Genomic DNA, 57671 nt, shown 5'->3' with positions numbered 1-57671 from the left:
ACGGCAGCGTGATTGCCAGCGAACACCTGAGCCAGCCAGACGTGCGCACCAAGAACAACCAACTCAACTACCTGGACGGCGGCCACCTGGCCTTGCTGATCAAGATCACCTCCCTCACCGCCAAGCCACCGAGCGCACCGCCGCCCGGCCTCGCGGACTGATCCAGCGCCATGCCCCTGACGCCCTCGCTGACCAAGCCCCTGGCCCCCTCCTGGGCCAACCGCTTCAAGGAACAAAGCCTGGAGCGCGGCAGGCGCTACGCCCTGGAAAACCGCGTGCGGATTGTCGAGTCGGGCGACAGCACCATCATCGCCAGTTGCGAAGGCTCGGGCGGCAATGTGTATCGCCAGACCATCTCTCTGCGCGAGTCGGCCAAAGGCACCTTGATCCTGGTGGACAGTCGCTGCACCTGCCCCGTGCACACCAATTGCAAACACATCGCGGCGGTGCTGCTGCAGGTCCAGGAAACCCTGGCCTACCCGGCAGCGGCCAAGGATGCCGAACTGCTGGAGAAGCTGCAGGCCGTGCTGGATAACCGCGTGGTCCTGCCGCAAGTGGTGCTTGAGGACGTGCAGCCGATTCCACGGCTGTGGCTGGCCAGCATCGAGTTCAGCGCCTTTGAGCCGCGCAACGGCAAGATGCAGCGCTATATCCAGCACCGGGCGGCGCTGTCGTTCAATTACCTGGGCAATTACGTCAGCGGCCAGAAAAACGCCGATATCATCGTGCGCCAGGAAACCCAGAGCCTGCGGATCAAGCGTCACCCCGAGGTGGAACAAGGCTTTCGCGAACACCTGCGCCTGCTTGGCTTCAAGATCGCCACCCGCCAGAGCAAGGCCCTGCCGGAAAGCGCCGGCGAGTTGTTTGAGATGGTCAATGACAGCGCCTGGCTGAACTTCACCCTCAACGCCTCGCCGAGCCTGCGCGCTGAAGGCTGGGAGCTGCAGATCGATGAGGATTTCGGCTTTGACCTGAGCCCGGTCGATGACTGGTACGCCAGCGTCGATGAAGTGCCGGAGCGCGACTGGTTCGACCTGGAGCTGGGGATCATCGTCAATGGCGAACGGCTGAGCCTGTTGCCGATCCTGTTGAACCTGATGCGCTCCCACACCGAAATCCTCAACCCGGAAAAACTCGCGCGCCGTCGCGACGACGAACTGATCCTGGTGAACATCCCCGGCCTACCAAACGGTGGCCACGGCCCACTGCAAGTCGCCCTGCCCTATGGCCGGCTCAAACCGGTGCTGGCGACCCTCGGCGAGTTCTACCTGCAAGAGCCCGGCACAACTACCTTGCGCCTGGCCAAGGCCGACGCCACTCGGCTCAACCCGCTGGAGGACCTTCCCCTGCAATGGGAAGGCGGCGAGCAGATCCGCAGCTTTGCCCAGCGCCTGCGCGACATCAAGGACTTCACCTGCACCGCCCCCGAAGGCCTGAACGCCACGTTGCGCCCCTATCAGCTCGAAGGCCTGAGCTGGATGCAGTCCCTGCGCCAACTGGAAGTGGGCGGGATTCTCGCGGACGACATGGGCCTGGGCAAAACCCTGCAGACCCTGGCGCATATTCTCAGCGAAAAAAACGCCGGGCGCCTGGACCGGCCGTGCATGGTGGTGATGCCCACCAGCCTGATCCCCAACTGGCTCGACGAGGCCGCGCACTTCACCCCGCAGCTCAAGGTATTGGCGCTGTACGGTGCCGGGCGCAAGAAACACTTCGCCCAGTTACAGGATTACGACCTGCTGCTGACCACCTACGCCCTGTTGCCCAAAGACATCGAGCAACTGACCGCGCAGCCGCTGCATGTGCTGATCCTCGACGAAGCCCAATACATCAAGAACCCCACCAGCAAGGCCGCCCAGGCCGCCCGCGAGCTGAATGCACGCCAGCGCCTGTGCCTGAGCGGCACGCCCCTGGAAAACCACCTGGGCGAACTGTGGTCGCTGTTCCACTTCCTGCTGCCGGGTTGGTTGGGCGATGTAAAAAGCTTCAACCGTGATTACCGCGTGCCCATCGAAAAACGCGGCAGCGACGTGCGATTGCAACACCTCAACGGTCGGATCAAGCCGTTCCTGCTACGCCGTACCAAAGAACAGGTGGCCACTGAATTGCCGCCCAAGACTGAGATCATCCACTGGGTCGATCTCAACGAAGCCCAGCGCGATGTGTACGAAACCATGCGCCTGGCCATGGACAAGAAGGTGCGCGACGAGATCACCCGCAAGGGCGTGGCTCGTAGCCAGATCATCATTCTGGAAGCGCTGCTCAAGCTGCGCCAGGTCTGCTGCGACCTGCGCCTGGTGAACGACGCCACCCCGCCCGCGCGCGGCAGCAGCTCGGGCAAGCTCGACAGCCTGATGGAGATGCTCGACGAACTGTTTGCCGAAGGGCGCAGGATTTTGCTGTTCTCGCAGTTCACCTCAATGCTCAGCCTGATTGAGATCGAACTAAAAAAACGCGGGGTCGCCTATGCCTTGCTGACCGGCCAGACCCGCGACCGGCGCACGCCGGTCAAGGACTTCCAGAGTGGCAGGCTGCAGATCTTCCTGATCAGCCTCAAGGCTGGCGGCGTGGGGCTTAACCTGACCGAAGCCGATACCGTGATCCACTACGACCCCTGGTGGAACCCAGCCACGGAAAACCAGGCGACTGACCGTGCGTATCGCATCGGCCAGGAGAAGCCGGTATTCGTCTACAAGATGATTGCCCGGGGCACCGTGGAAGAGAAGATCCAGGCGTTGCAGCAAGAAAAGTCAGACCTGGCGGCGGGTGTGCTGGATGGTCGTACCACGGGCGACTGGAAGTTGGGCAACGAAGATATCGAGGCGCTGTTCGCGCCATTGCCCCAAAAGCTAGAGAAGCGTTGATAGTTAGATAGCTATCGCGGGCAAGCCCGCTCCCACAGGGGGGGGGGCTCACTGGGGCAGAGATTTTTGGTACCGCCACAAATCAAATGTGGGAGCGGGCTTGCCTGCGATGGGCGCAGCTCAATCTCATTCGATCAACTGCGCATCCCGAAGCGCGCCGAGCGCCGCCAACCAACGTGGGTCCTGCTTGTAGTCAGTCGACGCAATCGCCTGCCCACGCATACGGGCAATGCGCGCCGACGGCGTGACCTTCATGCGCTGGGCGGCACTCAGGGCCAGCTCGGCGGCCGCACGGTCATTGCACACCAGGCCCATGTCGCAGCCAGCACTCAACGCAGCCTCGATCCGACTTGCCGCATCCCCCACCACATGGGCACCGGCCATGGACAGGTCATCACTGAAAATCACCCCGTCGAACTGCAACTCGCCGCGCAGGATGTCTTGCAGCCAACGGCGCGAGAAGCCGGCCGGCTGGTTATCCACCTGCGGGTAGATCACGTGGGCCGGCATGACCGCGGCCAATTGCTTGCTCAGGCGCGCAAAGGGCACCAGGTCGTGGGTGCGAATCTGTTCCAGGCTACGTTCATCATTGGGAATGGCGACGTGGGAATCTGCCTCGGCCCAGCCATGCCCTGGGAAGTGCTTGCCGGTGGCGGCCATGCCGGCGCTGTTCATACCCCGGATAAAGGCACCGCCCAGCAGCGCTGCACGTTCGGGATCACCTTCGAACGAACGCGTGCCTACGACGGCGCTACGCTGGTAGTCCAGGTCCAGCACGGGGGCGAAGCTCAGGTCCAGGCCAACTGCCAGTACTTCCGTGGCCATGACCCAGCCACACTGCTCGGCCAGGTATTCGGCGTTCGGATTGTCCGCCAGCGCACGCATGGCCGGCAGGCGTACAAACCCCTGGCGCAGGCGCTGGACCCGACCGCCTTCCTGGTCGACGGCCAGCAGCAGGTCCGGGCGCACCGCACGAATGGCGGCGCTCAATTCCCGCACCTGGCGCGGATGCTCGATATTGCGCGCAAAAATGATCAGGCCGCCCACTTCAGGCTGGCGCAACAAGTGGCGATCTTCAGCTGTCAGCCAGGTGCCGGCGACGTCCACCATCAAAGAGCCTTGCAGGGCAGCAGTCATAAATTTTCCTTGAATGACGCGCGCACCCCGCCGCTTCGCCAGGTCGAGCCGGGCAAGGCGATGGGGTGCGGGTAACTAGTTGAAATCGGCATGGGCGGCTAGCTTAGCGGATGCAAGCGGTTGCGCCCAGACGCCAGTGGCTAAACCTTGGCCGCCACCGGTACGGACTTGCTGCGCGGGCGCAGTTGGGCGGCCGCCATTGCCGGGTCGGTAACACCGCTTTCAGCGCGCATGCCAGCGGCCAGGAACGGCACCATCAGGCGCATGACCTGCTCGATGGAGGTGTTGACTCCAAAATCGGTCTCGGCGATAGCGCGCAAGGCCTTGATCCCGGACATGCTGAACGCCGCTGCGCCGAGCATGAAGTGCACGCGCCAGAACAATTCGATAGGCGGAATACGTGGCGCCGCCTCGTTGACCAGCAACATATAGCGACGGAAGACCTTGCCGTACATGTCTTCGAGGTAACGGCGCAAGTGGCCCTGGCTCTGGCTGAAGGCCAGGCCCAGCAGGCGCATGAAGATCGACAGGTCATTGCCGCTGCGTGGCTGCACCACCAGGGCTTGTTCGACGAGGATTTCCAGCAGGTCTTCCAGGCTCGGCTTATTGTCGGGCTTGGCTTGGCGCCGCTCCAACTCACGGTCGAGGCTGATGCAGAACGGCCCCAGAAAACGTGAGAAGACGGCCTGAATCAGGGCTTTTTTCGAGCCGAAATGATAGTTCACTGCCGCCAGGTTGACCCCGGCTTTGCTCGTGATCAGGCGCAATGAGGTTTCAGCAAATCCTTTTTCCGCGAACAACTGCTCGGCAGCATCGAGAATGCGTTCAACGGTTTCCGACTGGGCCATGGCTACTCCGCCTGACAAACACTTGTTTGAAACATACGTTTCACCTTGTGCAATGTCAAGCCTGCAGGTCCGTTTTCCGGCCGGGCAGTCACCCGATTCGCACCTATTTAATCACATCTTCAACGGCCTGTAGGCCGCGCTATCTCCGGCCTTTGCAAGGACCGACGGATGACCGTCCGGCGGAGCCGGCAAAAACGATGATTGCCAAGCGCAGTTCACTGTATATAATCCCAGTCACTGTATAAAAAGACAGAGCGATCAACATGCTAAAACTGACGCCACGCCAAGCTGAGATTCTCGCTTTTATCAAGCGCTGCCTCGACGACAACGGTTATCCGCCGACCCGGGCAGAAATCGCCCTGGAGCTGGGGTTTAAATCCCCCAATGCTGCCGAAGAACACCTGAAAGCCCTTGCCCGCAAGGGTGCGATCGAAATGACCCCGGGCGCATCCCGTGGCATTCGTATCCCTGGTTTCGAAGCCAAGGCTGACGAATCGACGCTGCCGATCATCGGCCGGGTCGCTGCCGGTGCGCCGATTCTTGCACAACAGCACGTCGAAGAGTCCTGCAATATCAACCCGACCTTCTTCCATCCTCGCGCCGATTACCTGTTGCGGGTCCATGGCATGAGCATGAAGGACGTGGGTATCTTCGACGGCGACCTGCTGGCCGTACACACCACCCGCGAAGCGCGCAACGGCCAGATCGTCGTGGCCCGCATCGGCGATGAAGTGACGGTCAAGCGCTTCAAGCGCGAAGGCAGCAAAGTCTGGCTGCTGGCAGAAAACCCCGAGTTTTCGCCGATTGAAGTCAACCTGAAGGATCAGGACCTGGTGATCGAAGGCTTGAGTGTCGGCGTTATTCGCCGCTAACGGAGGCATCATGCAGTTCCCACATGTGCAACAACATACACAACTGCCACTGTTTGAGGCCTTTTTGGCCCAGCCGCTTGCACCTATCCTCAGCGAGACGGTGGAGTCCCAATGGACCGCCCCCGCCGAACCGGAGGTATTCAGTGAATTGTCGTTGCGTGGCGCTGCCGGGAACTGCCTGAGCTTGCTGGCGCCAATCCTGCGTGACCTGAGCGAGGAACAGGACGCCCGCTGGCTGACCCTAATCGCCCCGCCGTCCAGCCTGACCCAGGCTTGGCTGCGGGATGCGGGCCTGAACCGCGAGCGTATCCTGCTGCTGCAACCGCGCGGCACCCAGAGCGCCCAGCAACTGACCTGCGAAGCGTTGCGCCTAGGGCGTAGCCACACTGTTGTCAGCTGGCTGAATACGCTGGGTGCTTCGGCCAAGCAGCAGTTGATCAGCGCAGCGCGCACGGGCGATGCACAAAGCTTGAATATTCGATTGGGATAAGCCCGAGACTGACGCGCAACGCGTTATCGGGAGTGGTACAGGTCGTCCGATTGCAGCCTGACGTCAGGTCAGTGCCTGCGATGGACGCAAGGCTTCTACAGAATTGAGAAGCCGATTGAACATTTGAATCTTAAAAACGACAAACGGACTCAGTGAAGAACCCGTGGACCGTCGTCTTTCTCTGGCTCACCTTCAGCCAGGCGCCCCGCCATCTGCACACCCACGCTCAACATGGCTTTTGCCACTTCCACATGCTGGCCTTGCAGGAACGCCTTGGCGTCCTCGGAAAAGTCCAAAGTCACCAGAGAACCCTCGTCCTCAGCCCTGCGCAGCTCAATTCGGCCGTCGGGCAATTCAACAATTTCCAGAAAGGACGTTGGCATAAAAATCTGTTCTCCACGAAAGGCCGGCATTATATCAGTCATCAACGCGGCCTCGCTCAGGATCTGAACAGCTTTCTTTACGGCTTGATGAATGGTCTGTAGGCGTTGGCTTGCCAGCGATAGCGCTCCGGCAGTCAACTTGGCATTGCTTGATCAATTGTTATCGCCGGCAAGCCGGCGCCTACATTGTCTTGCCGCTCAGCACTCGTTCAAGCCATCCCGAAAGCGGATCGCCAGCTTCTTCAGCTCCTGGCGCCAGCTCTCCAACTCAGCCCGGCTCAGCGGCTCCGGCCCTTCTTCTTCCAGGCTGACCGCAACGATCAACGGCTGGGTCACATCGCCCTTGGGCTTGTGCGGCACACGCGGCGGCTGGAACAGCGCCGAATGGGCAGCCAACAAGCGAGCCAGCCAACTGTCAGGGCTGCGGGCCATTTCCACCAGCTCGGCCAACTCGGGGATGGCCATAGACTCGAGCACCTCACGGGTCAGGATATCCTCGGCCCGAGGCGCATTCGCCTGGGGCAGGCGATAGAAACCGGCAATTTCATGACACAACCCCAGCAAAGCCCCATACAGATGGAACAAGGCCGACTCTCGCCCCGCCTGGACCAGCGCAATAGCATTCATCTCCTTCCCTTCCTCGGCACGACCAAGGGCTTCCAGGGACAAACCCGCGAAGTAAATTTTCTGGTTGGTACGGGTATAGAGTTCGTTGGCCATGACGGCAGTCTCCACAACGACATAAACGTGATGCTGGCTGAACAGTGTCACGGATGAGACAAGCCCACTGCAAGCGCAAAACAAAAGGCCGCCTGTGAAGGCGGCCTTTATTTCAATGCAGGAGCGGGATCAAGCGCCCTGGCGCTTGTCCTCGACCTTCCACTTGCCACCGTCGTAGAACGCCTTCCAGCCCGTAGGCTTGCCGTCCACTTCAGTCTGCACGTACTGCTCCTTGGTCTTGCGGCTGTAGCGGATCACGGCCGGACGACCGTCGGGATCCTTCTTCGGCGCTTCGCACAGGAAGTGGTACTTGGGATCGATCTCGTCCTTGTGCGGCACGATCTCCATCACCAGTGGTGCACGGGTCTCGCGGTTTTTCGGGAACTGGCTGGCAGCCAGGAACAGGCCCGAAGCGCCGTCACGCAGGATGTAGGTGTCGTTGACCTTCTCGCACTTGAGCTCGGGCATCTTCACCGGGTCCATCTTCGGCGGCGCCGCGTCACCGCTTTTCAGCAGCTTGCGGGTGTTCTTGCAGGTCGGATTGGTGCAACCGAAGAACTTGCCGAAGCGACCGGTCTTGAGCTGCATCTCGCTGCCGCACTTGTCGCATTCCAAGCTCGGGCCTTCATAGCCCTTGATGCGATAGGTGCCTTCTTCGATCTCGTAGCCGTTGCAATCGGGGTTGTTACCGCAGATGTGCAGCTTGTGCTTCTCGTCCAGCAGGTAGGCATCCATGGCCGTGCTGCAGATCGGGCAACGGTGCTTGCCACGCAAAACCAGCGACTCGGATTCACCCTCGTCGTCGGCGGCGATTTCATCACCCGGCACCAGGTTGACGGTGGCCTTGCAGCGCTCTTTGGGCGGCAGGCTATAGCCCGAGCAACCCAGGAACACACCGGTAGACGCGGTACGGATCTGCATCGGCCGGCCGCAGGTGGTGCACGGAATATCCGTCATCACCGGCTGGTTGGCGCGCATGCCGTTTTCCGGGCTCTCGGCTACTTCGAGTTTTTTCTTGAAGTCACCATAGAACTCGTCGAGGACGTTTTTCCAATCGCGCTCGCCCTGGGCCACGTCATCGAGGTTCTCTTCCATGCCGGCGGTAAAGCCGTAGTCCATCAGGTTGGAGAAGCTCTCGGACAAACGCTCGGTAACGATATCGCCCATCTTTTCCGAATAGAAACGACGGTTGTGCAGGGCCACGTAGCCGCGGTCCTGGATGGTGGAGATGATCGCCGCGTAGGTCGAAGGACGACCAATACCGCGTTTTTCCATTTCCTTGACCAGGCTGGCTTCCGAATAACGGGGTGGCGGCTTGGTGAAGTGCTGGCTCGGGTCGAGCTTGATCAGCTTCAGCGCATCGCCCTGGGCCATGTCTGGCAGGACGTCGTCATCTCCCGGCTTGGCAATTTGCGGCATCACGCGGGTATAGCCGTCGAACTTGAGGATACGACCCTTGGCGCGCAGCTCGAAGTCCCCGGCACCCACTGTGACGGTCGTGGACAGGTATTGCGCCGGCAGCATCTGGCAAGCCAGGAACTGGCGCCAGATCAACTCGTAGAGGCGCTCAGCGTCGCGCTCCATGCCGCTCAGCTTGCTTGGCTCGGTATTGGCATCGGAGGGACGAATCGCTTCGTGAGCCTCTTGTGCGCCTTCCTTGCTGCTATAGACGTTTGGCTTCTCCGGCAGGTACTTCTTGCCGAATTCGCTTTCAATATAAGTACGCGCCATCGCCACCGCGTCCACCGACAGGTTGGTGGAGTCGGTACGCATGTAAGTGATGTAGCCCGCTTCGTACAGACGCTGGGCCATCATCATCGTCTTCTTCACGCCAAAGCCCAGGCGGTTGCTCGCGGCCTGTTGCAGGGTGGAGGTGATGAACGGCGCCGACGGCTTGCTGCTGGTGGGCTTGTCTTCACGCTTGACGATGCTGTAGCTGGAAGCTTTGAGCTTCTCCAGCGCGGCCATGGCCTGGGCTTCGTTGAGCGGCTTGAAGGCCTCGCCTTTCTCGCGGGCCACTTCAAAGCGCACGTTATTGCCCTTGGCGGTGCCGAGGTCCGCGTGGACTTCCCAGTACTCTTCAGGGTTGAACGCACGAATCTCGCGCTCACGCTCCACCACCAGCTTGACCGCTACCGATTGCACACGACCAGCGGACAGGCCACGGGCGATCTTCGCCCACAACAGCGGCGAGACCATGTAGCCGACCACGCGATCGAGGAAGCGCCGAGCCTGCTGGGCATTGACGCGGTCGATGTCCAGTTCGCCCGGCTTGGAGAAGGCTTCCTGGATCGCCTTCTTGGTGATTTCGTTGAACACCACGCGTTTATAGCGGCTGTCGTCCCCACCGATGGCTTCGCGCAGGTGCCAGGCAATGGCTTCCCCTTCGCGGTCCAAGTCCGTCGCGAGATAGATGGTGTCAGCATCCTTGGCGAGCCGGCGCAGCTCCTCGATCACCTTTTCCTTGCCCGGAAGGATTTCGTACTTGGCCTTCCAGCCATGATCCGGGTCCACACCCATGCGCGAGACCAGCTGCTTGCGCGCTTTTTCCTTGGGCGAGAGCACCGGACCTTCGCCCGCAGCCGCCTTGCCGCGCTTGGCAGCAGGCTCCTTGCTGGCGCTAGCCGAACCGCTGGTGGGCAGGTCTCGGATATGGCCGATACTCGACTTCACCACGTACTCGTTACCCAAGTACTTGTTGATGGTCTTGGCCTTAGCCGGGGATTCCACAATGACCAGCGATTTGCCCATGGATCGGAAAATTCCTGAATTCGAGAAGAGAAAGGCGGTTGGCGCCTGACGCGGCAACGCTATATATAGTGGCAACACAGTGAGGTCAAGCACAGCATTCTGCGCAACCTGCCGTTATTGCCCTGAAAAAAGACTGGGTTCGACCTGCACCAAAGCAAAGCGCGGGACCTGCTTGCCGTCAACTTCGACGGTCTCCAGGAACATGCTCAAGGGGCGCACCCAAAAGCCGTAATCGCCATACAGTGCTTGGTAGAACACCACTTCTTCTTCGGTCTCGGAGTGCCGCGCCACATTAAAAACGCGGTACCTGGGACCTTTATAATGCTGGTAGAGCCCTGGTTCGACTTTCATGCTCTGGCCCTCTTACAAAATTTATAAAAAAAAATTAAAAATTCCAAAAAACAAAAGCCGGGGCACTGGGCCCCGGCTTCCGTCAACCCAACGCTTAGACGCGTTCGAAGACGGTAGAAATGCCTTGGCCGAGACCAATGCACATGGTTGCAACCCCAAGGTTGCCGCCATTTTGCTTCATCACGTTAAGCAAGGTGCCGGAGATACGCGCACCGGAGCAACCAAATGGGTGGCCCAGGGCGATTGCACCGCCGTGCAGGTTAACCTTCTCGTTCATCTTGTCGAGTACTTTCAAATCTTTCAGCACTGGCAGGGCCTGTGCGGCGAAAGCTTCGTTGAGCTCGAAGAAGTCGATGTCGGAGATACTCAGACCTGCGCGCTTCAAGGCTTTTTGTGTGGCCGGTACTGGACCATAGCCCATGATCGCCGGGTCCACACCCGCCACAGCCATGGAACGGATCACTGCCAGAGGCTGGATCCCCAGGTCCTGGGCGCGCTGGGCCGACATCACGATCATGCACGAAGCACCATCGGTGATCTGCGACGAAGTACCGGCAGTCACGGTGCCGCCCTTTGGGTTGAATGCCGGCTTCAAGGCCGCCAGGCTTTCCAGGGTGGTGTCCGGACGAATGGTTTCGTCGTAGTCGAACAGTTTCAGGAAACCGTTCTCGTCATAGCCGTTCATCGGGATGATCTCATCCTTGAACTTGCCTTCCACAGTCGCCTTGTGGGCCAACTGGTGGGAGCGCAGGCCGAAGGCGTCCTGGGCTTCACGGGTGATGCCATGCATCTTGCCGAGCATTTCTGCGGTCAGGCCCATCATGCCCGAGGCTTTCGCCGCGTACAGCGACATGTGCGGGTTAGGATCGACGCCGTGCATCATGCTGACGTGGCCCATGTGCTCCACGCCACCGACCACAAACACATCACCGTTGCCGGTCATGATCGCCTGGGCGGCGGTGTGCAGTGCGCTCATGGACGAACCACACAGGCGGCTGACGGTCTGGCCGGCAGCGGTGTGCGGGATCTGGGTCATCAAGGAGGCCATGCGCGCGATGTTCCAGCCCTGCTCCAGGGTCTGGTTGACGCAGCCCCAGATCACGTCCTCGACTTCGTTCGGGTCGACCTTGACGTTGCGTTCCAGCAGCTTGCTGATCAGGTGCGCCGACATGTCTTCGGCGCGGGTGTTGCGGTGCATGCCGCCCTTGGAGCGGCCCATCGGAGTACGACCGAAGTCGACAATCACGACGTCTCTTGGATTCAAGCTCATAAATATTCTCGCTCTAGTCGTCTGGGCACTTAACCGAAGAAGCTCTGGCCATTCTTGGCCATCTCGCGCAGCTTCGCGGTCGGGTGGTACAGCGGGCCCAGATCAGCGTACTGATCAGCCAGGGCAACGAACTCGGCCACACCGATCGAGTCGATGTAACGCAGCGCACCACCACGGAATGGAGGGAAGCCAATACCGTACACCAGGCCCATATCGGCTTCGGCAGCGGTTTCGACGATGCCATCTTCCAGGCAACGCACGGTTTCCAGGCACAGGGCGATCATCATCCAGTTGATGATGTCCTCGTCGGACACCTCACGCTGCTCGTAGACGATTGGCGCCAGCACTTCGTGAACCGATGGATCGGCAACTTTCTTCTGCTTGCCTTTCTTGTCGGTCTCGTAGGCATAGAAACCCTTGCCATTCTTCTGGCCCAGGCGCTTGGCTTCGTACAGCGCATCGACAGCCGAGCGACGGTCGTCTTTCATGCGGTCCGGGAAGCCTTCAGCCATGACGTCGCGACCATGGTGGCCGGTGTCGATACCGACCACGTCCATCAGGTACGCCGGGCCCATTGGCCAACCGAATTTTTCCATGACCTTGTCGATACGCACAAAGTCCACGCCAGCACTGACCAGCTTGGCGAAACCACCGAAGTACGGGAACAGCACGCGGTTGACCAAAAAGCCCGGGCAGTCGTTGACCACGATCGGGTTCTTGCCCATTTTCTTGGCGTAGGCAACGGTGGTGGCAACTGCCAGCTCGCTGGACTTCTCGCCACGGATCACTTCTACCAGCGGCATCATGTGCACCGGGTTGAAGAAGTGCATGCCGACGAAGTTTTCCGGACGCTTGAGGGCCTTGGCCAGCAAGGTGATGGAAATGGTCGAGGTGTTGGACGCCAGGATCGTGTCTTCTTTGACCTGAGCCTCAACTTCAGCCAGGACCGCCTGCTTGACCTTCGGGTTCTCGACAACGGCTTCGACCACCAGGTCGACGTGGCCGAAATCACCGTAGGAAAGCGTAGGACGAATGCCGTTAAGCACTTCAGCCATCTTCGCAGCGGTCATGCGACCTTTATCAACGCGGCCTACCAGCAGCTTGGCGGCTTCCGCCAGACCTTGCTCGATACCGTGCTCGTTGATGTCTTTCATCAGGATCGGTGTGCCTTTGGACGCCGACTGATAGGCAATACCGCCACCCATGATCCCGGCGCCGAGGACGGCAGCCTGTTTCACGTCTTTGGCAATTTCGTCGTAGGCCTTGGCCTTTTTCTTCAGCTCCTGATCGTTCAGGAACAGGCCGATCAGGCTCTGCGCAGCAGAAGTCTTGGCCAGTTTGACAAAGCCGGCGGCTTCGATTTCCAGGGCCTTGTCGCGACCGAAGTTCGCGGCTTTCTGGATGGTCTTGATCGCTTCGACCGGGGCCGGGTAGTTAGGGCCCGCTTGACCGGCGACGAAACCCTTGGCGGTTTCGAACGACATCATTTGTTCGATGGCGTTGAGCTTGAGTTTTTCCAGCTTCGGCTGACGCTTGGCCTTGTAGTCAAATTCGCCGCTGATGGCGCCCTTGATCAGGTTCAGTGCAGCTTCTGCGAGTTTGTCCGGAGCAACCACGGCATCCACGGCGCCGACTTTCAGCGCGTCTTCAGCACGGTTTTCCTTGCCGGCGGCAATCCACTCGATGGCGTTGTCGGCACCGATGATACGCGGCAGGCGTACGGTACCGCCGAAGCCCGGGTAGATGCCCAGCTTGACTTCCGGCAGGCCGATTTTCGCGCTGGAGGCCATGACGCGAAAGTCCGCGGCCAGGCACATTTCCAGACCGCCGCCCAGAGCGATGCCATTGATCGCGGCAACGGTCGGCACGTTGAGGTCTTCGAAATCGCTGAAAATCTTGTTGGCTTCGAGGTTGCCAGCCACAAGCTCGGCATCGGGCAGCTTGAAGTTGTCGACGAATTCGGTGATGTCAGCGCCGACGATGAACACGTCTTTGCCGCTGGAGACGATCACACCCTTGATCGATGCATCAGCCTTGATGGTGTCTACGGCCTGACGCAGTTCGTTCAGGGTTAGACGGTTGAACTTGTTGACGGACTCACCCTTGAGGTCGAATTTCAATTCGACGATGCCACTTTCAAGAGCCTTAACCGTGATGGCTTTACCTTCGTAAATCATCAACTGATCTCCACGATATGGAAGCTGAACAGTACACATCGGACGCTGGCCCCTGGTCGGGCATTGATCACTTCGTCAATGCTCATACCAACGCGCCAGGCACACCCGCCAATGCGATAGTCGGGATTATGTATGAGATGCCTGACAGACAAACACTCAATTCATACGCCCGTTTGATTTGGGTACGCCACCTTCAGCCAATTCCGGGCAATTGTCAATCGCCCGAAAGCGCCGTAAAAACGCGACTTTTCAGTCATTTCATAACCGCCAAGGCTAATCAATGCGCAGGCATTCACCTGATCAATAATGCGAAAGAGCCAGCAACGGCCTGTACAGCGGCGGATATCCGGCTAGGCTAGCCGCATGTGAGAACGCCTGTGCGAATGCGCGGCGTGACGAATTACAGATTTACCGGCCTGCCTGGCCAGTTCCAGCCCGATGATGATGTCGGGCTTTTTATTGCCTACGTTTTATTGCCGGCGATGGCGTGCTCAACGGCCCTATCGCCGGCAAGCCGGTTCCTACGGGTGTGTCAGGCCAAGGCCTTGAGTAACGCACTGATGGCCTGCAAGTCGCTGGACTCGCCCTTCTCACCCCAATACACGGCGATCATTTGCTTGTCCGCCTCCACTTTGTAGACATTGGCCGGCAGCGTTGCAAAATGCGGCAACAACTTCTCGTCCACGCAGGTTTCCTGCCATTGGTTGACCCACACCCCGGGCTCCTGCTGCCAGTAAACCCAGAGTGCGGGCTTGCTGCCGCGCCGTGGCCGACAGTACTGCGCACAGGGGCTGGGCGGCTCTTGCTTGAGCCAGTGCGGCCACTCCTGGGGCGACAATTGCATCGCCAGGCCGATGCGGCGCGCCTCCATGCGCAGGGCCATGCGCCCGCTCTGGTGGCGCGACGGTCGCAACCATGCCAGGGGGCTCAAGACCACTAGAAGGATTGACACCACTATCCAGACCGTCATATGTGTACTCCCGAATTTCTAGATGAGCGGATTTGACCTGACTCAACCCCATCCGCTTGAAAGCAGCCATACTGAACTTATTGCAGTCCCCTGGAGGAACGCCTCATGACTTACGAACATATTCTGGTCGCCGTGGACCTGACCGAAGAGTGCGATCCGGTGATCAAGCGCGCCGTGGCCATTGCCGGCGATACCGTGAAGCTGTCCCTGGTGCATATCGTCGAACCCATGGCCATGGCCTTTGGCGGCGACGTGCCGATGGATCTTTCGCAATTGCAACAGCAGCAGTTCGACCAGGCCAAGGAGCGCCTGGACCGACTGATTGACAAGTATCCCGCGCTGAAAAAAGACCAAAGCCACCTGACCTATGGCCAGCCGCGCCAGGAAATCCACCACCTGGCCAAGGAACAGAGCTGCGACCTGATCGTGGTCGGCAGCCATGGTCGTCACGGCTTGGCGTTGCTGCTGGGCTCCACTGCCAACGATGTACTGCACGGCGCGCCTTGCGACGTACTGGCAGTGAAGCTGGTAAAAAGCTCGTAAGAACACTGCAAATCAAATGTAGGAGCTGGCTTGCCTGCGATAGCAGTCTGTCAGTTGATACATCTGGTGGCTGGCATACCGCTATCGCAGGCAAGCCAGCTCCTACCTATTGAAATGCATTTCATATAAAAAAACCGGGGCTCGTAAGAGCGCCGGTTTTTTATTGCCGCTAAATCAATCAGGCATCCAGCTCGGCCCAACGCTCAACCAATACTTCCAACTCCTGGTTCAGCTTCTCAAGGGACTCGATGACCTTGGCCGTTTCTGCCGCAGGACGCAGGTAGAAACCCGCGTCAGCCATGTCGGCCTCCACGCCAGCGATCTGCTTTTCCTTGGCCTCGATCTCACCCGGCAGGGCTTCGAGCTCACGCTGCAGCTTGTAGCTGAGCTTCTTCTTGGCGGCCGGCGCGGCTTCTTGAACCGGCGCAGCAGCCGCCGGTGCAACCACCGCAGAGTTCAAGTCGGCCTTGCCGGACTTGCTCTCGGTCACACCCAGCAGGCGCGGCGAGCCGCCCTGGCGCAGCCAGTCCTGGTAACCACCGACGTATTCGCGCACCTTGCCTTCACCCTCGAAGACCAGGGTGCTGGTGACCACGTTGTCGAGGAATGCCCGGTCGTGGCTGACCATCAGCACGGTGCCGTTGAAGGTCAGCAGGACCTCTTCCAACAACTCCAGCGTTTCCACGTCGAGGTCGTTGGTCGGTTCGTCGAGCACCAGCAGGTTGGCCGGCTTGCTGAACAGCTTGGCCAGCAGCAGACGCGCACGCTCACCGCCAGACAACGCCTTGACCGGCGTACGCGCACGTTGCGGGCTGAACAGGAAGTCCCCCAGGTAGCTCAGCACGTGGCGGCTCTGGCCGTCGATGTCGATAAAGTCGCGGCCTTCAGCGACGTTGTCGATCACGGTCTTTTCCAGGTCCAACTGGTGGCGCAGTTGGTCGAAGTAGGCCACGTCGATGCGCGTGCCCTCTTCCACGGTACCGCTGGTCGGTTGCAGGCCACTGAGCATCAGCTTGAGCAAGGTGGTCTTGCCGGTACCGTTGGCGCCCAGCAGGCCGATGCGGTCGCCGCGCTGCAGGACCATGGAGAAGTCCTTGATCAGGAACGGGCCATCCGGGTGATGGAAGCTGACGCTCTCCAGGACCATGACCTGCTTGCCCGACTTGTCGGCGGTATCGAGCTGGATATTGGCCTTGCCAGTGCGTTCGCGACGCTCGCTACGCTCCACACGCAAGGCTTTCAGGGCCCGTACGCGGCCTTCGTTACGGGTGCGGCGGGCCTTGATGCCCTGGCGGATCCAGACTTCTTCCTGGGCCAGTTTCTTGTCGAACAGCGCGTTGGCGGTTTCTTCGGCGGACAGCGCGGCCTCTTTGTGCACGAGGAAGCTGGCGTAGTCGCCGTTCCAGTCGATCAGGCCGCCGCGATCCAGTTCGAGGATGCGCGTGGCGAGGTTCTGCAGGAAGGAACGGTCGTGCGTGATGAACAACACGGCGCCCTGGAAGTCCTTGAGGGCTTCTTCAAGCCAGGCAATCGCGCCGATATCCAGGTGGTTGGTCGGTTCGTCGAGCAGCAGCAGGTCCGGCTCGGAAACCAGGGCCTGGGCCAGCAGGACGCGGCGACGCCAGCCGCCGGACAATTCGGCGAGGGTCTTGTCGGCCGGCAGTTGCAGGCGGCTCAGGGTGCTGTCGACCAATTGCTGCAAGCGCCAGCCATCACGGGCTTCGAGGTCTTGCTGGACGTGCATCAGTTTATCCAGGTCGGCATCGGTGACGCAGTTCTGCGCCAGGTGATGGTATTGGGCAAGCAATGCGCCCACGCCGTCGAGGCCTTCGGCAACCACGTCGAACACGGTCCGTTCGTCGGCCACCGGCAATTCTTGCGGCAATTCGCCGATCTTCAGGCCCGGGGCGCGCCACACGGAGCCGTCATCGGGCTTCTGGTCGCCTTTTACCAGCTTCATCATGCTGGACTTGCCGGTGCCGTTGCGGCCGATGATGCACACCCGCTCACCACGGGCGATCTGCCAGGACACCTTGTCCAACAACGGCATAGCGCCGAAAGCAAGGGACACATCGCTGAATTTGAGCAGGGTCATACGCTTCTCCAAAAACTGGGCGCGCATTCTACCTGAGTTGGGGGGTGAAGCGGCCGGCATTTTCGTGCCCGACACGTTCTGTAGGACATTTCTTTAGAACTTCAGCGAAGCGGCCTGCAAAGCTTTCACCGGCTGCGGGCAAAAGGCTAAGCTAGGGGCAATCAGTGTCGGCGGCGCCGGCACTAGTCCTGATTTCTTTGCACGGACGTCTCATGCGCAGTCGCCTTTTCAGCTTTTTATCTTGCCTGCTTCTTTCCTCCACCGCCGTCCAGACCGCCCAGGCAGTGGACCTGACCACCCAACGCCAATATTACGACCAAGCCAAGCGCGCCCTGGCCAAAGGCGATACCGGCCCCTACATGCAATACAGCCAGGCCCTGGCCGATTACCCGCTGACGCCGTACCTGGCCTACGACGAGCTGACCGCTCGCCTGAAGTCCGCGAACAACCAGGAAATCGAACAGTTCCTGGCTAAGCATGGCGACCTGCCCCAGGCCAACTGGATGAAGCTGCGCTGGTTGCGCTGGCTGGCCGAGCGTGGTGATTGGCAGACCTTTGAAAAGTACTACGACGCCAAGCTCAATTTCACCGAACTGGACTGCCTGCATGGCCAGTACCAGTTGAGCCACAACCTCAAGGCCGAAGGCTACAAGACTGCCGAAGCCCTGTGGATGACTGGCAAATCCCAACCGGCCGCCTGTGATGCCACCTTTGGCCAGTGGGCCGCCGCTGGGCAGTTGACCGAACAGAAAATCTGGGACCGCGCGAAGCTGGCCGCCGAGGCCCGCAACTATCCCCTGGCCAACAGCCTGGTGAAAACCCTGCCCACCCTGGGTGCCCAGGGCCGCCTGATGGTGGATGTGGCGCAAAAGCCCACCATGCTCAGCGACCCATCGCGCTTCCTGCCCGCCACTGAAGCCATGTCCGACGCCGTCGGCCTGGGCCTGCGTCGCCTGGCGCGCCAGGACCCGGAACAAGCCATGGCCCTGCTGGATGGGTATGCCAGCAGCATGCACTTCTCGCGCGACGAAAAAGTCTCTATCGCCCGGGAAATCGGCCTGACCCTGGCGCGCCGCTACGACCCGCGCGCCCTGGACGTGATGACCAAATACGACCCGGAGCTGCGTGACAATACCGTCTCCGAATGGCGCCTGCGCCTGCTGCTGCGCCTGGCCCGCTGGGAAGATGCCTATCAGTTGACCCGCAAGCTGCCCCAGGACCTGGCCACCACCAACCGCTGGCGCTATTGGCAGGCCCGTGCCCTGGAGCTGGCCGAGCCGAAGAACCCGCAAGCGCTGGTGCTGTACAAAGGCCTGGCAAAGGAGCGGGATTTTTATGGCTTCCTTGCCGCAGACCGCTCCCAGGCCCCGTATCAACTGAATAACCAGCCGCTGGTGATGAGCCAGGCCCTGGTCAACAAGGTGCGCAATACCCCGGGTGTACGCCGCGCCCTGGAGTTTTATGCCCGCGGCCAGATCGTCGACGGCCGCCGCGAGTGGTATCACGTCAGCCGTCACTTCAACCGTGACGAAATGGTCGCCCAGGCCAAGCTCGCCTATGACATGAAGTGGTACTTCCCGGCGATCCGCACCATCAGCCAGGCCAAGTACTGGGACGACCTGGACATCCGCTTCCCCATGGCCCACCGCGACACCCTGGTGCGTGAAGCCAAGGTCCGTGGCCTGCATTCGAGCTGGGTGTTTGCTATCACCCGCCAGGAAAGCGCGTTTATGGATGACGCCCGTTCCGGCGTCGGCGCCAGCGGCCTGATGCAATTGATGCCCGCCACCGCCAAGGAAACCGCACGCAAGTTCAGCATCCCGCTGGCGTCACCGCAGCAGGTGCTGGACCCGGACAAAAATATCCAGCTCGGCGCCGCCTACCTGAGCCAGGTCCACAGCCAGTTCAACGGCAACCGCGTGCTCGCTTCCGCCGCCTACAACGCCGGCCCTGGGCGCGTACGCCAATGGCTGCGTGGCGCGGACCACCTGAGTTTCGACGTGTGGGTGGAAAGCATCCCGTTCGACGAAACCCGCCAGTATGTGCAAAACGTGCTGTCTTATTCGGTGATCTACGGGCAAAAGCTCAATTCACCACAACCGCTGGTGGACTGGCACGAACGTTATTTCGATGACCTGTAGGAGCCGACCTGGCGATGGCGATCTCACGGACGCCATCGCCAGCCCCCCCTACACGGGTTCTTCGCTAAATTGCAGGGCCGCCAGCCGCGCATACAGCGGGTTGCTGGCAATCAGCTGCTGATGTGTGCCCACAGCCACCAATTTCCCCTGATCCATCACCGCAATCCGGTCGGCGTTTTTCACCGTGGCCAGGCGGTGGGCGATCACCAGGGTGGTACGCCCCTGCATCAATTGCGGTAATGCCTGCTGGATCAGGTGTTCACTCTGCGCGTCCAGGGCGCTGGTGGCCTCGTCCAGCAACAGGATGGGCGCATCCACCAGCAAGGCCCGGGCAATCGCCAGGCGTTGGCGCTGGCCGCCAGAAAGACCCATGCCGCCATCCCCCAGGTGGGTCTGGTAACCGTCAGGCATTTGCAGGATGAAATCGTGGGCGTGGGCAATGCGCGCCGCCTCTTCGACCTGGGCAAAACTGGCCTTTGGGTTGCCGTAGCGAATGTTGTCTTCGACGCTGCCAAAAAACAGCGCCGGGCTTTGGGACACCAAGGCAAAACAGCGGCGCAGGTCCAAAGGATCGAGGCTGGTCAGCGGTTGGCCTTCGAGCAGCACCTGCCCCTGTTGCGGGTCGTAGAAGCGCAGCAGCAAGTCGAACAGAGTGGACTTGCCCGCCCCGGACGGCCCGACCAGGGCCAGGGTTTCTCCGGCCTTGATACTCAGGCTCAGGCCCTCGATGGCAAAACGATCGGGACGCGACGGGTAGGAAAAGTACAGATCCTGCAGCTCCAGGCGGCCACTGACCCGCTGCGGCAACGTGATCACGCCCGTGGCAGGCGCGTGGATGTCATTGTTCGACTGCAACAGCTCGGCAATCCGCTCCGCCGCCCCGGCGGCCCGTTGCAACTCGCCGATCACCTCGCTCAAGGTGCCAAAGGCGCTGCCGACGATCAGGCTGTAGAACACAAAGGCCGCCAGCTCACCGCCGGAGATGCGCCCGGCGATCACATCCATGCCGCCCACCCACAGCATCACGCCGACAGCGCCCAGCACCAGCACAATCACCAGGGTGATCAGCCAGGCCCGCTGCACGATGCGTTTGCGCGCCGTGGTGAACGCCTCCTCCACCGTCACCGCGAAGCGCTGCTCATCCTGCACCTGATGGTTGTAGGCCTGCACGGTCTTGATCTGGCCCAGGGTCTCGGACACGTAGCTGCCGACGTCGGCAATCCGGTCCTGGCTCTGGCGCGACAGGCTGCGCACGCGGCGGCCAAAGACCAGGATCGGCGCCAGCACCAGCGGCAATGCCACCACCACAATGCTGGTGAGCTTGGGGTTGGTGATAAACAGCAACACAATCCCGCCGATCACCATCAACGCATTGCGCAGGAACAGCGACAGGGATGAGCCGATCACCGATTGCAGCAAGGTGGTGTCGGCGGTCAGGCGCGACTGGATTTCCGAGCTGCGATTGTTCTCGTAGAACCCCGGATGCAGGTAGATCAGGTGATTGAACACCTGTCGGCGAATGTCCGCCACCACCCGCTCGCCGATCCACGACACCAGGTAGAAGCGTGCAAACGTGCCCACCGCCAGGCCCAGCACGAGGATCATGAACAGACCGATGGACTGGTTGAGCAGGTGCGGCGACTGGGTCATGAAGCCCTGGTCCACCAACAGGCGGATGCCCTGGCCCATGGACAACGTAATGCCTGCGGTGACGATCAGCGCCAGCAAGGCGCCGACGGCCTGCCAGCGATAGGGGGCGATAAAGCGCATGGCCAGGCGAATGGCGCGGCGTTGACGGGCTGAAAGCATGGAGAGCATCACCTGAGGAAGACAACCTCAAGCCTACACCGCAATCGGATTGAACTTGGGTAAATCACAATGAGTCAGGTTAATTATGCCCGGCAAGACTAGGCCCTAGAGGCTATCGGTCTAAAGTGCGGCTGGAAATCCAAAGTGATTTCTGCTGGACTGGGCATTCGATCCGTCGACGGGCCATGGAGTTGTAACAGCTCGGTCACGCGGGGGAATTAGAGTAGGTACACAACCTGATGAGGAGACAGGCCATGTCCTTGCAAAACAGCAGCACTGACAAAGTTGAAGTAATCCGCCAGCCACAACAGTTGCCTTGCTCGTACATCGATGCCCAGGGCCGCGAAGTGCAGATTACCGAAGAGATGATCCAGGGCGCGTGCGCCGAACTGGAGCAGAAACTGGTCAAGCCTGCCCAGCAAGGCTGATACGCCCCAGCTCTTTCAGACCCGGCCCCGGTGGCCGGGTTTTTTATGCCTACGCTGTGTACATCAGCAAAGGTTTGCGCCCAGGGCGTTGACGAGGCTGTGCAACGCCGCCGACTCCCCGCTGATCCGCACCTTCAAGCCGTCAATCTCGCGGCGATCCGGGTAATGCTTGCGCAGCAGGTCGAAGGCCTTGCGCTGCTGCTCCACAGTGCCCACCAGGCTGCGGCGAAAATCCGCATCGTCACGGCGCGGGTCGTAGACGCTGCGGCACAACGTCGCCAGGGCCCAGGCCGGGTCGGTGCTGGCATGCAGGTTGACCTCGGCCAGCCAAGGCTCGGGCAGCAAGTCACTCAGTTGGATGCTCGCCGGCTGGCCAAGGTGCGCGCACAGCGCCTGGTAGATCTGCGCCGTGCCGCGCTGCTTGCCGTCCAGGCTGTAGCCGGCGATATGCGGGGTCGCCAGCACGCACAACTCGGCCAGCTCGACATCCACCTCAGGCTCGCCTTCCCACACATCCAGCACCGCCTGCAGGTCTTCGCGCTCCAGCAACACCTCGCGCAGCGCCGTGTTATCCACCACCGGGCCACGGCTGGCGTTGATCAGCCAGGTACCGGGCTTGAGTTGCTCCAGGCGCTGGCGATCCAGCAGGTGCCAGGTCGAGCCACTACCGGACTTTTTCAGCGGGGTATGCAGGCTGATCACATCACATTGCTCGATGATCTGCTCAAGGCTGACGTAATCACCGTCTTCGACAATCTGGCGGGGCGGATCGCAGACCAGCACCTTCCAGCCCAGGCCCCTGAGCACCTTCACCAGGCGCCCGCCCACTTCACCGGCACCGACGACGCCATAGGTGCGCTGGTTCAGGTCCGCACCCTCGATTTCAGCCAGGGTCAGCAGGCTGCCCAGCACATAGTCCACCACCCCACGGGCGTTGCAGCCCGGCGCGCTGGACCATTGGATACCGGCCTTTTGAAAGTAGTCGAGGTCCAGGTGATCGGTGCCGATGGTGCACGTGCCGACAAACCGTACCGGCGTGCCTTCGAGCAGCGCCCGGTTGACGTTGGTCACCGAACGCACCAGCAGCACATCGGCCTGTTCAATGGCGGCGCGGTCGATGGCGCGGCCCGGCACCCGGCGGATCTCGCCAAAACCTTCAAAGAACGCATCGAGCAGCGGGATATTTTCGTCGGCAACAATCAACATGGCAGGCTCCTTTGGCGGACCCGCAGTGTACAGGCACCAGCCTGTGGCGCGTTTACAAATCCGCTACACAGGTATTTTCCTGACCTACCCGTCAAGGCGTAGAATGCGCCGTCCTGCGCTCCCCCTTATCGGACATCTGCACGTGAACACTGCCACTCTGCCCCTCTCCCGCCCTGCCCGCGTTCGCCGGGAAGTCCACAGCCTGCTGGCGCTGGCCCTGCCGATCATGATCGGGCAACTGGCAACCACTGCCATGGGGTTTGTCGATGCAGTGATGGCCGGGCGCGTGAGTGCGCGGGACCTGGCGGCGGTGGCCCTGGGCAATTCCATCTGGATCCCGGTGTATCTGTTGATGACCGGCACCTTGCTGGCCACCACCCCCAAAGTCGCCCAGCGCTTTGGCGCCGGCAGCCACACCGAGATCGGCCCGCTGGTGCGCCAGGCGTTGTGGCTGGCGCTGGTGGTGGGGTGCACCGCGGCATTGCTGTTGATCAGCGCCGAGCCGATCCTGCATGCGATGAACGTCGACCCCGAGCTGATCGCCCCCTGCATGGGCTACCTGCACGGCATCGCGGCGGGCATGCCGGCGGTGGCGCTGTATTACGTACTGCGTTGTTTCAGTGACGGCCTGGGCCGCACGCGCCCGAGCATGATCCTCGGCCTGGGCGGGCTGGCGTTGAATATCCCGCTGAACTACGTGTTCATCTATGGCCATTTCGGCGTGCCGGCCATGGGCGGCGTGGGCTGCGGCTGGGCCACCGGGATCGTGATGTGGGCAATGATGCTGGGCTTCGCCGCCTGGACGCGCTGGGCCCCGGTCTATCAAGCCAGCGAGCTGTTCAAGCGCTTCGACTGGCCGAAATGGTCGGTGATCAAGCGCATCCTGGGCATCGGCCTGCCGATTGGCATCGCCGTGTTTGCCGAGTCGAGCATCTTTGCGGTGATCGCCCTGCTGATCGGCAGCCTGGGCGCAACTGTGGTGGCCGGGCACCAGATCGCCCTGAACTTCAGCTCCCTGGTGTTCATGATTCCCTACTCCCTGAGCATGGCCGTGACCGTGCGGGTCGGCCAGGCCCTGGGCCGTGGCGAACCCCGTGAAGCGCGCTTCGCCGCAGGCGTGGGGATGGGCACCGCACTGGCTTATGCCTGCCTGTCGTGCAGCCTGATGCTGTTGTTTCGCGAGCAGATCGCCACGATCTACACCGCCGACCCGCAGGTGGTCCAGGTGGCGGCGATGCTGATTGTGTTTGCGGCGCTGTTCCAGTTCTCCGATGCGATCCAGGTGACCGCCGCCGGCGCCCTGCGTGGCTACCAGGACACCCGCGTGACCATGATCCTGACCCTGTTCGCCTATTGGGGCGTGGGCCTGCCGGTGGGTTACTTGTTGGGCCTGACCGACTGGCTGGGCCAGGCCAACGGCCCGAGCGGCTTGTGGCAGGGGCTGATCGTCGGCCTCAGTTGCGCGGCGGCGATGCTGGTAGTGCGCCTGGCACGCAGTGCGCGCAAGCGCATCCGCACGGCGGTTTAAGCGAGCTTCTTGCGGATCCAGTACAGGTAAGTACCGGCCTCTTCGCGCTGTTCTACCAGTTCATGGTCCAGGAACACGCAGAACTTGGGGATATCGCGACGGGTCGAGGGATCGGTCGCGATGACCTTGAGCAGGCCGCCCGGTGCCAGGTCGCGGATATGCTGGTGCAGCATCATCACCGGTTCCGGGCAGTTGAGGCCGGTGGCGTCGAGGGTGCCGTCGACGGGTACATCCGAAAACTGACTCATACTTCACTCCGAAAACAGATCCGCCCCTGTGTGGGAGCGGGCTGCCCGCGATGACGTGGGCACATTCAACATTGATTTCGATTGTTATAACGCTATCGCGGGCAAGCCCGCTCCCACATTTTGGAGCGGTGCCCGCCACAGGATCAACGGGCCTTGGGTTTCTTTACGTCCAGGCGGCGCAGGTGGCAGGTCACTTCCTCGCGGTCGTGGTACAGCTGCTTGCAACCGATTTCCACGCGAATGCCTCGCGCCTTGAAGCCTTCTTCGATGCGCTCCAGCAGGCGCTTCACTTCGGCATAACGCTGTTTCATCGGCAACTTGAGGTTGACCACCGCTTCGCGGCAATGCCCCTCGCCAATCCAGGTTTCCAGCAGGGCTGCGTTGCGCGCCGGCTTCTCGACGATATCGCAGACCATCCAGTCCACCGGCTGCTTGGGGGTGAAGGTAAACCCATCCGCCATCAGGTGTTGCACCAGGCCGGTGTCCATCAGGCTTTCGGCCATGGGGCCGTTATCGATCGCCGTCACCAGCATGCCACGGTTGACCAACTGCCAGGTCCAGCCGCCCGGCGCTGCGCCAAGGTCCACGCCGGTCATGTCGCCGTGCAGGCGCTCGTCCCACTGGTCCCGGGGGATAAAGTGGTGCCAGGCCTCTTCCAGCTTGAGGGTCGAGCGGCTTGGCGCGTCACGGGGGAATTTCAGGCGCGGGATGCCCATCGGCCACATCGCCGAGTTATTTGACTCGGCCAGGCCCATGAACACTTCGCGGCCGCTCTTGAAGGTCAGCAGCAGGCGCGGCTTGCTCGGGTCTTCGACCAGTTTGCCGGCGGCCAGCAGGGCCTTGCGCAGGTGCACTTCGAATTTCTTGCAGAAGTTCGACAGTTCCTTGCCGTCGTTGGTATCGACCATTTCCAGCCACAGGCTGCCGCACACCGGGAAATCGCGCAGGTGCGCGAGGATCACGCTGATGCGGTCGGTCTCTGGCAAGTCGATGAACACCCCACGCGCCCACTGCCTTGGGAAGATCAGCTCGGCAAAGCGTTGGCCGCGCATCAGGCGCTGGGCGCCGTCTTCTTCGGTGCAGACAAATTCGGCGCAGGCGCTGCCGGTCTTGGCCTTGGCATAGCCGGAAACGTTCAGGCGCGCGGCGTGTTCCGCGATCTCGGAACAGACTTCGCCTTCAAAACCCGGGCGGCAGTGCATAAAAAGGGTGTTCATTGAATCTCCTGGCAACTGGCTTGCTCTATCGCAATGCCTGTCATGAAAACGCGCGCATGATAGCTGAGTTCGGAACCTTGGACTTGTCCATAGAGTCCAGTTATTAGCCTGCTACTGAAAACAGGGCTAAGTTGAAAGCTCTGTTCGTCCCGTCAGGTCCGTAGCCGTGCGGACCATAAGGAGTCATGTAATGTCATCCGTTGATAGCCTGAGAACCCTTAAGACCCTGCAAATCGACAGTAAGACCTACCACTACTTCAGCTTGCCCGAAGCCGCCAAGAGCCTGGGTGACCTGGACAAGTTGCCGATGTCCCTCAAGGTGCTGCTGGAAAACCTGCTGCGCTGGGAGGACGAAAAAACCGTCACCGGCGCCGATCTCAAGGCGCTGGCCGCCTGGCTCAAGGAGCGTCGCTCCGACCGCGAGATCCAGTACCGCCCGGCCCGGGTACTGATGCAGGACTTTACCGGCGTACCCGCCGTGGTCGACCTGGCCGCCATGCGCGCCGCCGTGGCCAAGGCCGGTGGCGATCCGCAGCGCATCAACCCGTTGTCGCCGGTGGACCTGGTGATTGACCACTCGGTGATGGTCGACAAGTTCGGCAACGCCGACGCCTTCGAGCAAAACGTCGATATCGAAATGCAGCGCAACGGTGAACGCTATGCGTTCCTGCGCTGGGGCCAGAGCGCCTTTGATAATTTCAGCGTGGTACCACCGGGGACCGGCATCTGTCACCAGGTCAACCTGGAATACCTGGGCCGCACGGTGTGGACCAAGGACGAGGACGGCCGCACCTACGCCTTCCCGGACACCCTGGTGGGCACCGATTCCCACACCACCATGATCAACGGCCTCGGCGTCCTGGGCTGGGGCGTGGGCGGGATCGAGGCGGAAGCGGCGATGCTCGGCCAGCCGGTGTCGATGCTCATCCCGGAAGTGATCGGCTTCAAGCTCACTGGCAAATTGAAAGAAGGCATCACCGCCACCGACCTGGTGCTGACGGTCACGCAAATGCTGCGTAAAAAAGGCGTGGTGGGTAAATTCGTCGAGTTCTATGGCGACGGCCTCGCCGACCTGCCCCTGGCCGACCGCGCGACCATCGCCAACATGGCCCCGGAATACGGCGCCACCTGCGGCTTTTTCCCCGTCGATGAGGTGACCCTGGACTACTTGCGCCTGTCGGGCCGGCCTGCGGCCACCGTCAAGCTGGTCGAGGCGTACACCAAGGCCCAGGGCCTGTGGCGCAATGCCGGTGAAGAACCAGTGTTCACCGACAGCCTGGCCCTCGACATGGGCACCGTAGAAGCCAGCCTGGCCGGGCCCAAACGCCCGCAGGACCGAGTCTCGCTGCCGGATGTGAGCCAGGCGTTCACTGACTTCCTCGACTTGCAGTTCAAACCTGCCAGCAAGGAAGAAGGTCGCCTGGAAAGTGAAGGCGGCGGCGGTGTCGCGGTGGGTAACGCCGACCTGGTGGGTGAAGCCGACTACGACTTTGAAGGCCAGACCTATCGCCTGAAAAACGGCGCGGTGGTGATCGCCGCGATCACCTCCTGCACCAACACCTCCAACCCCAGCGTGATGATGGCTGCAGGCCTGGTCGCGAAAAAAGCCGTGGAAAAGGGCCTGAGCCGCAAGCCCTGGGTAAAAAGCTCGCTGGCGCCTGGCTCCAAGGTGGTCACCGACTACTACAACGCCGCCGGCCTGACCCCCTACCTGGACCAATTGGGCTTCGACCTGGTGGGTTATGGCTGTACCACCTGCATCGGCAACTCCGGGCCATTGCCCGAGCCTATCGAGAAAGCCATCCAGAAAGCCGACCTGACCGTGGCGTCGGTGCTGTCCGGCAACCGTAACTTCGAGGGCCGCGTGCATCCGCTGGTGAAAACCAACTGGCTGGCCTCGCCGCCGCTGGTGGTGGCCTATGCCCTGGCCGGGACCGTGCGCATTGATATCAGCAGCGAGCCCCTGGGCACCGGCAAGGATGGTGCGCCGGTCTACCTGCGCGATATCTGGCCCAGCAGCCAGGAGATCGCCGACGCGGTGGCCCAGGTCAGCACCAGCATGTTCCACAAGGAATACGCCGAGGTGTTCGCCGGTGACGCACAGTGGCAAGCCATTGAAGTGCCGCAGGCCGCGACCTATGTGTGGCAAAAAGACTCCACCTATATCCAGCACCCGCCGTTCTTCGATGACATCGCCGGGCCGCTGCCGGTGATCAAGGATGTGCAGGGCGCCAATATCCTGGCCCTGCTTGGCGACTCGGTAACCACCGACCACATCTCCCCGGCCGGCAATATCAAGGCCGACAGCCCGGCCGGCCGTTACCTGCGCGAACAGGGCGTGGAACCGCGGGACTTCAACTCCTACGGCTCGCGCCGTGGCAACCATGAAGTGATGATGCGCGGTACCTTCGCCAACATCCGTATCCGCAACGAAATGCTTGGCGGCGAAGAAGGGGGCAACACCCTCTACATTCCCACCGGCGAGAAGATGCCGATCTACGATGCGGCCATGAAGTACCAGGCGTCCGGCACGCCACTGGTGGTGATCGCCGGCCAGGAATACGGCACTGGCTCCAGCCGCGACTGGGCCGCCAAGGGCACCAACCTGCTGGGGGTCAAGGCGGTGATTGCCGAGAGCTTCGAGCGCATCCACCGCTCCAACCTGGTGGGCATGGGCGTGCTGCCGCTGCAGTTCAAGCTGGACCAGAACCGCAAGGCGCTGCAACTGACCGGTAAGGAGAAGATCGACATTCTCGGCCTGACCGATGCCCAGATCGAGCCACGGATGAACCTGACGCTGGTGATTACCCGCGAGGATGGCCGCAGCGAGAAGGTCGAGGTGCTGTGCCGGATCGACACCCTCAATGAAGTTGAATACTTCAAGGCGGGTGGGATTCTGCACTATGTACTGCGTCAACTGATCGCTTCGTAAACCGCGCAGCACACCTCTCGCTGAGGGGTGTGCTGTTTGTTCAGCACAGGTTTATTGGTCTTTAAATCCCAGTTGTTTGAACAACGTGGCCATATTGTAGTAATCCGTGCACTCGATGATTTTACTATTGGCGGTTTTAATCACGCACACCCCGCGAACCAAAATCTCTTTATGGGTTGCAGCCCGATCAAACAACGTCCCTTTGTGCGTGCCTGTCATATGCCATTGAATAGTGCCGCCGCCCTCTCCCAGGCTGATCACTTCCTCGAACACCTTGAAGTCCGGCAAGGCTTGCCTGATCAAGTCGAAAAACCCGCCTAACTCGGGTTTTCCCTTCATTTTCATTTCAGCCGCGACATCCTCGTAAATGCAATCATCTGCAAAGATCGCGAGAAATCGCTGTTTGGAAGAAGTGGACCATGCGTCGGCCCATTCTTTAATCAGTTGATGATCATTCATTGTAAAAGCCTCTGAAAGTCGGGAACACGCCTCTTGCGCTGCATACTCCGCCTGACAGATACACCTTCAACTCCTGCTGAGCAGATACTCCCTCTGTTCGTAAGCGTGAAAAAAGCTTAGTTGCCTCCGCGCCATCCAACCAATGTCCAGATGGCGGTTTTTTCATTTAAGTGATCAATGGCGCTCCGTATAATCGGCCGCTGATTCCTGGGCGCCGATTAATACTGAGCGCCCGCTTGACCGTCACAAGGACTTCTCATGTTTGCTGCTTTACCCTGGCTGTACCTGGCGCTTCTTTCGATTGGCTATGCGCTGGCCCTGACCTATGGACAACTGGGGTTGCTGGCGCTGGTATCGGTCGGTTTACTGGGGGGCGCCGGGTATGCCGTGCGCCAACAACACATCCCCTGGGCCCGCTACCTCGGCCATGGCCTGTTCATCGTATTGGCCCTGGGCCTGGCGATGCACTGGCTGCCCGGTTTCTACAACGGTCGCGGCATCGACCCACAGCGCTTCACGGCCGATGCCGTGCCCTTCTCGATGTACCTGAACCAGGACAAGCCGCTGATCGGCTTCTGGCTGCTGCTCGCCTGCCCGTGGATCGTCGCTCGCCGCCCGTTGCGCCTGTCGATCTACGCCACGGCCCTGGCCTTGACCCTGACCACCATCGCCGCCCTTGGCGGTGCGGTACTGCTGGGCATCATCAGTTGGGCCCCCAAATGGCCGGACCAGGCCTGGCTCTGGGTGTTGAACAACCTGTTGCTGGTGACCCTGGTTGAGGAGGCACTGTTTCGCGGCTACATCCAGGGCGGCCTGAGCCGGCGCTTCAAACAACTGCCCTACGGCGAAAACCTCGCCTTGCTACTGGCTTCGCTGCTGTTTGGCCTGGTGCATGTGGGCGCGGGTTGGCAGTGGGTGCTGCTGGCCAGTATCGCCGGCGCGGGGTACGGCCTGGCCTACCGCTTCGGCGGCCTGGGCGCAGCGATTGCCACGCACTTTGGCTTGAACCTCCTGCATTTCGGCTTGTTTACCTACCCGATGCTGGCGGGCTGAGCAGTCCCTCTGCACTGAACACAAAAGCCGCCTTCGGGCGGCTTTTGTGTGTTCGGCGCTCGATAAAACCTAGCCGGACGGTCAGTGGTCGCCCCTCCCCCCGTTCGGCAGAATGCCTAGGAGCTTTCGTACTCACCCAACCAGCAGCGTTTCAATTGCCGGGGTTGCGATGAGGCAACCCACGCCTGTGTGTCAGGCATCCAATAAGAACCCACGCCCATGCCTCTCAAGACCCTGTCCATCTTCGGCACTCGCCCGGAGGCCATTAAAATGGCACCGCTGGCGATCCAACTGGCAAGCGATGCCCATTTCGACTCGAGAGTGTGCGTCACCGCGCAGCACCGCGAGATGCTGGATCAAGTTCTCGAGCTGTTTGAACTGGTGCCGGACTATGACCTGAACATCATGAAAGCCGGGCAAAACCTGACAGATGTGACCACGGCCATCATCCAGGGGCTCCAGGCAGTGCTGGATGACTTCAAGCCGGATGTGATCCTGGTCCATGGCGACACCGCTACCACCTTCGCTGCCAGCCTGGCGGCCTATTACCGGCAGATCCCGATTGCCCACATCGAGGCCGGGCTGCGTACCAACGACCTGTATTCACCCTGGCCGGAGGAAGGCAATCGACGCCTGACCGGCAGCCTGGCGACGCTGCACTTTGCCCCCACGCAAACCTCCCGGCAAAACCTGCTCAAGGAAGGCGTGGCCCCGGACAGGATCCATGTCACGGGCAATACCGTGATTGATGCGCTGCTCAGCGTGGTAGAGAAGCTGATGCCGATGCGCGCCCGGCTTGATCGACAGTTTTCGTTCCTGCCCAAGGGGCAACGCATGGTGCTGGTAACCGGGCATCGCCGGGAAAACTTTGGCGAGGGTCTGGAGCGTATCTGCCAGGCCCTGGCAGACAGCGCCCGGTGCTTTCCAGAGGTGGCCTTTGTTTACCCGATGCACCTGAACCCCAATGTGCAGAAGCCGGTAAAACGCCTGTTGGCCGGGATCGACAATGTGTACCTGATCGCCCCGCAGGATTACCTGCCCTTCGTGTACCTGATGACCCGCGCCTACCTGATCCTCACCGACTCGGGCGGCATCCAGGAGGAAGCGCCCGCCCTGGGCAAGCCGGTACTGGTGATGCGCGATACCACCGAGCGCCCCGAGGCTGTCGCGGCAGGCACCGTCAGGCTGGTCGGCACCGAGGTCAGTTGCATCACCCACCACCTTAACCAGTTGCTGGAGAACGAGGCCGCCTATCGGCAAATGAGCATCGCCCATAACCCTTATGGCGACGGGAATGCTTGCGTGCGTATCCGGGCTGCGTTGCTGGACCTGCCGCAAAAAAGCGAGGCCGCTGCATGAATGTCGAGAAGATTTGCGTCATGGGCCTGGGCTACATTGGCCTGCCCACCGCGGCCATTTTTGCCTCGCGCAAAAAGCAGGTGATCGGCGTGGATATCAACCAGCGCACCGTGGACATCATCAATCGCGGAGCCGTGCATATTGTCGAGCCCGAGCTGGAGCTGCTGGTCCACGGGGTGATCACCCAAGGCTACCTACGGGCAACCACTACGGTGGAGCCTGCCGAGGCGTTCCTGATCGCCGTTCCCACGCCGTTCACGGGCAACCATGAACCTGACCTGAGCTACATCCGGGCCGCTATCGAAGCCCTGGCTCCGGTGCTGAAAAAACACGACCTGGTCGTCCTCGAATCCACCTCACCAGTGGGCACTACCGAGCGCATGGCCCAGTGGCTCGCCCGGGCACGACCCGACCTGACCTTCCCGGCGACCCACGGCCAAACCAGTGATATCCGCGTTGCCCACTGCCCGGAGCGTGTGTTGCCGGGCCATGTACTGCGCGAGCTGGTGAGCAATGACCGGATCATCGGCGGCCTGACGCCGGCGTGCTCGGCGGCCGCCACCCAGTTGTACCGGACATTCGTCAAAGGCCAATGCATCGAGACCGACGCACGCACGGCAGAGATGTGCAAGCTCACGGAAAACAGCTTTCGCGACGTCAATATCGCCTTTGCCAATGAGCTTTCAATGATCTGCGCACAGTTGAAGATCAACCCCTGGGAGCTGATTCGCCTGGCCAACCATCACCCACGGGTGAACATCCTCCAGCCAGGGCCGGGTGTGGGCGGGCACTGCATTGCCGTCGACCCGTGGTTCATCGTCAGCAAGAGCCCGGACCTGGCGCGCTTGATCCGCACGGCGCGGGAGGTCAATGAGCATAAGCCGCAGTGGGTGATCCAGCAGGTCAAGCTGGCGCTGGCATCCCTGCTGCTCAAGCGTACCGACCTGCAGGCCGGCAGCGTGCGCATTGCCTGCTATGGCCTGGCATTCAAGGCCGATATCGATGATTTGCGTGAAAGCCCGGCCTTGAGTATCGCCCGGCAACTGGGCCAGGAACTGGGGGTCAAGCTGCTGCTGGTGGAGCCCAACATCGAGGCGCTGCCCGCCGACATGGCCATGCACTCGCTGACCGACACCGTCGACGCCCTCGAGCGCGCACAGATTCATGTGTTGCTGGTCAGGCACCGCGAGTTCGTCTCGATGCCCGCCCTGCGCGATGGCCTTCTGGTGATTGATGCTGCCGGCGTGCTGGCAGCCTGAGAGGTACCGATAATGAATGCGATGGAACGCGCCGCACACAAGCAAGTGCGCCACGACCTGGAGGAGCAACGCGCTACCAGCGAACAGCTGCAGGCTGCCCTCAGCCAAGCCCGTGAGCAGATCGCCACGCTCAACGACAACCTGCACAGTGCCAATGCCAAGCGCCACCTGGCAGAACAGCGGCTGATCAAGACGCGCGCCAGCCTGACCTATCAATTGGGTTATCAATTGAAGGCCGGCACCCGCTCGCTGGGTGCATTGCTGCGCCTGCCAGCGATCTTGTTCAGGCTGTACCGCCAGGCCCGCAGGAGCCGTCCGATCACCCAGCAAGCAAGCGCTGAGCACCCACGGCAGCCGCTGCCAGCCACGGCACCGGTTACAGCGACACCCCGGCCCCGTCCGCTGGCAGAGGCCGACTACATCCACGACCACCTGTTGCCAGGCGCCCAGGACAATGCCCAGCCACTGAGAGTGGCCTGCGTGATGGACCCGTTTACCTACGATGCCTACCGCCACGAATGCCAGTTGCTGCAACTGACCCCGGCCCACTACCTGGCAGAACTTGAAGCGTTCCAACCCGAGCTTCTGTTTATCGAGTCGGCTTGGCGCGGCAAGGATGACTTGTGGCACAACAAAGTGGGGCACAACTGCGAGGAACTGCGGGGCACCTTGCAGTGGTGCAAGGAGCACGGCGTGCCCACGGTGTTCTGGAACAAGGAAGACCCCGTGCACTACGAAACCTTCCTCAACACGGCCAAGCAATTGGACTTTGTATTCACCACCGATATCGACTGCATTCAGCGCTATAAAGGCGCATTGGGTCACGAGCGTGTCTACCTGCTGCCCTTTGCCTGCCAGCCCGTGGTGCACAACCCGATTGAGCTGTATGAACGCAAGGACGGGTTCTGCTTTGCCGGTGCCTACTACGTCCGTTATCCCGAACGGACCCGTGACCTGGTCAATCTCATCAGCGAACTGCCACGCTTGCGCCCCTTGGAGATCTTTGATCGCAACTTCGGCAAACAAGACGCCAACTATCAGTTCCCCGCCGAATATCAACCCTACATCGTCGGCACGTTGAGCCCTGCACACATGGACCTGGCCTACAAAGGCTATCGCTACGGGGTCAACCTCAACTCGATCAAGCAATCCCAGTCCATGTTCGCGCGGCGCGTCTTCGAGCTGCTGGGCTCCAACACCCTGACTGTCAGCAATTTTTCCCGCGGCCTGCGCGTATTGCTGGGTGATCTGGTAATTACCACCGACAACAGTGCGCACATGCTCAACCGGCTCAAGGCGCTGGCGGATAACCCGCAACATAGCGCCAGACTGCGCCTGGCCGGCTTGCGCAAAGTGATGCAGGAACATACCTACGCCCATCGCTTGCGCTATGTCATGGCCAAAGTCAGCGGCACGCCCCAAGACGATCCCTTGCCCAAGATTTGCATCATCGCCAATGCGCTCAACAATGCCGAGCTGCTGGCACTGACCCGGCACCTGCAGCGCCAGCGCTACAGCAATATCATCATGAAGGTCGTGGTGAACACGGGCGTAACCGCAACAGACCCGCGATTACACCTGATCAGCCGCACGCAATTGAACGCCGTTACCGTGGCTGAACTGGCCAACGGCGCCGCCTGGGTTGGCGCGATGGTCGCGCAGGACTACTACGGCCCCCACTACCTGCTCGACCTGGCCCTGGCCACGCGCTACAGCCAGGCCAACGTGATCGGCAAGGCGGCGCACTACGTAGCCGATGAGCATGGCATCCACCTGCACAATGCCGGGCAGGACTACCGCTGCGCCAGCGCCATCGCCGCCCGTTGCGCGCTGATCAAGCCCTCATTGCTGGCCAGCCAAACGGTTGGCGACTGGCTCCACGCCCTGCCCTCCCTTGAGTACCGCAACCCGAAGGCCCTGGCGAGCGACGTCTTCAACTACTGCAAAAACGCGGCGGGCACCCACCCGCAGCAGGTCAGCGCCATGGTGGATGATCTTGCGGTGGATAGCGGTGTGAGCCTCGCCACCCTGCAACGGCACGCCGAAACCATTCCCCCGCTGCAAGCGAGCGCCAGTACGCCGTACATCAGTGGTGCAGCCCTGGCGAAACTGTTTGCCCCCATCGCCAGCAAGTTCCTGCAAACCAAGGTCGATGCCGATACCTGGCATATCTCCTCATCCCTGGCGGACGGTAGGCACGAGTACCATTACGCCAGGCAGGAACTGCCCGTGGCCCAACTGGCAACCGACGCGCCTCTGCAACTGTTCCTCGACGCCACCCCAGGCCTGAACATTCAGTTGGTCGTCCTGTTCCTGGATGCACAGAAACAACGCATCAGCCATCTGCTGCAAACGGCCAATCGCAACCAGAGCTGTGAGGTCCCTCCCGAAACCGCCTACGTGCGCCTGGGAATCCGTGCTTACGCAAGCGGCAGTTCCACGATTAAGGAACTGGTCCTCGGCCATCGTGATATCCAGCCATCCACACTGCTCGCCAAGGCCGGGCACCTACTGCTGACCAACCACTACCCGGCCTATGACGATCTGTACCGCAACGGCTTTTTGCACACCCGTGTGAGCGCCTATCAAGCACAAGGCTTGCCGGTGGATGTGTTTCGCCTGCGCGCAAATGAGCCGGTCAGCTATCAAGAATTTGAAAACGTCGATGTCATCACTGGCTCCCAGGCAGCCCTGGCCAACATGCTTGGGTCAAGGTGTTATCAATCGGTGCTGGTGCATTTTCTGGACCCGCAGATGTGGGAAGTCCTGCGCCTGCACGCCATCCCCACCATCGTCTGGGTGCACGGTTCCGAAATCCAGCCATGGTGGCGTCGGGCGCACAACTATGGCAGCGATGCGCAACGGCAACTGGGCAAGCTCGAAAGCGAGCGGCGCATGGGCTTCTGGCGCAAGCTGCTAAACCCCATGCCGGCCAATTTGCAGTTGGTCTTCGTATCGCATCACTTTGCCGAAGAGGTCATGGAAGACCTGGGCTTTCGCCTGCCAAAAAGCCAGTACCGGATCATTCACAACCCGATCAATACCCAGTTGTTTTCCTATCAGGAAAAACCGCCGGAACAGCGTAAGAAAATCCTCTCGATCCGCCCTTATGCATCGCGCACCTATGCCAATGACCTGAGCGTCAAGGCCATCCAGTTGCTGGCGCAAAAGCCCTGGTTCAGTGAACTGCAGTTTCGCCTGATCGGGGATGGGCCGTTATTCGAGGAGACATTGGCGCCCCTGCGCCAATACCCCAACGTACAGATTGAAAGGGGCTACTTGAAACAGTCCGAAATCGCCGAACTGCACAAACACTATGGGGTATTCCTGTGCCCCAGCCGCATGGATACCCAAGGTGTCTCTCGTGATGAAGCAATGGCCTCGGGCCTGGTACCGATCACCAATCGAGTCGGGGCAATACCGGAGTTTGTCGATGACAACAGTGGTTTTCTAGCGGCCCCGGAAAGTTTCATCGAGCTGAGCGAAGCCATTGAAACCCTGTTCCTGCACCCCTGCACTTTCCAGGAAAAATCCCTGAACGCCAGACAACGCGTGGTCATGCAAAGCGACACGCTGCAGATTTCAAAAGCTGAACTCAACCTCATACGAGACACAAATGACCATCGAGAAAGAGTCGACACTCCAGATAATCCTGCTATCGACACTCGGCTGGTGCATGTCATTGGCTCGTAAATTCATACGAGTCACTCCGACCGCAACTTTCACCGCCCATACCGCACATTTTTGCGCGCAAGGCCTATTGATCGTAACGTTCCTGTTACCGCTAAAAATCCTCATCCTGCTGGGCTCCGAGGCAATTCCCGAATATTTGCCGCAGGCATTCAAGTCGTTCAGCAAACCCTGGCTGATTATTGGCCTCAGTTTATTGACCGCTGTGTTTTATGGCCTCTATTTGCTGTCGGAAGTTATCGCGTCACGTTATTCGAGAACGGGCGCCTACCAACTAATGAACCACAACCAGAAGTCCAACAGTCTGGGTAACCAGCGATCTCTAGCAGTACTGGCGTTCTCCAGGCTCACCCGAGGCTTGTCTGCGGCCAGCTTTGTGACCATTGCCCTGAGCCTATTGCTTTACATCTACCCGGCGCTGCTGACCATTGCCCTGGCCTATATTGCGGGGGTCACAACACTGATCATCGTTTTATACAACCGTAAACACCGCATACGTTCAATTGTGCAGCGCCACCATCATGCGTTGCTCAATGCACTTTCGTCCCTGGGGTTCCTGGGGACATTTGCCTTCATGGTCATGGACTTTCTGTACATGACACCTGCCCCCATCTCTATCGCGCTCATTTCATTGATTCTGGTCCGGCAAAGCCTTGCCCGGCTCAAGTCGATGATTGAGGACGCTATCTACCTGAAAAACCATCAACAGAAAATCAATGCGCTGTTCTTCGCCTATTGATTGCCAACGTGCCGAACAGGAGTGGGTTCCCGTGACTCGTATTGCCATGCTCGTATGGAACGAATTTCGCAACGACGCCCGCGTGTTGAAACAGGCCCAGACACTTCAGTCGGCGGGCTATCAAGTCACGGTGTTTGCCCTGCATACCCCAGGTATAACCTGCCAAAAAGAAACCCTCGCGGATGGCACTCAGGTGATACGAGTCGCGCGGCGTCCGTTATGGCGGTGGCGCAGCGCCAAGGCGCAACAATCGAGGGGCGCGTCGGCGACTGGCAAGCCAATGTCAGTGCTGCGCGTACTTGCGCGGGTATGGACACATATCGGCCTGGTGACCCGTATCGCCTGGCATCGCGCAACGGTGATCCATGCCCATGACGTCAATACCCTGCCCAGCGCCTGGCTCGCCGCCCGGCTCAGCGGGGCCAAGCTGGTGTATGACGCCCACGAAATCAGCACCAGCCGCGAAGGTTACGGGCGCTATCGCCAGTGGGTGGCGCGGGTCGAGCGCACGCTGATGCCCAGGACTGACGGCAACATCACCACCACCGAGACGCGGGCGAAGTTCTTTGCCCGCGCTTACGCCATTGCCCGCCCGCTGGTGCTGCAGAATCGGCCACGGTTGAGCAGCAGCCCGCCAACACAACGGATCCGCCATGAACTGGGGCTGGTGCAGCCCTGGCCGATCATCGTCTATCAGGGCGGATTGCAGCAGGGACGCGGGCTGGAGCGCCTGCTGCGGGTAGCGGCAAGCGTACGGGATGCCTATTTCGTGTTGATTGGGGGCGGAAATCTGTGCGGGCCGCTGCTGGCATTGCGCGATGAACTGGGCCTGGCCGAGCGCGTGCATTTTATCCCCGTGGTGCCCCTGGCGGATCTGCCCAGCTACACCGCATCAGCCGATATTGGCGTGCAACCCATCGAACACACCTGCCTGAACCACTTCACCACCGACTCCAACAAGCTGTTCGAGTACGTGATCGCCGGGCTGCCGGTAATAGCCACGGACTTCCCGGAGATTCGCCGGATTGTCAAAGCCCATGACATCGGGTTGCTGGTACCGGCCGGTGACGACCTGCAATTGCGCGCGGCTCTCAGGCATTTGCTGGATGACCCTGTGCTACGCCGCAGGTATGCCGGCAACACACGAATTGCCGCCAGGTACCTGAACTGGGAACAGCAGGAGCCAGAGCTGGTAACGCTGTACTACCGGTTGACGGGCATGGGCCAGGTGCATCCATGACGATGCGTATCCTGTTGTTGAGCTACTACTACCCACCTGACCTGGCAGCATTTCGGGTCGAAGCGATGGTCGAGGCCCTGCTCGCACGCCCTGGCGGCGAGGCGCAGATCGACTTGCTCACCACTTGTCCCAACCGCTATGCCGCCTCTTACGTGGCAGGCAGCGATGGCCCACAACGACCGGGGCTTAGTATTACGCGCATAGCCCTGCCCAGGCCCCCCAACAACTTCCGCGATCAGGCAAGGGGGTTTGCGGCCTATGCCCATGGCGTACGCAAAGCGATAAAGGGCAAGGAGTACGACTTGATCCTTGCCTCCTCCTCGCGGCTGATGACCGCCGCGCTGGCGGCCTCTATTGCCCGGGCACGCAAGACCCCGCTCTATCTGGATATCCGCGATATTTTCGTCGATGTGCTACCCGAGCTTTTCCCTGGCCTGCGCGGCAACATCCTCGCCCGGCTGTTTGCCGTGGTCGAGCGACTGACGATCAACCAGGCCTCGCGGATCAACCTGGTGTCACCGGGGTTTCTCGGTTACTTCGTCGCGCGCTATCCGCACAAGAGGTTTGCCACCTTTACCAATGGCATTGACGATCTGTTTTTCCAGTCAGCGCTCCCCCAAGGCATACCCTGCGCACCTGCCGGCCGATTGAAAATCGTGTATGCCGGCAACATCGGCGCCGGCCAGGGCCTGGAGAAAATCATCCCGCAACTGGCGCAACGGTTGGCCGACCGTGCCAGCTTTTATGTGATTGGCCATGGCGGCACACTGAACAAGCTGCGCGATGAGCTGCAACGCCTGCGCATCACCAATGTCGAGCTGATTGCCCCCATGCCCCGCGCCCAGCTCATCAATCACTATCGCCAGGCCGATGTGCTGTTTTTGCACCTGAATACGTTCAAGGCATTCCTCAAAGTCATACCCTCAAAATTGTTCGAGTACGCCGCCACCGGCAAGCCGATCCTGGCGGGCCTGGATGGTTACTCAAAACACTTCGCCACCACCCATATCGCCAACACCGCAGTGTTTGCCCCCGCAGACCTGGAGTCCGCCATCGCCGCCCTGGCTCGACTCAGGCTCGAACCCACCGACCGTTCGGCATTCATTCGCGATTACGCGCGCACGACCATCCAGCAACACATGGCGATCGACATACTGAGCACCCGATAAGCGCCCGCCGATTATTGCAAAAATAAGTTAAATAAAAGCCCGCCGGGGCCGACAACCTGTCAAAGCCTTGCGGATTGATCAATCATGCGTAATAACCAACCCGTTACCCAGCGCGAACGTACCTTCCCCGCTCAACAACGGTTGATCTCCACGACCGATGCCAAAGGCGTGATCACTTACTGCAACGACGCGTTTGTCGAGATCAGTGGGTTTTCCCGGGATGAACTGATGCGCGCCCCGCACAACCTGGTACGTCACCCGGATGTGCCGGCCGCGGTGTTCGCGCATATGTGGGCGACGCTCAAACAAGGCTTGCCATGGATGGGCATCGTCAAGAACCGCTGCAAGACCGGCGATCACTACTGGGTCAACGCCTATGTGACCCCGGTGTTCGACGGCGAACAGGTGATCGGTTACGAGTCGGTACGGGTCAAGCCGACCGCCGAGCAGATCCGCCGTGCCGAAGCGCTGTACCAGCGGATCAACCAGGGCAAGTCGGCCATCCCGCGCAGTGATAAATGGCTGCCGGTGTTGCAGGACTGGCTGCCGTTTATCCTGGTCAGCCAGTTGAGCTTCCTGATCGGCATCTGGTTCAACTCCCACTGGGGTTTTGCCCTGGCCGCCGCACTGTCGGTGCCGCTGGGCCTGCTCGGCCTGAGCTGGCAGCAGCGCGGTCTCAAGCGCCTGTTGCGCCTGGCCGAACAGACCACCTCCGACCCGCTGATCGCGCAGATGTACACCGACAGCCGTGGCGCGCAAGCACGCCTGGAGATGTCGATCCTCAGCCAGGAAGCCCGCCTGAAGACCTGCCTGACCCGCTTGCAGGACACCGCCGAACACCTCAACGACCAGGCGCGTCAGTCCAACACCCTGGCCCACAACAGCTCGACCGGCCTGGAACGCCAGCGCGTGGAGACCGAGCAGGTAGCCACCGCCGTCAACCAGATGGCCGCCACCACCCAGGAAGTCGCCAGCCATGTACAACGTACGGCTGACGCCACCCAGGAGGCCAATCGCCTGACTGGGCGCGGGCGTGATATCGCGGGCGAAACCCGCGAAGCCATCCAGCGCCTGTCAGTGGTGGTTGGGGAAACCGGCGTGACCGTGACCCAACTGGCCAAGGACAGCGACGAGATCGGCGGCGTGGTGGATGTGATCAAGGGCATTGCCGACCAGACCAACCTGCTGGCCCTGAACGCCGCCATCGAAGCGGCGCGCGCCGGTGAAATGGGCCGCGGGTTTGCGGTGGTGGCCGATGAAGTGCGGCAACTGGCGCAACGTACCAGCGAATCCACCGGGCAGATCCACGCCCTGATCGCCAAGTTGCAACAGACCGCCAGCACCGCCGTGCAGACCATGGATGCCGGGCATCGCCAGGCCGAAGAAGGCGTGGCGCGAGTGATGGAAGCGGACGCGGCGCTGGTGGGGATCAGCGAGGCGGTGGCGCACATTACCGACATGACCACCCAGATCGCCGCCGCGACCGAGGAGCAAAGCTCGGTGGCCGAAGAGATCAGCCGCAATATCAGCACCATTGCGCTGTTGGCGGACCAGACTTCGGAGCAGGCGTTGAATTCGGCGCAGTTGAGTGAAGAGCTGACCCATACGGCCAATACGCAGTATTCGCTGGTGGAGCGGTTTAACCGCTAGATCGCTATCGCAGGCAAGCCAGCTCCCACATTTTGATCTGTGAATACATTCAAAATGTGGGAGCTGGCTTGCCTGCGATGAGGCCCTAACGGGTGCCGAGAAAACCAGCCACCTTCCCCGCCGCAGCTTCCAGATGCTGCTCATGGGTAAACCCCGAAGCCTTCAACGGCTTCAAATCGTGATCCCCCGCCACCAGCCACATCACCTCGATGCTCGGCGACAATACATACCCCTCCACCGCCGCCCGATTGCCCAGCGCATCGCGTTCGCCCTGCACAATCAAGGTCGGGGTCTTCAGCCCTGCCAGATGCTCGACCCGTGGCTTCTCTGGCTTACCCACCGCATAGAACGGATACCCCAGGCACACCAGTGCATCAGCCGCCAATTCATCGGCCAATAAACTGGCCATCCGCCCGCCCATGGACTTGCCGCCAATCGCCAAAGGCCCAGCGACATGACGTCGCACCTGGGCATATACCTCGCGCCAGCATTCCAGCAGTTTTGGCGCCGGGTTCGGCGGGCGTTTGCCGCCATCCACACGGCGCTGGGCCATGTAGGGAAACTCGAAGCGCAACACGTTCACGCCATGCCCGGCAAGGCGTACAGCCATGTCGTCCATAAAGCCCGAGTCCATCGGCGCGCCGGCACCGTGAGCCAGGATCAGCGTCGGTGATTGGCCCGCGTCAACGCTCGTGGCCGCATTCCATAACCACCCGTGTTCACGCACACACTGCGCCCATTGATCCCCGTCAATACTGGCCTTGTGCTCTTTGCCCATGCTTGCCTCGCTTTTTAGTCTGCCTATAACTCCAGCCCAAGTGCCGCATCTGCTTGGGTTGAACCGTGGATGGGGAACCATGAACACTACTTTAAGTACCGCCTATAACTACAAGGTGGTCCGCCAATTCGCCATTATGACGGTGGTGTGGGGCATCGTCGGCATGGGGCTCGGGGTTTTTCTCGCCGCCCAGTTGGTATGGCCCGAACTCAACTTCAATCTGCCTTGGACCAGTTTCGGTCGATTGCGCCCACTGCACACCAACGCGGTGATTTTCGCGTTTGGTGGCTGCGCGCTGTTTGCCAGCTCCTTCTACGCGGTGCAACGCACCTGCCAGACCCAGCTGTTCGCGCCGAAAGTCGCCGCGTTCTGCTTCTGGGGCTGGCAGTTGGTGATCCTGCTGGCAGCAATCAGCTTGCCACTGGGCTACACCAGTTCCAAGGAATACGCCGAGCTGGAATGGCCGATCGACATCCTGATCACCATCGTCTGGGTCGCCTACGCCATCGTGTTCTTCGGCACCGTGGCCAAGCGCAACACCAAGCACATCTATGTCGGTAACTGGTTCTTCGGTGCGTTCATCATCACCGTGGCGATCCTGCATATCGTCAACAACCTGGAAATCCCGGTCAGCCTGACCAAGTCCTACTCGCTGTACGGCGGTGCGACGGATGCCATGGTGCAGTGGTGGTATGGCCACAACGCCGTAGGTTTCTTCCTCACTGCGGGCTTTTTGGGGATGATGTACTACTTCGTGCCCAAGCAGGCCGAGCGTCCGGTTTACTCCTATCGCTTGTCCATCGTGCACTTCTGGGCACTGATCACCCTGTACATCTGGGCCGGTCCTCACCACCTGCACTACACCGCGCTGCCGGACTGGGCACAGTCCCTGGGCATGGTGATGTCACTGGTTCTGCTGGCGCCAAGCTGGGGCGGCATGATCAACGGCATGATGACCCTCTCGGGCGCCTGGCATAAGTTGCGCAGCGACCCGATCCTGCGCTTCCTCGTTGTATCGCTGGCGTTCTACGGCATGTCGACCTTCGAAGGGCCGATGATGGCCATCAAGACGGTCAACGCCCTGTCCCACTACACCGACTGGACCATCGGCCACGTACACGCCGGCGCTCTCGGTTGGGTGGCGATGATTTCCATCGGCGCGCTGTACCACATGATCCCGAAAGTCTTCGGTCGCGAGCAGATGTACAGCCTCGGCCTGATCAACGCGCACTTCTGGCTGGCTACCATCGGCACCGTGCTCTACATCGCTTCGATGTGGGTCAACGGCATTGCCCAGGGCCTGATGTGGCGTGCGGTCAACGAAGACGGCACCCTGACCTACTCCTTCGTCGAAACCCTGGTGGCCAGCCACCCAGGCTTCATCGTGCGGTTGGTGGGCGGAGCGATCTTCCTCAGCGGCATGTTCCTGATGGCTTACAACACTTGGCGCACCGTGCGTTCGGCACAACCTGCCGAAGTGGCCGCTGCGGCGCAGATGGCCTGAGGAGTCGATGATGAAACACGAAACGATTGAAAAGAACGTCGGCCTATTGATGCTGCTGATGGTGCTTGCCGTGAGTATCGGCGGCCTGACGCAGATCGTCCCGCTGTTCTTCCAGGACGTCACCAACAAGCCGGTCGAAGGCATGAAGCCCTACACCGCGCTGCAACTGGAAGGCCGTGACATCTACATCCGCGAAGGCTGCGTACAGTGTCACTCGCAGATGATCCGGCCGTTCCGCGCCGAGACCGAACGCTACGGCCACTACTCGGTCGCCGGCGAAAGCGTGTGGGATCACCCGTTCCTGTGGGGTTCCAAGCGTACCGGTCCGGACCTGGCCCGTGTTGGCGCGCGCTACTCCGACGACTGGCACCGCGCGCACTTGTACAACCCGCGCAACGTTGTACCTGAGTCGAAGATGCCGGCCTACCCTTGGCTGGTCACCGCCCAGGTCGACAGCAGCCACACCGAAACCAAGCTCAAGGTCATGCGCACCCTCGGCGTGCCGTACACCGACGCAGACATCACCGCGGCCGTGGACAGCCTCAAGGGCAAGACCGAAATGGACGCCCTGGTCTCCTACCTGCAAGTGCTCGGCACTGCAATCAAGAGCAAGAGGTGAACCATGGGTTTTGAACTGGATACCGGAATGATCCGCGGCCTCGGCACGCTGGTGGTGGCAATTGCCTTCATCGGCCTGTCGCTGTGGGTGTTCAACTCCAAGCGCAACCCGGAGTTCGCCGAGGCCTGCCTGCTGCCATTTGCCGATGAGCCTAAGCCTGACGCCATCGACACCCCATCCGACGCTCAAGAAGAGCCTGTAACAAGGAGCATTCGGCCATGACTACCTTTTGGAGTACATGGATCTGTGTACTGACCCTCGGCAGCCTGATCGGCCTGACCTGGCTGCTGTTCGGCACCCGCAAGGGCGAGACCAAGGGCAGCGTCGACCAGACCATGGGCCACGCCTTCGACGGGATTGAGGAGTACGACAACCCCCTGCCCCAGTGGTGGTTCATGTTGTTCGCCGGCACCCTGGTGTTTGCCGTCGGCTACCTGATCCTCTATCCGGGCCTGGGCAACTGGAAAGGCGTGTTGCCGGGCTATGAAGACGGCTGGACCCAGACCAAGGAATGGGACAAGGAAATGGCCAAGGCCGACGCCAAGTTCGGGCCGATCTTCGCCAAATTCGCAGCCATGCCCGTGGAAGAAGTAGCCAAGGACCCGCAAGCGTTGAAAATGGGCGGCCGCCTGTTTGCCTCCAACTGCGCGGTGTGCCACGGCTCCGATGCCAAGGGCGCCTACGGCTTCCCGAACCTGGCGGACGACAACTGGCGCTGGGGCGGTTCGGCAGACGCGATCAAGCTGACCATCATGAACGGGCGCCACGCCGCCATGCCGGCCTGGGGTGAAGTGCTAGGCGAGGACGGGGTGAAAAACGTCGCGGCCTATGTACGCCACGACCTGGCCAAGTTGCCGCTGCCGGCTGACAGCAAGGTCGACCTGGCTGCTGGCAAGCAAGCGTTCGACACCACCTGCGTGGCTTGCCACGGCCCAGAAGGCCACGGCGTTGAAGCCATGGGCGCGCCAAACCTGACGCAGCCTGCCGGTTTCATCTACGGCACCAGCCTTGCGCAGTTGCAGCAGACCATCCGTCACGGCCGCCAGGGCCAGATGCCGGCGCAGGAAGCTCTGCAAGGCAACGACAAGGTCCACCTGCTGGCGGCCTACGTCTACAGCCTGTCGCAGAAAGAGCAGAAGTAAGCTTCAAGCTACACGCTGCAAGAGAAGAGTTCTCAACTCGGCTCTTGCAGCCCTCCCTCTCCCCGCTCCAAACCTGCCCCTTGCAGCTTGCTACTAACCACTGCGCCCTGCGCCAGATTGTCACACCCTTCTAAAGCACACCTTTCCCCTCTCGCCATTCGGGTCTACGCTTGTTTCCACAGTGGGCCGGCGTTGATCGGTCGCAGCTAGACTTGCACTCGATGAGTCAGACACTCCAGCAGGGTGACAGGCGCAAAGGCTGGCAGTTACCGGCTGTCGTGCCATTGACCATTCGTCACTCCGCCAGCTTGTTTGTACATACCTCGCTACAAGTACCTGCGCCCCCTCAAAATTCCTGTCCAACCCGTCAGCTTTTCATTTTTGATTTTGTCCTTACGCCAAACATGGAAAGGGCGCAGAATCTGGTTTGTAAAGCATTGACGCAGGTCAGCGTTACGTTGCAATGGCACCTCGCTTTCTCCATACTTGCGACCGATTTTTATCCTAATAAAACACCTAAACCGTGGAACCTTAGAATGAGCACAGCAATCAGTCCGACTGCTTATAACTATAAGGTAGTCCGCCAGTTCGCCATCATGACGGTGGTCTGGGGGATCCTTGGCATGGGGCTCGGTGTCTTCATCGCCTCGCAACTGGTCTGGCCGGAGTTGAACTTCGACCTGCCATGGACGACGTTTGGACGCCTACGCCCACTGCACACCAACCTGGTGATCTTCGCCTTCGGCGGATGTGCACTGTTTGCCACTTCCTACTATGTCGTGCAGCGAACCTGCCAGACGCGACTGATTTCCGATGGTCTCGCCGCCTTCACCTTCTGGGGATGGCAAGCGGTGATTGTCGGCGCCATCATCACCCTGCCAATGGGCTTCACCACCACCAAGGAATACGCGGAATTGGAATGGCCCCTTGCCATCCTTCTGGCGATCGTCTGGGTGACCTACGGCATTGTGTTCTTTGGCACCATCGTCAAGCGCAAGACCAAGCACATCTATGTCGGCAACTGGTTCTACGGCGCATTCATCGTCGTGACGGCGATGCTGCACATCGTCAACCACGCGTCCCTGCCGGTGAGTTTCTTCAAGTCCTACTCGGCCTACGCCGGTGCGACCGATGCGATGATCCAGTGGTGGTACGGCCACAACGCCGTAGGGTTCTTCCTGACCACCGGCTTTTTGGGGATGATGTACTACTTCGTGCCGAAACAGGCCGAGCGTCCGATCTACTCCTATCGCCTGTCCATCGTGCACTTCTGGGCGCTGATCACCCTGTATATCTGGGCCGGTCCGCACCACCTGCACTACACCGCACTGCCAGATTGGGCACAGTCCCTGGGCATGGCCATGTCGATCATCCTGCTGGCTCCAAGCTGGGGCGGCATGATCAACGGCATGATGACCCTGTCGGGCGCCTGGCATAAGCTGCGCACCGACCCGATCCTGCGCTTTTTGGTGGTATCGCTGGCGTTCTACGGCATGTCGACCTTCGAAGGGCCGATGATGGCCATCAAGACGGTCAACTCGCTGTCCCACTACACCGACTGGACCATCGGCCACGTCCACGCCGGCGCCCTCGGCTGGGTAGCGATGATCTCCATCGGCGCGCTGTATCACATGATTCCCAAGCTCTATGGCCGGGCGCAGATGCACAGCACCAGCCTGATCAATACCCACTTCTGGCTGGCCACCATCGGCACCGTGCTCTACATCGCCTCGATGTGGGTCAACGGCATCACCCAGGGCCTGATGTGGCGTGCGATCAACGACGACGGTACCCTCACCTACTCCTTCGTCGAAGCGCTGCAAGCCAGCCATCCTGGTTTCATCGTCCGTGCCCTCGGTGGTGCGTTCTTTGCCAGCGGCATGCTGTTCATGGCCTACAACGTATGGCGCACCGTGCGTGCCTCCAACCCTGTAGAGGCTGAAGCCGCCACCAAGATCGCCGTCGTGGGAGCTCACTGATGAAGCATGAAGTAGTCGAGAAGAATATCGGCCTGCTGGCCTTCTTCATGGTCATCGCCGTGAGTATCGGCGGCCTGACCCAGATCGTTCCGCTGTTTTTCCAGGACGTCACCAACAAGCCGGTCGAAGGCATGAAGCCACGTACCGCCCTTGAACTGGAAGGTCGCGATGTGTACATCGCCAACGGCTGTGTCGGCTGCCACTCGCAGATGATCCGCCCGTTCCGTGCTGAAACCGAACGCTATGGCCACTACTCGGTCGCCGGCGAAAGCGTGTGGGACCACCCGTTCCTGTGGGGCTCCAAGCGTACCGGTCCGGACCTGGCCCGCGTGGGTGGTCGTTACTCCGATGACTGGCAGCGTGCGCACTTGTACAACCCGCGCAACGTGGTGCCCGAGTCGAAAATGCCGGCGTACCCGTTCCTCGTGGAAAACAAGCTCGACGGCAAAGACACGGCCAAGAAAATGGAAGTCTTGCGCACCCTCGGCGTGCCTTACACCGACGAAGACATCGCCGGTGCCCAGGCAGCCGTCAAGGGCAAGACCGAAATGGACGCGCTGGTGGCCTACCTGCAAGGCCTGGGCACCATCATCAAAAGCAAACGGTGATCTGAATGGATATCGGGATGATTCGAGGCCTGGGCACCGTTGTCGTGATGGTGGCCTTTATAGGCCTGGCGTTGTGGGTGTTCAGCCCCAAGCGCAAGTCAGAGTTTGAAGACGCGACCTTGCTGCCTTTTGCGGATGATCCCGAAGCCATCAAGCACGTCGAGCAAGCTTCTAGGAGTAACAAAGAATGACTACGTTCTGGAGTCTGTACGTCACAGTCCTCAGTCTGGGTACCATTTTTGCCCTGACCTGGCTGCTGCTGTCGACCCGCAAGGGCCAGCGCGCCGAACAAACGGACGAGACGGTTGGCCACTCGTTCGATGGCATCGAGGAATACGACAACCCACTGCCAAAGTGGTGGTTCATGTTGTTCGTCGGCACCATCGTGTTTGCCCTGGGCTACCTGGTGCTGTACCCGGGCCTGGGCAACTGGAAAGGCCTGCTGCCGGGCTATGCCTACCTCGATAACGACAAGCAAACCCCATTCGCCAACGGCCAGAGCGGCTGGACTGGCGTGCACGAGTGGGAAAAGGAAATGGCGCGCTCGGACGCCAAGTTCGGGCCGATCTTCGCCAAATTCGCGGCCATGCCTATTGAAGAAGTGGCCAAGGACCCGCAAGCCCTGAAGATGGGAGGCCGCCTGTTCGCCTCCAACTGCTCGGTCTGCCACGGTTCCGACGCCAAGGGTGCCTACGGCTTTCCCAACCTGACCGACGCCGACTGGCGCTGGGGCGGCGAGCCGGAAACCATCAAGGCCACCATCATGGGCGGCCGCCATGCAGTGATGCCGGGCTGGGCTGAAGTCATCGGCGAACAAGGCGTGGCTGACGTGGCCGGCTTCGTGCTGACCAACCTCGATGGCCGCAAGCTGCCGGAAGGCGCCAAGGCCGACGTGGCCAACGGCGAGAAACTCTTCGCCGCCAACTGCGTGGCCTGCCACGGCCCGGCCGGCAAGGGTACGCCAGCAATGGGCGCACCCGACCTGACCCACCCGGGCGCGTTCATCTACGGCTCCAGCTTCGCCCAACTGCAGCAGACCATCCGTTACGGCCGCCAGGGCCAGATGCCTGCGCAAGAGCAACTGCAAGGTAACGACAAGGTGCACTTGCTGGCAGCGTATGTTTACAGCCTGTCGCACAAAGAGCAGCAAGAGCAGAAGTAAGCTGCAAGCCCCAATAAAAAGCCCCGTACAGCGCATGCTGGCGGGGCTTTTTTGGTTCTGGTGAAGCCTATCGACCGTTTGTAGCTTCAAGCTTGTGGCTTGCAACTGCGTAGTAGTAACGTAACTACATTCACCCATCCCGATGGGAGGCGCCCCATGACTATCACGACAATCTCCAGCCGCGAATTCAACCAGGACACAAGCGGTGCCAAAAAAGCCGCGCGCCAAGGACCGGTTTTTATTACCGATCGAGGCAAGCCTGCCCATGTACTGCTAAGTATTGAGGACTACCAAAAATTGACAGGTATCAACGCCGATATCGTTGACCTGTTGGTGATGCCCGAAGCGGCGGATATCGAGTTTGAAACCGAGCGTGCCGTGATTACACACCGACCCGTGGACCTCTCCTGATGTATCTGCTCGATACCAACGTCATTTCCGAGTTACGCAAACCCCAAGCCGACAAAAATGTGGTGGCCTGGGCCAGAACCATCGCCGCACCGCGCATGTATATTTCGGCGATTACCTTGAAGGAACTGGAGACGGGGGTGCTGCGAATGGAGCGCCGTGACCCCGCGCAGGGCAAGGTCTTGCGCACCTGGCTCAAACGCCACGTCATGCCGGCCTTCGATGCCAGAATCCTGCCAATTGACGCTGCCGTGGCATTGCGCTGCGCCAGCTTGCATGTGCCCGATTGTGCCAACGAAAGTGATGCGCTTATCGCCGCAACCGCTCTGGTTCACGGCCTGACCGTGGTCACCCGCAATGTCACCGACTTCCAAAGCAGCGGTGTGACACTGATCAACCCATGGGACGAATGACCTTCGAGCCCTGAAAAACCGTCCATACTCATCCTGTCAATTGATTCAAGTCACGTACACCATCAATTGATTTCCCCCAACGCGACCAAAGGTCGCACCCGTTCATCGGTACTACAGGCGTATCATTACGCCACTGCAAGACCCCTATTTTGACCCCGGCTGGCACGTACTGGCCGAGGCAAATCTCCACTGCCGTGGGATGCAATGATGAGCAACCAGATTCCGGTACATGACGTTACCCCGCCTGCCAAAAAAACCAGCGACACCGTCGATCTCTACGCCTCGCGGGAGAAAATCTACACCCGTGCCTTCACCGGGATGTTCCGCAATCTGCGGATGCTCGGCGGTGCCGGGTTGTTCCTGCTGTACTTCGGTACGGTGTGGCTGAACTGGGGCGGGCACCAGGCCGTCTGGTGGAACCTGCCAGAGCGTAAATTCTTCATTTTCGGTGCGACATTCTGGCCCCAGGACTTCATCCTGCTGTCGGGCATCCTGATCATCTCGGCCTTTGGCCTGTTCTTTATCACCGTGTACGCCGGGCGGATCTGGTGCGGCTACACCTGCCCGCAAAGCGTGTGGACCTGGATCTACATGTGGTGCGAAAAGGTCACCGAAGGCGACCGCAACCAGCGGATCAAGCTGGACAAGGCGCCGATGAGCGCCAACAAGTTCCTGCGTAAACTCAGCAAGCACAGCCTGTGGCTGATCATCGGTTTTGTTACCGGCATGACCTTTGTCGGCTACTTCTCGCCGATCCGCGAACTGGTCTTCGACTTCTTCACAGGCCAAGCCGATGGCTGGTCGTACTTCTGGGTCGGCTTCTTCACCCTCGCCACCTACGGCAACGCCGGCTGGCTGCGTGAACAAGTGTGCATCTACATGTGTCCGTATGCGCGCTTCCAGAGCGTGATGTTCGACAAGGACACCCTGATCGTCTCCTATGACCCGCGTCGTGGCGAAGTGCGTGGCCCACGCAAGAAAGGCATCGACTACAAGGCCCAGGGCCTGGGGGATTGCATCGACTGCACCATGTGCGTGCAGGTCTGCCCCACCGGGATCGACATCCGTGACGGCCTGCAGATCGAGTGCATTGGCTGCGCCGCCTGCATCGACGCCTGCGACACCATCATGGACAAGATGGACTACCCTCGCGGGTTGATCAGCTACACCACCGAACATAACCTGTCGGGGCAAAAGACCCACAAGTTGCGCCCGCGCCTGATCGGCTATGCGCTGGTGCTGCTGGCGATGATCAGCCTGCTGGCCACGGCGTTTTTCATGCGCTCGCTGGTGGGTTTCGACGTCAGCAAGGACCGCGTGCTCTACCGCGAAAACGCCGAAGGGCGGATCGAGAACGTCTACAGCCTGAAAATCATGAACAAGGACCAGCACGACCACACCTACGTGCTGGACGCCAGCGGCCTGCCGGACCTCAAGCTGCAAGGCAAGCGCGAGATCAAGGTCGCCGCCGGGGAAATCTTCACTATGCCGGTGGAGCTGTCGAGCGCGCCGGAACAATTGCCATCGAGCACCAACGAGGTGAAATTCATCCTCAAGGATGCTGACGATGACAGCGTCCACGTTGAAGCCAAGAGCCGGTTCATCGGCCCACAAATTCGTTAAAAGAGAGCAGAACAATGCCCGTAGCAACTGCCGCAAGCCCCTGGTACAAGCACCTCTGGCCCTGGATCATCATTGCCATCCTGGCCTGCTCGGTGACGCTGACCTTGTCCATGGTGACCATCGCGGTGAACAACCCGGACAACCTGGTCAACGACAACTACTACGAGGCCGGCAAAGGCATCAACCGCTCCCTGGACCGCGAACTGCTGGCCCAGACCCTGCAAATGCGCGCCACCCTGCACCTGGATGAACTGACCGGTGAAGTGGAACTGTTCCTCACCGGCAACAGCGGGCCGACCACTCTGGAGCTGAACCTGATTTCGCCGACCCAGCCGGAGAAAGACCGCAAGGTCGTGCTCACCCGCAGCCAGAGCGAGCCGGGGCGGTACATCGGCCAGGTGACCGACAAGGTCGAGGGGCGGCGCTTCGTCGAACTGCTGGGGGTCGAAGGCGACAGAACCTGGCGCATGTTTGAAGAGGAAGAAGTCAGCCATGGCACCGACTTGAAGTTAGGTGACGAGCCGTTGCAGGGTGCTGAAGACCTGAAGAACTGACAGCCGCGCTTCGCGCATCGCCGGCAAGCCGGCTCCTACAGGGAGTGTGCGATAACCTTGTAGGAGCGGGCTTGCCCGCGATGAGGCCCTCCCCGCCCACACAGATCCAAAACCATGACCACCCCAACCCCCTGCTACCACTGCGCCCTCCCCGTCCCGCCCGGCAGCCGCTTCACTGCGGTGATCCTTGGCGAGTCCCGCGAGCTCTGCTGCCCGGGTTGCCAGGCGGTGGCCGAGGCGATTGTCGCAGGCGGGCTGGAAAGCTATTACCAACACCGCAGCGAGGCCTCGGCCAACCCCGAAGCGCTGCCCGTGCAGTTGGTCGACGAACTGGCGCTGTACGACCGCGCCGATGTGCAAAAACCCTTCGTGCGCCACGACGGCGACCTGGCCGAAGCCACCCTGTTGATGGAAGGCATCAGTTGCGCCGCCTGCGGCTGGCTGATCGAAAAACACCTGCGCAGCCTGCCCGCCGTGGCCGAGGCGCGACTGAACCTGTCCAACCATCGCCTGCATGTGCGCTGGGCCGATGGGCAGTTGCCGTTGAGCCAGGTGCTCAGCGAGCTGCGCCAGATCGGCTACGCCGCCCACCCCTATCAAGCCGACCGCGCCGCCGAACAACTGGCCAGCGAAAACCGCCTGGCCCTGCGCCAACTCGGCGTCGCCGGCCTGCTGTGGTTCCAGGCGATGATGGCAACCATGGCCACCTGGCCGGAATTCAATATCGACCTGAGCCCCGAGCTGCACGTGATCCTGCGCTGGGTCGCGCTGTTTTTGACCACCCCCATCGTGTTCTACAGCTGCGCGCCGTTTTTCAAGGGCGCCATGCGCGACCTGCGCACTCGCCACCTGACCATGGATGTCTCGGTGTCACTGGCCATCGGCGGCGCTTACCTCGCGGGGATCTGGACCGCGATAACGGGGGTGGGCGAGCTGTATTTCGATGCCGTGGGCATGTTCGCCCTGTTCCTGCTGGCCGGCCGCTACCTGGAGCGCCGTGCCCGCGAGCGCACGGCCGCCGCCACCGCGCAGTTGGTCAACCTGCTGCCGGCCTCGTGCCTGCGCCTCAAAGGCGATGGCCAGAGCGAACGCATCCTGCTCACCGAACTGGCCCTGGGCGACCGGGTGCTGGTGCATCCGGGCGCGATCCTGCCGGCCGACGGGGTGATCCTGAAGGGCCAATCGAGCATCGACGAGTCCCTGCTCACCGGCGAATACCTGCCACAACCGCGACAGGCCGGCGATAGCGTCACCGCTGGCACCCTCAACGTCGAAGGCGCGTTGACCGTGCAAGTGCGCGCCCTGGGCCACGACACCCGCTTGTCGGCCATCGTGCGCCTGCTGGAGCGGGCCCAGGCCGAAAAACCGCGCCTGGCAGAAATCGCCGACCGCGCCGCGCAATGGTTCCTGCTCTGCTCACTGATCGCCGCCGCTGTGATCGGCCTGCTGTGGTGGGAGCTGGATTCATCGCGAGCATTCTGGATTGTCCTGGCGATGCTGGTGGCGACTTGCCCGTGCGCCCTGTCCCTGGCAACCCCCACGGCCTTGACCGCCGCCACCGGCACCCTGCACAAACTCGGCCTGCTGCTGACCCGTGGCCATGTGCTGGAAGGCTTGAACCAGATCGACACAGTGATTTTCGACAAGACCGGCACCCTCACCGAAGGTCGCCTGGCCCTGCGCGCCATCCGGCCGCTGGGCAGCATGAGCAGCGACCTCGCCCTGGCCCTGGCCGCCGCCCTCGAAAACCGCTCCGAACACCCGATTGCCCGGGCCTTTGGCCGCGCGCCGCTGGCAGCTGATGAGGTGCTCAGCACCCCTGGCCTGGGGCTCGAAGGGCGGGTCGGCGAACGCCTGCTGCGCATTGGCCAACCCGCTTTCGTCTGTGAGTTAAGCGGCTGTGGGATTCCCGATTCGCCGCAAGATGCCGGCCAATGGCTGCTGCTGGGCGATACCGGCGGGGCCCTGGCCTGGTTTGTCCTGGATGATCGCCTGCGCAGCGATGCTCCTGCGCTGTTGGCCGCGTGCAAGGCGCGGGGCTGGCGTACCTTGTTGCTGTCGGGTGACAGCTCGCCGATGGTCGCCAGCGTCGCCGCCGAACTGGGGATTGATGAAGCCCGTGGCGGCCTGCGCCCGGATGACAAGCTGCAGGTGCTGCAACAACTGCACAAGGAAGGCCGCAAGGTGCTGATGCTCGGGGACGGCGTGAATGACGTGCCGGTGTTGGCCGCCGCCGATATCAGCGTGGCCATGGGCTCGGCCACTGACCTGGCGAAAACCAGCGCCGATGCGGTGCTGTTGTCCAACCGCCTGGACGCCCTGGTGCAAGCCTTCAGCCTGGCCCGGCGCACGCGCCGGGTAATCATTGAAAACCTGCTGTGGGCCGGGCTGTACAATGGCCTGATGTTGCCGTTCGCCGCCCTCGGTTGGATCACGCCGATCTGGGCTGCGATCGGCATGTCCCTCAGTTCGTTGACCGTGGTGATCAACGCCCTGCGCCTGACACGCCTGCCGCGCGCCAGTGCCGCGAGCACCACCCCACAGCCTCGCCCGCTGCCGGCTTGAGCCGCGCGGGCATGGAGTAGCGATGCCAGCTCTTTACGTAATGATTCCAGCGGCGCTGCTGATCGTCGCCATCGCCATCTACATCTTCTTCTGGGCGGTTGACAGCGGCCAGTATGACGACCTCGACGGGCCGGCCCACAGCGTGTTGTTCGACGACCAGGACCCCAAGCACCTGGCCGCTGTCGACGAAGCCAGCAGCCATGCGCAACCACCGACCAAGCCTGACGAGCCGGCGCCGCCCCATGCTTGACCTCGCGCCGCTGCTGGTTTCTGCGCTGATCCTCGGCCTGCTGGGCGGCGGCCATTGCCTGGGCATGTGCGGCGGCCTGATGGGCGCGCTGACCCTGGCCATCCCCCCGGAGCAACGCAGCCGGCGCTTTCGCCTGCTGCTGGCGTACAACCTGGGACGCATCCTCAGCTATGCCTGCGCCGGCGTATTGATTGGCCTGGCCGGCTGGGCCGTGGCCAACAGCCCGGCGGCGATGTTCATGCGCATCCTCGCGGGCCTGCTGTTGATCAGCATGGGCCTGTACCTGGCCGGCTGGTGGAGCGGCCTGACCCGTATCGAAAGCCTCGGCCGCGGCCTGTGGCGCCATATCCAGCCGTTTGCCAGCCGTTTGCTGCCGGTGTCCAGCCTGCCCCGCGCCTTGCTGCTGGGCGCGCTGTGGGGTTGGTTGCCGTGCGGCCTGGTCTACAGCACCTTGTTGTGGGCGGCCAGCCAGGGCAATGCGATGGATAGCGGGTTGCTAATGCTGGCCTTCGGCCTTGGCACCTGGCCGGTCTTGCTCGCCACCGGTCTGGCGGCGGAGCGTGTCACCGCGCTGTTGCGCAAGCGCAGTGTGCGCGTGGCGGGCGGCCTGCTGGTGATGGTGTTCGGGATCTGGACCCTACCCGGCCCCCATCAGCACTGGCTGATGGGCCACTAAAAGGCCATGTGGCATAGCGCCGCTCCCCTTTGATACAAATCAAGATGACCGCCCGGCCATGCCCCTAGACTCGGCCCACTAGCCAATCCGGGGAACGCCCGCATGCTCGACGCCATTCGTTGGGATACTGATCTGATTCATCGCTACGACCTCGCGGGGCCGCGCTACACCTCCTACCCCACCGCCGTACAATTCACCAGCCAGGTCGGCACTTTCGACCTGCTGCACGCCCTGCGCGACAGCCGCAAGGCGGTGCGCCCGCTGTCGCTGTATGTGCACGTGCCGTTCTGCGCGAACATTTGCTACTACTGCGCCTGCAACAAAGTCATCACCAAGGACCGCGGTCGCGCCCAGGCCTACCTGCAACGCCTGGAACAAGAGATTCAACTGGTCGCCTGCCACCTGGACCCCAACCAACGGGTGCAGCAGCTGCATTTTGGCGGCGGCACACCGACCTTTCTCAGCCACGACGAATTGCGCCAACTGATGGCGCAACTGCGCCAGCACTTCAACCTGCTGGATGACGACTCCGGCGACTACGGCATCGAGATCGACCCCCGGGAAGCCGACTGGGCCACCATGGGCCTGCTGCGTGAACTGGGTTTCAACCGCGTGAGCATCGGCGTGCAGGACCTGGACCCCGAAGTGCAGCGGGCGGTCAATCGCCTGCAAAGCCTGGAAGAAACCCGCGCGGTGATCGACGCGGCGCGCACCCTGCAGTTTCGCTCGATCAATATCGACCTGATCTACGGCCTGCCCAAGCAGACCCCGGAGCATTTCGCCCGCACGGTGGCCGAGGTCATCAGCCTGCAACCCGACCGCCTGTCGGTGTTCAACTATGCCCACCTGCCGGAACGCTTCCTGCCCCAGCGGCGGATCAACGGCGAAGACCTGCCGGCCCCCTCCGTCAAATTGCAGATGCTGCAGGAAACCATCGAACAGTTGACGGCGGCTGGCTACAACTACATCGGCATGGACCACTTCGCCCTGCCCGATGACGAATTGGCCATTGCCCAGGAAGAGTCCACCCTGCAGCGCAACTTCCAGGGCTACACCACCCACGGTCACTGCGATTTGATCGGGCTCGGCGTTTCGGCCATCAGTCAGATTGGTGACCTGTACTGCCAGAACAGCAGCGACCTGAATCACTACCAGAACGCCCTGGCGGGGGCGCAACTGGCCACCAGTCGCGGCCTGCTCTGCACGGCGGACGATCGTTTGCGCCGGGCGGTGATTCAACAGCTTATCTGTCACTTCAGCCTGGACTTCGAAAGCATCGAGCAGGCCTTCACCGTGGATTTTCGCGGCTATTTCGCCGAGCTTTGGCCACAACTCCAAGCCATGGCCAGTGACGGCCTGATCGAACTCGACGCCGAAGGCATTCGGGTACTGCCGGCCGGACGCCTGCTGGTGCGCTCGGTGTGCATGGTGTTCGATGCCTATCTGGAGCAACAGAATAGGCAGCGATTTTCGCGGGTGATCTAAGCCGGGTTACTTGGCCATCAACGAGGCGGCCTTCACCGCGTCTTCGGCGCTCAGGTTCTTCATCGCTTCGCTCAACGACGCATAGGCGCCGGTCAGCGAGGCTTGCAAGCCGCCCAACGCCGATTGCACGCCGCTCAGTTTCGCCAGGACCTGCTCCGGGCTGAGGCGCTTGTCGGACATGATCGCCGACATCTCTGCCATCTTTTCCGCGATCTGCTGCTTCAACTGGCGAATCATTTTCAGCAGTTTCTGCACGTTCTCGTCCAGCCCGCTTTCTTCGATATCGTCGTTGGCGGTCTTCTCGGCG

General features: G+C 61.1%; 51 protein-coding genes (2 of these 51 cut by a window edge). 34 read left to right on the top strand and 17 right to left on the bottom strand.

Annotated features, from left to right (window positions below; translation table 11 throughout):
• Positions 1 to 161 carry the end of a CsiV family protein gene (locus HBO19_RS14775; RefSeq protein WP_170043341.1) on the top strand. Its footprint begins 409 nt before the window's first position, so 161 of the gene's 570 nt are visible here — the last part of the coding sequence; its start codon lies off the left edge, out of view; it ends in the stop codon at positions 159 to 161.
• 9 nt (positions 162 to 170) lie between these two features.
• The gene (locus HBO19_RS14770) at positions 171 to 2864 is read left to right on the top strand and encodes a DEAD/DEAH box helicase (RefSeq protein WP_170057754.1); all 2694 of its coding nucleotides are present in this window, start codon (positions 171 to 173) and stop codon (positions 2862 to 2864) included.
• A gap of 126 nt (positions 2865 to 2990) precedes the next feature.
• Here the strand turns inward: HBO19_RS14770 and nagZ are convergent, their stop codons facing one another.
• Positions 2991 to 4001 carry a beta-N-acetylhexosaminidase gene (gene nagZ / locus HBO19_RS14765; RefSeq protein WP_170057753.1) on the bottom strand — a complete coding sequence of 337 codons (1011 nt, stop codon included), beginning with the start codon at positions 3999 to 4001 and terminating at the stop codon, positions 2991 to 2993.
• A gap of 140 nt (positions 4002 to 4141) precedes the next feature.
• Positions 4142 to 4849, bottom strand: coding sequence for a TetR/AcrR family transcriptional regulator (locus HBO19_RS14760; protein ID WP_169954182.1), 708 nt, complete (start codon positions 4847 to 4849; stop codon positions 4142 to 4144).
• A gap of 263 nt (positions 4850 to 5112) precedes the next feature.
• On the opposite strand from HBO19_RS14760, the gene lexA reads away from it, so the two are divergent.
• Together lexA and sulA are read left to right on the top strand one after the other, a co-directional pair.
• Complete coding sequence (lexA, locus tag HBO19_RS14755) at positions 5113 to 5721, top strand: transcriptional repressor LexA (RefSeq protein WP_029300096.1); 609 nt, start codon at positions 5113 to 5115, stop codon at positions 5719 to 5721.
• Positions 5722 to 5731: 10 nt separating this feature from the next.
• The gene (sulA, locus tag HBO19_RS14750; RefSeq protein WP_170057752.1) at positions 5732 to 6211 is read left to right on the top strand and encodes an SOS-induced cell division inhibitor SulA; all 480 of its coding nucleotides are present in this window, start codon (positions 5732 to 5734) and stop codon (positions 6209 to 6211) included.
• 149 nt (positions 6212 to 6360) lie between these two features.
• Here the strand turns inward: sulA and HBO19_RS14745 are convergent, their stop codons facing one another.
• From HBO19_RS14745 to fadB, 6 genes are all read right to left on the bottom strand, one after another.
• On the bottom strand, positions 6361 to 6594 hold the full coding sequence (locus HBO19_RS14745; protein WP_026136850.1) for a hypothetical protein: 234 nt from the start codon (positions 6592 to 6594) through the stop codon (positions 6361 to 6363).
• Positions 6595 to 6792: 198 nt separating this feature from the next.
• Positions 6793 to 7314 (bottom strand): DUF6586 family protein, encoded by a 522-nt coding sequence (locus tag HBO19_RS14740; protein ID WP_076961269.1) that lies wholly within the window; start codon positions 7312 to 7314, stop codon positions 6793 to 6795.
• Between the two features lie 129 nt (positions 7315 to 7443).
• Entirely contained in the window at positions 7444 to 10065 is a 2622-nt protein-coding gene (gene topA / locus HBO19_RS14735; protein ID WP_169954184.1) for a type I DNA topoisomerase, read from the bottom strand.
• Between the two features lie 114 nt (positions 10066 to 10179).
• Positions 10180 to 10416: a DUF1653 domain-containing protein gene (locus tag HBO19_RS14730; protein ID WP_170057751.1), complete on the bottom strand. Its 237-nt coding sequence runs from the start codon at positions 10414 to 10416 to the stop codon at positions 10180 to 10182.
• 94 nt (positions 10417 to 10510) lie between these two features.
• Positions 10511 to 11686, bottom strand: coding sequence for an acetyl-CoA C-acyltransferase FadA (fadA, locus tag HBO19_RS14725; RefSeq protein ID WP_005786153.1), 1176 nt, complete (start codon positions 11684 to 11686; stop codon positions 10511 to 10513).
• Between the two features lie 29 nt (positions 11687 to 11715).
• Positions 11716 to 13863 carry a fatty acid oxidation complex subunit alpha FadB gene (gene fadB, locus HBO19_RS14720; protein ID WP_029300084.1) on the bottom strand — a complete coding sequence of 716 codons (2148 nt, stop codon included), beginning with the start codon at positions 13861 to 13863 and terminating at the stop codon, positions 11716 to 11718.
• Positions 13864 to 13880: 17 nt separating this feature from the next.
• On the opposite strand from fadB, the gene HBO19_RS14715 reads away from it, so the two are divergent.
• Positions 13881 to 14222 (top strand): hypothetical protein, encoded by a 342-nt coding sequence (locus HBO19_RS14715; RefSeq protein WP_170057750.1) that lies wholly within the window; start codon positions 13881 to 13883, stop codon positions 14220 to 14222.
• A gap of 173 nt (positions 14223 to 14395) precedes the next feature.
• Here the strand turns inward: HBO19_RS14715 and HBO19_RS14710 are convergent, their stop codons facing one another.
• Positions 14396 to 14833 (bottom strand): hypothetical protein, encoded by a 438-nt coding sequence (locus HBO19_RS14710; protein WP_169954186.1) that lies wholly within the window; start codon positions 14831 to 14833, stop codon positions 14396 to 14398.
• A gap of 105 nt (positions 14834 to 14938) precedes the next feature.
• Between HBO19_RS14710 and HBO19_RS14705 the strand changes: the two genes are divergently transcribed.
• On the top strand, positions 14939 to 15376 hold the full coding sequence (locus HBO19_RS14705) for a universal stress protein (protein ID WP_169954187.1): 438 nt from the start codon (positions 14939 to 14941) through the stop codon (positions 15374 to 15376).
• A 178-nt stretch (positions 15377 to 15554) separates the two neighbouring features.
• Here HBO19_RS14705 and HBO19_RS14700 read toward each other — a convergent pair whose 3' ends face one another.
• Entirely contained in the window at positions 15555 to 17471 is a 1917-nt protein-coding gene (locus HBO19_RS14700; protein ID WP_170057749.1) for an ATP-binding cassette domain-containing protein, read from the bottom strand.
• Between the two features lie 212 nt (positions 17472 to 17683).
• Here HBO19_RS14700 and HBO19_RS14695 point away from each other — a divergent pair, with 212 nt between their 5' ends.
• Positions 17684 to 19612 (top strand): transglycosylase SLT domain-containing protein, encoded by a 1929-nt coding sequence (locus HBO19_RS14695; RefSeq protein WP_169954291.1) that lies wholly within the window; start codon positions 17684 to 17686, stop codon positions 19610 to 19612.
• 48 nt (positions 19613 to 19660) lie between these two features.
• Here the strand turns inward: HBO19_RS14695 and HBO19_RS14690 are convergent, their stop codons facing one another.
• On the bottom strand, positions 19661 to 21430 hold the full coding sequence (locus HBO19_RS14690; RefSeq protein ID WP_169954281.1) for an ABC transporter transmembrane domain-containing protein: 1770 nt from the start codon (positions 21428 to 21430) through the stop codon (positions 19661 to 19663).
• Positions 21431 to 21675: 245 nt separating this feature from the next.
• Between HBO19_RS14690 and HBO19_RS14685 the strand changes: the two genes are divergently transcribed.
• A complete protein-coding gene (locus HBO19_RS14685) occupies positions 21676 to 21849 on the top strand; it encodes a PA1571 family protein (protein WP_029300072.1) in 174 nt (57 codons plus the stop codon).
• A 63-nt stretch (positions 21850 to 21912) separates the two neighbouring features.
• Here the strand turns inward: HBO19_RS14685 and pdxB are convergent, their stop codons facing one another.
• Complete coding sequence (pdxB, locus tag HBO19_RS14680) at positions 21913 to 23055, bottom strand: 4-phosphoerythronate dehydrogenase PdxB (protein WP_170057748.1); 1143 nt, start codon at positions 23053 to 23055, stop codon at positions 21913 to 21915.
• Between the two features lie 142 nt (positions 23056 to 23197).
• Here pdxB and HBO19_RS14675 point away from each other — a divergent pair, with 142 nt between their 5' ends.
• Entirely contained in the window at positions 23198 to 24583 is a 1386-nt protein-coding gene (locus HBO19_RS14675; protein ID WP_169954292.1) for an MATE family efflux transporter, read from the top strand.
• Here the strand turns inward: HBO19_RS14675 and tusA are convergent.
• Positions 24580 to 24831: a sulfurtransferase TusA gene (gene tusA / locus HBO19_RS14670; protein ID WP_076961259.1), complete on the bottom strand. Its 252-nt coding sequence runs from the start codon at positions 24829 to 24831 to the stop codon at positions 24580 to 24582. The genes HBO19_RS14675 and tusA overlap by 4 nt on opposite strands.
• Before the next feature lie 143 nt (positions 24832 to 24974).
• Entirely contained in the window at positions 24975 to 26048 is a 1074-nt protein-coding gene (gene rlmM, locus HBO19_RS14665; protein WP_029300064.1) for a 23S rRNA (cytidine(2498)-2'-O)-methyltransferase RlmM, read from the bottom strand.
• 190 nt (positions 26049 to 26238) lie between these two features.
• On the opposite strand from rlmM, the gene acnA reads away from it, so the two are divergent.
• On the top strand, positions 26239 to 28980 hold the full coding sequence (acnA, locus tag HBO19_RS14660; RefSeq protein ID WP_170043335.1) for an aconitate hydratase AcnA: 2742 nt from the start codon (positions 26239 to 26241) through the stop codon (positions 28978 to 28980).
• A gap of 51 nt (positions 28981 to 29031) precedes the next feature.
• Here the strand turns inward: acnA and HBO19_RS14655 are convergent, their stop codons facing one another.
• Complete coding sequence (locus HBO19_RS14655) at positions 29032 to 29439, bottom strand: ester cyclase (RefSeq protein ID WP_169954194.1); 408 nt, start codon at positions 29437 to 29439, stop codon at positions 29032 to 29034.
• A gap of 258 nt (positions 29440 to 29697) precedes the next feature.
• Between HBO19_RS14655 and HBO19_RS14650 the strand changes: the two genes are divergently transcribed.
• The 8 genes from HBO19_RS14650 (at position 29698) to HBO19_RS14615 (ending at position 41598) form a co-directional block, all read left to right on the top strand.
• Positions 29698 to 30492: a CPBP family intramembrane glutamic endopeptidase gene (locus HBO19_RS14650; RefSeq protein WP_169954195.1), complete on the top strand. Its 795-nt coding sequence runs from the start codon at positions 29698 to 29700 to the stop codon at positions 30490 to 30492.
• A gap of 219 nt (positions 30493 to 30711) precedes the next feature.
• A complete protein-coding gene (gene wecB / locus HBO19_RS14645; RefSeq protein WP_169954196.1) occupies positions 30712 to 31851 on the top strand; it encodes a UDP-N-acetylglucosamine 2-epimerase (non-hydrolyzing) in 1140 nt (379 codons plus the stop codon).
• Positions 31848 to 33110 carry a UDP-N-acetyl-D-mannosamine dehydrogenase gene (gene wecC, locus HBO19_RS14640; RefSeq protein WP_170043333.1) on the top strand — a complete coding sequence of 421 codons (1263 nt, stop codon included), beginning with the start codon at positions 31848 to 31850 and terminating at the stop codon, positions 33108 to 33110. Before wecB ends, wecC begins: the two co-directional genes overlap by 4 nt.
• A gap of 12 nt (positions 33111 to 33122) precedes the next feature.
• The gene (locus HBO19_RS14635) at positions 33123 to 36803 is read left to right on the top strand and encodes a glycosyltransferase (protein ID WP_170057747.1); all 3681 of its coding nucleotides are present in this window, start codon (positions 33123 to 33125) and stop codon (positions 36801 to 36803) included.
• The gene (locus HBO19_RS14630; protein WP_170057746.1) at positions 36727 to 37539 is read left to right on the top strand and encodes a hypothetical protein; all 813 of its coding nucleotides are present in this window, start codon (positions 36727 to 36729) and stop codon (positions 37537 to 37539) included. The genes HBO19_RS14635 and HBO19_RS14630 overlap by 77 nt, the downstream gene beginning before the upstream one ends.
• A 31-nt stretch (positions 37540 to 37570) precedes the next feature.
• Complete coding sequence (locus tag HBO19_RS14625) at positions 37571 to 38779, top strand: glycosyltransferase family 4 protein (protein ID WP_346266494.1); 1209 nt, start codon at positions 37571 to 37573, stop codon at positions 38777 to 38779.
• Complete coding sequence (locus HBO19_RS14620; RefSeq protein ID WP_170057745.1) at positions 38776 to 39948, top strand: glycosyltransferase family 4 protein; 1173 nt, start codon at positions 38776 to 38778, stop codon at positions 39946 to 39948. The genes HBO19_RS14625 and HBO19_RS14620 overlap by 4 nt, the downstream gene beginning before the upstream one ends.
• A gap of 84 nt (positions 39949 to 40032) precedes the next feature.
• Positions 40033 to 41598: a PAS domain-containing methyl-accepting chemotaxis protein gene (locus HBO19_RS14615; protein WP_038442232.1), complete on the top strand. Its 1566-nt coding sequence runs from the start codon at positions 40033 to 40035 to the stop codon at positions 41596 to 41598.
• An 85-nt stretch (positions 41599 to 41683) separates the two neighbouring features.
• On the opposite strand, the gene HBO19_RS14610 is transcribed toward HBO19_RS14615, so the two are convergent.
• Complete coding sequence (locus HBO19_RS14610) at positions 41684 to 42376, bottom strand: alpha/beta family hydrolase (RefSeq protein WP_262380930.1); 693 nt, start codon at positions 42374 to 42376, stop codon at positions 41684 to 41686.
• 79 nt (positions 42377 to 42455) lie between these two features.
• Here HBO19_RS14610 and ccoN (HBO19_RS14605) point away from each other — a divergent pair, with 79 nt between their 5' ends.
• The 16 genes from ccoN (HBO19_RS14605) to hemN all read left to right on the top strand — a co-directional run bounded on the left by ccoN (HBO19_RS14605) (position 42456) and on the right by hemN (position 57364).
• The gene (ccoN, locus tag HBO19_RS14605) at positions 42456 to 43880 is read left to right on the top strand and encodes a cytochrome-c oxidase, cbb3-type subunit I (protein WP_029300057.1); all 1425 of its coding nucleotides are present in this window, start codon (positions 42456 to 42458) and stop codon (positions 43878 to 43880) included.
• A gap of 10 nt (positions 43881 to 43890) precedes the next feature.
• Positions 43891 to 44499, top strand: a complete 609-nt coding sequence (gene ccoO / locus HBO19_RS14600) for a cytochrome-c oxidase, cbb3-type subunit II (protein WP_029300055.1) — start codon at positions 43891 to 43893, stop codon at positions 44497 to 44499.
• Positions 44500 to 44502: 3 nt separating this feature from the next.
• The gene (locus HBO19_RS14595) at positions 44503 to 44721 is read left to right on the top strand and encodes a cbb3-type cytochrome c oxidase subunit 3 (protein ID WP_169954202.1); all 219 of its coding nucleotides are present in this window, start codon (positions 44503 to 44505) and stop codon (positions 44719 to 44721) included.
• Entirely contained in the window at positions 44718 to 45641 is a 924-nt protein-coding gene (gene ccoP, locus HBO19_RS14590) for a cytochrome-c oxidase, cbb3-type subunit III (RefSeq protein WP_169954203.1), read from the top strand. Before HBO19_RS14595 ends, ccoP (HBO19_RS14590) begins: the two co-directional genes overlap by 4 nt.
• Before the next feature lie 536 nt (positions 45642 to 46177).
• On the top strand, positions 46178 to 47620 hold the full coding sequence (ccoN, locus tag HBO19_RS14585; RefSeq protein WP_057439486.1) for a cytochrome-c oxidase, cbb3-type subunit I: 1443 nt from the start codon (positions 46178 to 46180) through the stop codon (positions 47618 to 47620).
• Positions 47620 to 48228, top strand: coding sequence for a cytochrome-c oxidase, cbb3-type subunit II (gene ccoO, locus HBO19_RS14580; protein ID WP_029300047.1), 609 nt, complete (start codon positions 47620 to 47622; stop codon positions 48226 to 48228). The genes ccoN (HBO19_RS14585) and ccoO (HBO19_RS14580) overlap by 1 nt, the downstream gene beginning before the upstream one ends.
• Before the next feature lie 5 nt (positions 48229 to 48233).
• Positions 48234 to 48419: a CcoQ/FixQ family Cbb3-type cytochrome c oxidase assembly chaperone gene (locus HBO19_RS14575; RefSeq protein WP_003175465.1), complete on the top strand. Its 186-nt coding sequence runs from the start codon at positions 48234 to 48236 to the stop codon at positions 48417 to 48419.
• A complete protein-coding gene (gene ccoP, locus HBO19_RS14570) occupies positions 48416 to 49390 on the top strand; it encodes a cytochrome-c oxidase, cbb3-type subunit III (protein ID WP_169954204.1) in 975 nt (324 codons plus the stop codon). Before HBO19_RS14575 ends, ccoP (HBO19_RS14570) begins: the two co-directional genes overlap by 4 nt.
• Before the next feature lie 156 nt (positions 49391 to 49546).
• The gene (locus HBO19_RS14565; RefSeq protein ID WP_169954205.1) at positions 49547 to 49801 is read left to right on the top strand and encodes a type II toxin-antitoxin system Phd/YefM family antitoxin; all 255 of its coding nucleotides are present in this window, start codon (positions 49547 to 49549) and stop codon (positions 49799 to 49801) included.
• Positions 49801 to 50211, top strand: a complete 411-nt coding sequence (locus HBO19_RS14560; protein WP_170057744.1) for a type II toxin-antitoxin system VapC family toxin — start codon at positions 49801 to 49803, stop codon at positions 50209 to 50211. The genes HBO19_RS14565 and HBO19_RS14560 overlap by 1 nt, the downstream gene beginning before the upstream one ends.
• 207 nt (positions 50212 to 50418) lie before the next feature.
• Positions 50419 to 51834 (top strand): cytochrome c oxidase accessory protein CcoG, encoded by a 1416-nt coding sequence (gene ccoG, locus HBO19_RS14555; protein ID WP_169954207.1) that lies wholly within the window; start codon positions 50419 to 50421, stop codon positions 51832 to 51834.
• Positions 51835 to 51848: 14 nt separating this feature from the next.
• Positions 51849 to 52388 (top strand): FixH family protein, encoded by a 540-nt coding sequence (locus HBO19_RS14550; RefSeq protein WP_057960318.1) that lies wholly within the window; start codon positions 51849 to 51851, stop codon positions 52386 to 52388.
• Positions 52389 to 52502: 114 nt separating this feature from the next.
• On the top strand, positions 52503 to 54953 hold the full coding sequence (locus HBO19_RS14545) for a heavy metal translocating P-type ATPase (RefSeq protein WP_170057743.1): 2451 nt from the start codon (positions 52503 to 52505) through the stop codon (positions 54951 to 54953).
• Between the two features lie 22 nt (positions 54954 to 54975).
• Positions 54976 to 55203, top strand: a complete 228-nt coding sequence (ccoS, locus tag HBO19_RS14540) for a cbb3-type cytochrome oxidase assembly protein CcoS (protein ID WP_169954209.1) — start codon at positions 54976 to 54978, stop codon at positions 55201 to 55203.
• Positions 55196 to 55879: a sulfite exporter TauE/SafE family protein gene (locus HBO19_RS14535; protein WP_170043328.1), complete on the top strand. Its 684-nt coding sequence runs from the start codon at positions 55196 to 55198 to the stop codon at positions 55877 to 55879. Before ccoS ends, HBO19_RS14535 begins: the two co-directional genes overlap by 8 nt.
• A gap of 102 nt (positions 55880 to 55981) precedes the next feature.
• Positions 55982 to 57364, top strand: a complete 1383-nt coding sequence (gene hemN / locus HBO19_RS14530) for an oxygen-independent coproporphyrinogen III oxidase (protein ID WP_170057742.1) — start codon at positions 55982 to 55984, stop codon at positions 57362 to 57364.
• 6 nt (positions 57365 to 57370) lie between these two features.
• Here hemN and HBO19_RS14525 read toward each other — a convergent pair whose 3' ends face one another.
• Positions 57371 to 57671: the 3' portion of a hypothetical protein gene (locus HBO19_RS14525; RefSeq protein WP_057960322.1), read on the bottom strand. The gene runs 170 nt beyond the window's last position; only the last 301 of its 471 coding nucleotides appear in the window; its start codon lies beyond the right edge, outside the window; it ends in the stop codon at positions 57371 to 57373.

The sequence above is a fragment of the Pseudomonas sp. WS 5021 genome (genome assembly GCF_012985535.1).
GTDB lineage: Bacteria > Pseudomonadota > Gammaproteobacteria > Pseudomonadales > Pseudomonadaceae > Aquipseudomonas.
Note: the sequence above shows the minus strand (reverse complement) of the source record. Positions and strands in the feature narration are given on the sequence as shown.

Bases quoted from the DNA above. Each gene is read 5' to 3' on its own strand.
- HBO19_RS14770 (WP_170057754.1), top strand. From the start codon at position 171: ATGCCCCTGACGCCCTCGCTGACCAAGCCCCTGGCCCCCTCCTGGGCC.
- nagZ (WP_170057753.1), bottom strand. From the start codon at position 4,001: ATGACTGCTGCCCTGCAAGGCTCTTTGATGGTGGACGTCGCCGGCACC.
- HBO19_RS14760 (WP_169954182.1), bottom strand. From the start codon at position 4,849: ATGGCCCAGTCGGAAACCGTTGAACGCATTCTCGATGCTGCCGAGCAG.
- lexA (WP_029300096.1), top strand. From the start codon at position 5,113: ATGCTAAAACTGACGCCACGCCAAGCTGAGATTCTCGCTTTTATCAAG.
- sulA (WP_170057752.1), top strand. From the start codon at position 5,732: ATGCAGTTCCCACATGTGCAACAACATACACAACTGCCACTGTTTGAG.
- HBO19_RS14745 (WP_026136850.1), bottom strand. From the start codon at position 6,594: ATGCCAACGTCCTTTCTGGAAATTGTTGAATTGCCCGACGGCCGAATT.
- HBO19_RS14740 (WP_076961269.1), bottom strand. From the start codon at position 7,314: ATGGCCAACGAACTCTATACCCGTACCAACCAGAAAATTTACTTCGCG.
- topA (WP_169954184.1), bottom strand. From the start codon at position 10,065: ATGGGCAAATCGCTGGTCATTGTGGAATCCCCGGCTAAGGCCAAGACC.
- HBO19_RS14730 (WP_170057751.1), bottom strand. From the start codon at position 10,416: ATGAAAGTCGAACCAGGGCTCTACCAGCATTATAAAGGTCCCAGGTAC.
- fadA (WP_005786153.1), bottom strand. From the start codon at position 11,686: ATGAGCTTGAATCCAAGAGACGTCGTGATTGTCGACTTCGGTCGTACT.
- fadB (WP_029300084.1), bottom strand. From the start codon at position 13,863: ATGATTTACGAAGGTAAAGCCATCACGGTTAAGGCTCTTGAAAGTGGC.
- HBO19_RS14715 (WP_170057750.1), top strand. From the start codon at position 13,881: ATGGAAGCTGAACAGTACACATCGGACGCTGGCCCCTGGTCGGGCATT.
- HBO19_RS14710 (WP_169954186.1), bottom strand. From the start codon at position 14,833: ATGACGGTCTGGATAGTGGTGTCAATCCTTCTAGTGGTCTTGAGCCCC.
- HBO19_RS14705 (WP_169954187.1), top strand. From the start codon at position 14,939: ATGACTTACGAACATATTCTGGTCGCCGTGGACCTGACCGAAGAGTGC.
- HBO19_RS14700 (WP_170057749.1), bottom strand. From the start codon at position 17,471: ATGACCCTGCTCAAATTCAGCGATGTGTCCCTTGCTTTCGGCGCTATG.
- HBO19_RS14695 (WP_169954291.1), top strand. From the start codon at position 17,684: ATGCGCAGTCGCCTTTTCAGCTTTTTATCTTGCCTGCTTCTTTCCTCC.
- HBO19_RS14690 (WP_169954281.1), bottom strand. From the start codon at position 21,430: ATGCTCTCCATGCTTTCAGCCCGTCAACGCCGCGCCATTCGCCTGGCC.
- HBO19_RS14685 (WP_029300072.1), top strand. From the start codon at position 21,676: ATGTCCTTGCAAAACAGCAGCACTGACAAAGTTGAAGTAATCCGCCAG.
- pdxB (WP_170057748.1), bottom strand. From the start codon at position 23,055: ATGTTGATTGTTGCCGACGAAAATATCCCGCTGCTCGATGCGTTCTTT.
- tusA (WP_076961259.1), bottom strand. From the start codon at position 24,831: ATGAGTCAGTTTTCGGATGTACCCGTCGACGGCACCCTCGACGCCACC.
- rlmM (WP_029300064.1), bottom strand. From the start codon at position 26,048: ATGAACACCCTTTTTATGCACTGCCGCCCGGGTTTTGAAGGCGAAGTC.
- acnA (WP_170043335.1), top strand. From the start codon at position 26,239: ATGTCATCCGTTGATAGCCTGAGAACCCTTAAGACCCTGCAAATCGAC.
- HBO19_RS14655 (WP_169954194.1), bottom strand. From the start codon at position 29,439: ATGAATGATCATCAACTGATTAAAGAATGGGCCGACGCATGGTCCACT.
- HBO19_RS14650 (WP_169954195.1), top strand. From the start codon at position 29,698: ATGTTTGCTGCTTTACCCTGGCTGTACCTGGCGCTTCTTTCGATTGGC.
- wecB (WP_169954196.1), top strand. From the start codon at position 30,712: ATGCCTCTCAAGACCCTGTCCATCTTCGGCACTCGCCCGGAGGCCATT.
- wecC (WP_170043333.1), top strand. From the start codon at position 31,848: ATGAATGTCGAGAAGATTTGCGTCATGGGCCTGGGCTACATTGGCCTG.
- HBO19_RS14635 (WP_170057747.1), top strand. From the start codon at position 33,123: ATGAATGCGATGGAACGCGCCGCACACAAGCAAGTGCGCCACGACCTG.
- HBO19_RS14630 (WP_170057746.1), top strand. From the start codon at position 36,727: ATGACCATCGAGAAAGAGTCGACACTCCAGATAATCCTGCTATCGACA.
- HBO19_RS14620 (WP_170057745.1), top strand. From the start codon at position 38,776: ATGACGATGCGTATCCTGTTGTTGAGCTACTACTACCCACCTGACCTG.
- HBO19_RS14615 (WP_038442232.1), top strand. From the start codon at position 40,033: ATGCGTAATAACCAACCCGTTACCCAGCGCGAACGTACCTTCCCCGCT.
- HBO19_RS14610 (WP_262380930.1), bottom strand. From the start codon at position 42,376: ATGGGCAAAGAGCACAAGGCCAGTATTGACGGGGATCAATGGGCGCAG.
- ccoN (WP_029300057.1), top strand. From the start codon at position 42,456: ATGAACACTACTTTAAGTACCGCCTATAACTACAAGGTGGTCCGCCAA.
- ccoO (WP_029300055.1), top strand. From the start codon at position 43,891: ATGAAACACGAAACGATTGAAAAGAACGTCGGCCTATTGATGCTGCTG.
- HBO19_RS14595 (WP_169954202.1), top strand. From the start codon at position 44,503: ATGGGTTTTGAACTGGATACCGGAATGATCCGCGGCCTCGGCACGCTG.
- ccoP (WP_169954203.1), top strand. From the start codon at position 44,718: ATGACTACCTTTTGGAGTACATGGATCTGTGTACTGACCCTCGGCAGC.
- ccoN (WP_057439486.1), top strand. From the start codon at position 46,178: ATGAGCACAGCAATCAGTCCGACTGCTTATAACTATAAGGTAGTCCGC.
- ccoO (WP_029300047.1), top strand. From the start codon at position 47,620: ATGAAGCATGAAGTAGTCGAGAAGAATATCGGCCTGCTGGCCTTCTTC.
- HBO19_RS14575 (WP_003175465.1), top strand. From the start codon at position 48,234: ATGGATATCGGGATGATTCGAGGCCTGGGCACCGTTGTCGTGATGGTG.
- ccoP (WP_169954204.1), top strand. From the start codon at position 48,416: ATGACTACGTTCTGGAGTCTGTACGTCACAGTCCTCAGTCTGGGTACC.
- HBO19_RS14565 (WP_169954205.1), top strand. From the start codon at position 49,547: ATGACTATCACGACAATCTCCAGCCGCGAATTCAACCAGGACACAAGC.
- HBO19_RS14560 (WP_170057744.1), top strand. From the start codon at position 49,801: ATGTATCTGCTCGATACCAACGTCATTTCCGAGTTACGCAAACCCCAA.
- ccoG (WP_169954207.1), top strand. From the start codon at position 50,419: ATGAGCAACCAGATTCCGGTACATGACGTTACCCCGCCTGCCAAAAAA.
- HBO19_RS14550 (WP_057960318.1), top strand. From the start codon at position 51,849: ATGCCCGTAGCAACTGCCGCAAGCCCCTGGTACAAGCACCTCTGGCCC.
- HBO19_RS14545 (WP_170057743.1), top strand. From the start codon at position 52,503: ATGACCACCCCAACCCCCTGCTACCACTGCGCCCTCCCCGTCCCGCCC.
- ccoS (WP_169954209.1), top strand. From the start codon at position 54,976: ATGCCAGCTCTTTACGTAATGATTCCAGCGGCGCTGCTGATCGTCGCC.
- HBO19_RS14535 (WP_170043328.1), top strand. From the start codon at position 55,196: ATGCTTGACCTCGCGCCGCTGCTGGTTTCTGCGCTGATCCTCGGCCTG.
- hemN (WP_170057742.1), top strand. From the start codon at position 55,982: ATGCTCGACGCCATTCGTTGGGATACTGATCTGATTCATCGCTACGAC.